The 55,798-nt window shown below is 70.8% G+C and carries 53 protein-coding genes (2 of these 53 cut by a window edge); 33 read left to right on the forward strand and 20 right to left on the reverse strand.

The window, feature by feature from the left end; translation table 11 throughout:
* Positions 1-109 carry the end of an NAD(P)/FAD-dependent oxidoreductase gene (locus tag ACQUS8_RS13600; RefSeq protein WP_435102007.1) on the forward strand. The gene continues 944 nt to the left of window position 1, outside the view, so 109 of the gene's 1,053 nt are visible here — the last part of the coding sequence; its start codon lies off the left edge, out of view; its stop codon occupies positions 107-109.
* 1 nt (position 110) lies between these two features.
* On the opposite strand, the gene ACQUS8_RS13605 is transcribed toward ACQUS8_RS13600, so the two are convergent.
* The 3 genes from ACQUS8_RS13605 to ACQUS8_RS13615 are packed head-to-tail and all read right to left on the reverse strand — an operon-like array spanning position 111 to position 2,215.
* Positions 111-1,238 (reverse strand): MBL fold metallo-hydrolase, encoded by a 1,128-nt coding sequence (locus tag ACQUS8_RS13605; protein WP_435102009.1) that lies wholly within the window; start codon positions 1,236-1,238, stop codon positions 111-113.
* A gap of 42 nt (positions 1,239-1,280) precedes the next feature.
* Positions 1,281-1,718, reverse strand: coding sequence for a DUF6691 family protein (locus ACQUS8_RS13610; protein ID WP_435102011.1), 438 nt, complete (start codon positions 1,716-1,718; stop codon positions 1,281-1,283).
* Entirely contained in the window at positions 1,718-2,215 is a 498-nt protein-coding gene (locus tag ACQUS8_RS13615) for a YeeE/YedE family protein (protein ID WP_435102013.1), read from the reverse strand. The genes ACQUS8_RS13610 and ACQUS8_RS13615 overlap by 1 nt, the downstream gene beginning before the upstream one ends.
* A 456-nt stretch (positions 2,216-2,671) precedes the next feature.
* Here ACQUS8_RS13615 and ACQUS8_RS13620 point away from each other — a divergent pair, with 456 nt between their 5' ends.
* Positions 2,672-3,412 (forward strand): DUF2270 domain-containing protein, encoded by a 741-nt coding sequence (locus tag ACQUS8_RS13620; protein WP_435102015.1) that lies wholly within the window; start codon positions 2,672-2,674, stop codon positions 3,410-3,412.
* Here ACQUS8_RS13620 and ACQUS8_RS13625 read toward each other — a convergent pair.
* Positions 3,409-3,813: a helix-turn-helix domain-containing protein gene (locus ACQUS8_RS13625; protein ID WP_435102017.1), complete on the reverse strand. Its 405-nt coding sequence runs from the start codon at positions 3,811-3,813 to the stop codon at positions 3,409-3,411. The two genes, ACQUS8_RS13620 and ACQUS8_RS13625, sit on opposite strands and share 4 nt — an antisense overlap.
* A gap of 110 nt (positions 3,814-3,923) precedes the next feature.
* On the opposite strand from ACQUS8_RS13625, the gene ACQUS8_RS13630 reads away from it, so the two are divergent.
* Together ACQUS8_RS13630 and ACQUS8_RS13635 are read left to right on the forward strand one after the other, a co-directional pair.
* Positions 3,924-4,199, forward strand: a complete 276-nt coding sequence (locus ACQUS8_RS13630; RefSeq protein WP_435102019.1) for a hypothetical protein — start codon at positions 3,924-3,926, stop codon at positions 4,197-4,199.
* A gap of 53 nt (positions 4,200-4,252) precedes the next feature.
* Positions 4,253-4,723 carry a TRAM domain-containing protein gene (locus tag ACQUS8_RS13635; RefSeq protein WP_435102021.1) on the forward strand — a complete coding sequence of 157 codons (471 nt, stop codon included), beginning with the start codon at positions 4,253-4,255 and terminating at the stop codon, positions 4,721-4,723.
* A gap of 10 nt (positions 4,724-4,733) precedes the next feature.
* On the opposite strand, the gene ACQUS8_RS13640 is transcribed toward ACQUS8_RS13635, so the two are convergent.
* The gene (locus ACQUS8_RS13640; RefSeq protein ID WP_435102023.1) at positions 4,734-5,627 is read right to left on the reverse strand and encodes a COX15/CtaA family protein; all 894 of its coding nucleotides are present in this window, start codon (positions 5,625-5,627) and stop codon (positions 4,734-4,736) included.
* Between the two features lie 100 nt (positions 5,628-5,727).
* On the opposite strand from ACQUS8_RS13640, the gene ACQUS8_RS13645 reads away from it, so the two are divergent.
* The 3 genes from ACQUS8_RS13645 (at position 5,728) to ACQUS8_RS13655 (ending at position 8,080) form a co-directional block, all read left to right on the forward strand.
* The gene (locus ACQUS8_RS13645) at positions 5,728-6,264 is read left to right on the forward strand and encodes a cupredoxin domain-containing protein (RefSeq protein ID WP_435102025.1); all 537 of its coding nucleotides are present in this window, start codon (positions 5,728-5,730) and stop codon (positions 6,262-6,264) included.
* 78 nt (positions 6,265-6,342) lie between these two features.
* Entirely contained in the window at positions 6,343-7,104 is a 762-nt protein-coding gene (locus tag ACQUS8_RS13650) for a hypothetical protein (RefSeq protein ID WP_435102027.1), read from the forward strand.
* Between the two features lie 49 nt (positions 7,105-7,153).
* Complete coding sequence (locus tag ACQUS8_RS13655; protein WP_435102029.1) at positions 7,154-8,080, forward strand: D-2-hydroxyacid dehydrogenase; 927 nt, start codon at positions 7,154-7,156, stop codon at positions 8,078-8,080.
* A 78-nt stretch (positions 8,081-8,158) separates the two neighbouring features.
* Here the strand turns inward: ACQUS8_RS13655 and ACQUS8_RS13660 are convergent, their stop codons facing one another.
* Positions 8,159-9,190, reverse strand: a complete 1,032-nt coding sequence (locus ACQUS8_RS13660) for a sodium:calcium antiporter (protein WP_435102031.1) — start codon at positions 9,188-9,190, stop codon at positions 8,159-8,161.
* A 107-nt stretch (positions 9,191-9,297) separates the two neighbouring features.
* Here ACQUS8_RS13660 and ACQUS8_RS13665 point away from each other — a divergent pair, with 107 nt between their 5' ends.
* Together ACQUS8_RS13665 and ACQUS8_RS13670 are read left to right on the forward strand one after the other, a co-directional pair.
* On the forward strand, positions 9,298-10,269 hold the full coding sequence (locus ACQUS8_RS13665) for a Gfo/Idh/MocA family protein (RefSeq protein WP_435102033.1): 972 nt from the start codon (positions 9,298-9,300) through the stop codon (positions 10,267-10,269).
* On the forward strand, positions 10,266-11,066 hold the full coding sequence (locus tag ACQUS8_RS13670) for a hydroxypyruvate isomerase family protein (protein ID WP_435102035.1): 801 nt from the start codon (positions 10,266-10,268) through the stop codon (positions 11,064-11,066). Before ACQUS8_RS13665 ends, ACQUS8_RS13670 begins: the two co-directional genes overlap by 4 nt.
* A gap of 4 nt (positions 11,067-11,070) precedes the next feature.
* Here ACQUS8_RS13670 and ACQUS8_RS13675 read toward each other — a convergent pair whose 3' ends face one another.
* The 3 genes from ACQUS8_RS13675 to ACQUS8_RS13685 all read right to left on the reverse strand — a co-directional run bounded on the left by ACQUS8_RS13675 (position 11,071) and on the right by ACQUS8_RS13685 (position 14,353).
* Positions 11,071-11,235 (reverse strand): hypothetical protein, encoded by a 165-nt coding sequence (locus ACQUS8_RS13675; protein WP_435102037.1) that lies wholly within the window; start codon positions 11,233-11,235, stop codon positions 11,071-11,073.
* The gene (locus ACQUS8_RS13680) at positions 11,235-12,977 is read right to left on the reverse strand and encodes a BCCT family transporter (RefSeq protein ID WP_435102039.1); all 1,743 of its coding nucleotides are present in this window, start codon (positions 12,975-12,977) and stop codon (positions 11,235-11,237) included. Before ACQUS8_RS13680 ends, ACQUS8_RS13675 begins: the two co-directional genes overlap by 1 nt.
* A gap of 203 nt (positions 12,978-13,180) precedes the next feature.
* Positions 13,181-14,353 (reverse strand): enolase C-terminal domain-like protein, encoded by a 1,173-nt coding sequence (locus ACQUS8_RS13685; protein ID WP_435102041.1) that lies wholly within the window; start codon positions 14,351-14,353, stop codon positions 13,181-13,183.
* Between the two features lie 108 nt (positions 14,354-14,461).
* Between ACQUS8_RS13685 and ACQUS8_RS13690 the strand changes: the two genes are divergently transcribed.
* The gene (locus tag ACQUS8_RS13690; RefSeq protein WP_435102043.1) at positions 14,462-15,652 is read left to right on the forward strand and encodes an MFS transporter; all 1,191 of its coding nucleotides are present in this window, start codon (positions 14,462-14,464) and stop codon (positions 15,650-15,652) included.
* Positions 15,653-15,668: 16 nt separating this feature from the next.
* Here the strand turns inward: ACQUS8_RS13690 and ACQUS8_RS13695 are convergent, their stop codons facing one another.
* The 3 genes from ACQUS8_RS13695 to ACQUS8_RS13705 all read right to left on the reverse strand — a co-directional run bounded on the left by ACQUS8_RS13695 (position 15,669) and on the right by ACQUS8_RS13705 (position 22,934).
* A complete protein-coding gene (locus ACQUS8_RS13695) occupies positions 15,669-20,240 on the reverse strand; it encodes a choice-of-anchor D domain-containing protein (RefSeq protein ID WP_435102045.1) in 4,572 nt (1,523 codons plus the stop codon).
* Positions 20,241-20,366: 126 nt separating this feature from the next.
* Positions 20,367-21,332, reverse strand: a complete 966-nt coding sequence (locus ACQUS8_RS13700) for an alpha/beta hydrolase (protein WP_435102047.1) — start codon at positions 21,330-21,332, stop codon at positions 20,367-20,369.
* A 51-nt stretch (positions 21,333-21,383) separates the two neighbouring features.
* The gene (locus tag ACQUS8_RS13705; RefSeq protein WP_435102049.1) at positions 21,384-22,934 is read right to left on the reverse strand and encodes a PAS domain-containing sensor histidine kinase; all 1,551 of its coding nucleotides are present in this window, start codon (positions 22,932-22,934) and stop codon (positions 21,384-21,386) included.
* 127 nt (positions 22,935-23,061) lie between these two features.
* On the opposite strand from ACQUS8_RS13705, the gene ACQUS8_RS13710 reads away from it, so the two are divergent.
* Genes ACQUS8_RS13710 through ACQUS8_RS13730 form a run of 5 tightly spaced genes read left to right on the forward strand, consistent with a single transcriptional unit; the run spans position 23,062 to position 27,888 of the window.
* Positions 23,062-24,156, forward strand: coding sequence for a Gfo/Idh/MocA family protein (locus ACQUS8_RS13710; protein ID WP_435102050.1), 1,095 nt, complete (start codon positions 23,062-23,064; stop codon positions 24,154-24,156).
* 5 nt (positions 24,157-24,161) lie between these two features.
* Positions 24,162-24,989: a DUF362 domain-containing protein gene (locus ACQUS8_RS13715; RefSeq protein ID WP_435102052.1), complete on the forward strand. Its 828-nt coding sequence runs from the start codon at positions 24,162-24,164 to the stop codon at positions 24,987-24,989.
* Positions 24,986-25,951, forward strand: a complete 966-nt coding sequence (locus ACQUS8_RS13720; protein WP_435102054.1) for an SDR family NAD(P)-dependent oxidoreductase — start codon at positions 24,986-24,988, stop codon at positions 25,949-25,951. Before ACQUS8_RS13715 ends, ACQUS8_RS13720 begins: the two co-directional genes overlap by 4 nt.
* A 49-nt stretch (positions 25,952-26,000) precedes the next feature.
* Complete coding sequence (locus tag ACQUS8_RS13725; RefSeq protein ID WP_435102056.1) at positions 26,001-27,065, forward strand: hypothetical protein; 1,065 nt, start codon at positions 26,001-26,003, stop codon at positions 27,063-27,065.
* A gap of 40 nt (positions 27,066-27,105) precedes the next feature.
* Entirely contained in the window at positions 27,106-27,888 is a 783-nt protein-coding gene (locus ACQUS8_RS13730; RefSeq protein ID WP_435102058.1) for a methionyl-tRNA formyltransferase, read from the forward strand.
* A gap of 67 nt (positions 27,889-27,955) precedes the next feature.
* Here ACQUS8_RS13730 and ACQUS8_RS13735 read toward each other — a convergent pair whose 3' ends face one another.
* The 4 genes from ACQUS8_RS13735 to ACQUS8_RS13750 are packed head-to-tail and all read right to left on the reverse strand — an operon-like array spanning position 27,956 to position 32,074.
* Positions 27,956-28,615, reverse strand: coding sequence for an HAD family hydrolase (locus ACQUS8_RS13735; protein ID WP_435102060.1), 660 nt, complete (start codon positions 28,613-28,615; stop codon positions 27,956-27,958).
* Between the two features lie 60 nt (positions 28,616-28,675).
* A complete protein-coding gene (locus ACQUS8_RS13740; RefSeq protein WP_435102062.1) occupies positions 28,676-29,665 on the reverse strand; it encodes a Gfo/Idh/MocA family protein in 990 nt (329 codons plus the stop codon).
* Positions 29,662-30,768, reverse strand: coding sequence for a DegT/DnrJ/EryC1/StrS family aminotransferase (locus tag ACQUS8_RS13745; RefSeq protein ID WP_435102064.1), 1,107 nt, complete (start codon positions 30,766-30,768; stop codon positions 29,662-29,664). The genes ACQUS8_RS13740 and ACQUS8_RS13745 overlap by 4 nt, the downstream gene beginning before the upstream one ends.
* 40 nt (positions 30,769-30,808) lie before the next feature.
* The gene (locus ACQUS8_RS13750; RefSeq protein ID WP_435102066.1) at positions 30,809-32,074 is read right to left on the reverse strand and encodes a glycosyltransferase family 4 protein; all 1,266 of its coding nucleotides are present in this window, start codon (positions 32,072-32,074) and stop codon (positions 30,809-30,811) included.
* 34 nt (positions 32,075-32,108) lie between these two features.
* Here ACQUS8_RS13750 and ACQUS8_RS13755 point away from each other — a divergent pair, with 34 nt between their 5' ends.
* The 6 genes from ACQUS8_RS13755 (at position 32,109) to ACQUS8_RS13780 (ending at position 39,098) form a co-directional block, all read left to right on the forward strand.
* Entirely contained in the window at positions 32,109-33,677 is a 1,569-nt protein-coding gene (locus tag ACQUS8_RS13755; RefSeq protein WP_435102068.1) for an oligosaccharide flippase family protein, read from the forward strand.
* A 63-nt stretch (positions 33,678-33,740) separates the two neighbouring features.
* Positions 33,741-34,070, forward strand: a complete 330-nt coding sequence (locus ACQUS8_RS13760; protein ID WP_435102070.1) for a hypothetical protein — start codon at positions 33,741-33,743, stop codon at positions 34,068-34,070.
* A 62-nt stretch (positions 34,071-34,132) separates the two neighbouring features.
* Positions 34,133-35,551, forward strand: a complete 1,419-nt coding sequence (locus ACQUS8_RS13765; protein WP_435102072.1) for a sulfatase-like hydrolase/transferase — start codon at positions 34,133-34,135, stop codon at positions 35,549-35,551.
* 55 nt (positions 35,552-35,606) lie between these two features.
* Positions 35,607-37,535, forward strand: coding sequence for a class I SAM-dependent methyltransferase (locus tag ACQUS8_RS13770; RefSeq protein WP_435102074.1), 1,929 nt, complete (start codon positions 35,607-35,609; stop codon positions 37,533-37,535).
* Positions 37,532-38,782 carry a nucleotide sugar dehydrogenase gene (locus ACQUS8_RS13775; protein WP_435102076.1) on the forward strand — a complete coding sequence of 417 codons (1,251 nt, stop codon included), beginning with the start codon at positions 37,532-37,534 and terminating at the stop codon, positions 38,780-38,782. Before ACQUS8_RS13770 ends, ACQUS8_RS13775 begins: the two co-directional genes overlap by 4 nt.
* Before the next feature lie 82 nt (positions 38,783-38,864).
* Positions 38,865-39,098: a HalOD1 output domain-containing protein gene (locus ACQUS8_RS13780; protein WP_435102078.1), complete on the forward strand. Its 234-nt coding sequence runs from the start codon at positions 38,865-38,867 to the stop codon at positions 39,096-39,098.
* On the opposite strand, the gene ACQUS8_RS13785 is transcribed toward ACQUS8_RS13780, so the two are convergent.
* Entirely contained in the window at positions 39,095-40,318 is a 1,224-nt protein-coding gene (locus ACQUS8_RS13785; protein ID WP_435102080.1) for a glycosyltransferase family 4 protein, read from the reverse strand. The genes ACQUS8_RS13780 and ACQUS8_RS13785 overlap by 4 nt on opposite strands.
* Positions 40,315-41,427, reverse strand: coding sequence for a non-hydrolyzing UDP-N-acetylglucosamine 2-epimerase (gene wecB, locus ACQUS8_RS13790; RefSeq protein ID WP_435102082.1), 1,113 nt, complete (start codon positions 41,425-41,427; stop codon positions 40,315-40,317). The genes ACQUS8_RS13785 and wecB (ACQUS8_RS13790) overlap by 4 nt, the downstream gene beginning before the upstream one ends.
* Positions 41,428-41,533: 106 nt before the next feature.
* Between wecB (ACQUS8_RS13790) and ACQUS8_RS13795 the strand changes: the two genes are divergently transcribed.
* The gene (locus ACQUS8_RS13795; protein ID WP_435102084.1) at positions 41,534-42,502 is read left to right on the forward strand and encodes a glycosyltransferase family 2 protein; all 969 of its coding nucleotides are present in this window, start codon (positions 41,534-41,536) and stop codon (positions 42,500-42,502) included.
* On the opposite strand, the gene ACQUS8_RS13800 is transcribed toward ACQUS8_RS13795, so the two are convergent.
* Together ACQUS8_RS13800 and ACQUS8_RS13805 are read right to left on the reverse strand one after the other, a co-directional pair.
* Positions 42,499-42,975 carry an ArsR/SmtB family transcription factor gene (locus ACQUS8_RS13800; protein WP_435102086.1) on the reverse strand — a complete coding sequence of 159 codons (477 nt, stop codon included), beginning with the start codon at positions 42,973-42,975 and terminating at the stop codon, positions 42,499-42,501. The two genes, ACQUS8_RS13795 and ACQUS8_RS13800, sit on opposite strands and share 4 nt — an antisense overlap.
* Positions 42,976-43,098: 123 nt before the next feature.
* On the reverse strand, positions 43,099-43,797 hold the full coding sequence (locus tag ACQUS8_RS13805) for a DUF7344 domain-containing protein (RefSeq protein ID WP_435102088.1): 699 nt from the start codon (positions 43,795-43,797) through the stop codon (positions 43,099-43,101).
* Between the two features lie 278 nt (positions 43,798-44,075).
* Here ACQUS8_RS13805 and ACQUS8_RS13810 point away from each other — a divergent pair, with 278 nt between their 5' ends.
* From ACQUS8_RS13810 to ACQUS8_RS13860, 11 genes are all read left to right on the forward strand, one after another.
* The gene (locus ACQUS8_RS13810) at positions 44,076-45,005 is read left to right on the forward strand and encodes a DUF1616 domain-containing protein (RefSeq protein WP_435102090.1); all 930 of its coding nucleotides are present in this window, start codon (positions 44,076-44,078) and stop codon (positions 45,003-45,005) included.
* 118 nt (positions 45,006-45,123) lie between these two features.
* The gene (locus ACQUS8_RS13815; RefSeq protein ID WP_435102092.1) at positions 45,124-45,708 is read left to right on the forward strand and encodes an acyltransferase; all 585 of its coding nucleotides are present in this window, start codon (positions 45,124-45,126) and stop codon (positions 45,706-45,708) included.
* Positions 45,705-46,826, forward strand: coding sequence for a DegT/DnrJ/EryC1/StrS family aminotransferase (locus tag ACQUS8_RS13820; protein WP_435102094.1), 1,122 nt, complete (start codon positions 45,705-45,707; stop codon positions 46,824-46,826). Before ACQUS8_RS13815 ends, ACQUS8_RS13820 begins: the two co-directional genes overlap by 4 nt.
* Complete coding sequence (locus ACQUS8_RS13825; RefSeq protein WP_435102097.1) at positions 46,823-47,830, forward strand: Gfo/Idh/MocA family oxidoreductase; 1,008 nt, start codon at positions 46,823-46,825, stop codon at positions 47,828-47,830. The genes ACQUS8_RS13820 and ACQUS8_RS13825 overlap by 4 nt, the downstream gene beginning before the upstream one ends.
* Positions 47,827-49,173 carry a nucleotide sugar dehydrogenase gene (locus tag ACQUS8_RS13830; protein ID WP_435102099.1) on the forward strand — a complete coding sequence of 449 codons (1,347 nt, stop codon included), beginning with the start codon at positions 47,827-47,829 and terminating at the stop codon, positions 49,171-49,173. Before ACQUS8_RS13825 ends, ACQUS8_RS13830 begins: the two co-directional genes overlap by 4 nt.
* Positions 49,173-50,201: a glycosyltransferase family 2 protein gene (locus tag ACQUS8_RS13835; protein WP_435102101.1), complete on the forward strand. Its 1,029-nt coding sequence runs from the start codon at positions 49,173-49,175 to the stop codon at positions 50,199-50,201. Before ACQUS8_RS13830 ends, ACQUS8_RS13835 begins: the two co-directional genes overlap by 1 nt.
* Positions 50,198-51,268, forward strand: coding sequence for a non-hydrolyzing UDP-N-acetylglucosamine 2-epimerase (gene wecB / locus ACQUS8_RS13840; RefSeq protein WP_435102103.1), 1,071 nt, complete (start codon positions 50,198-50,200; stop codon positions 51,266-51,268). Before ACQUS8_RS13835 ends, wecB (ACQUS8_RS13840) begins: the two co-directional genes overlap by 4 nt.
* On the forward strand, positions 51,258-52,124 hold the full coding sequence (locus ACQUS8_RS13845) for a polysaccharide deacetylase family protein (protein ID WP_435102105.1): 867 nt from the start codon (positions 51,258-51,260) through the stop codon (positions 52,122-52,124). Before wecB (ACQUS8_RS13840) ends, ACQUS8_RS13845 begins: the two co-directional genes overlap by 11 nt.
* Positions 52,125-52,353: 229 nt before the next feature.
* A complete protein-coding gene (locus ACQUS8_RS13850) occupies positions 52,354-53,364 on the forward strand; it encodes a GNAT family N-acetyltransferase (RefSeq protein WP_435102107.1) in 1,011 nt (336 codons plus the stop codon).
* A complete protein-coding gene (locus ACQUS8_RS13855; protein ID WP_435102109.1) occupies positions 53,361-54,884 on the forward strand; it encodes an alkaline phosphatase family protein in 1,524 nt (507 codons plus the stop codon). The genes ACQUS8_RS13850 and ACQUS8_RS13855 overlap by 4 nt, the downstream gene beginning before the upstream one ends.
* Positions 54,884-55,798, forward strand: partial view of an antibiotic ABC transporter permease gene (locus tag ACQUS8_RS13860; protein WP_435102111.1) — the 5' portion only. The gene runs 270 nt beyond the window's last position; 915 of the gene's 1,185 nt are visible here — the first part of the coding sequence; its start codon is at positions 54,884-54,886; its stop codon lies beyond the right edge, outside the window. The genes ACQUS8_RS13855 and ACQUS8_RS13860 overlap by 1 nt, the downstream gene beginning before the upstream one ends.

Genomic DNA, 55,798 nt, shown 5'->3' on the forward strand with positions numbered 1-55,798 from the left:
CCTCTATCCGGTCGGCGACTGGGTGGGTGGCGCGGCGCGCGTCCACGTCGCCCTCCGCTCGGGCCTGGAGGCGGGCGAGCGACTCGCGGACGCCGTCGACGGGCGCTGACTCACTCTATCGCGCAGTTGTTCGGCCCGAGTTCGAGGTCCTCGACGTCGATGCCCGGTTTCGCGCCGCGGTTGATTTCCTTGATGCGCTGGAAGTTCGCGGGCTCCTCACCAAGGCCCCCGAGAACGGCGTCGACGAACCTGCCCTCCTCGCCGGCGACGACGTGCGCGAGGAGGTCGTTCGCGTCCGACGCGCGGAGGTCGGCGAGCGTCGCGGCGACGGGACGCTCGCCGTCGAGGTCCGTCTCGCCGACGTGACCGGGGAGGACGAGCGTGTCGTCGGGGTAGTCGAGGAGGCGATCGAGGCTCTCATAGAGGCGGTGGGCGGCGGCGCGGACGGCGTCCTCATCAGCGTCTTCGAGGTCCGGGCGGCCGACGCTCTCGAGGAAGAGCGTGTCGCCGGTGCAGAGCGCCTCGTCGAGTTCGAGCGTGACGCTCCCGGCGGTGTGCCCGGGCGTGTGGCGCACGGTGACCGCGCGCTCGCCGACGTCGAGCGTCTCGCCCTCCGCGACCGGGGACACGTCGGTCTCATCGTCGCCGGTGTCCGCCGCGTGGCGGTAGTAGGGGACGTCGAGGACGTCGGCGAGGCGCTGGCCGCCCGAGACGTGGTCGGCGTGGAGATGTGTGTCGAGAACGCCGACGATTTCGAGGGCGTACTCGTCGGCGAGCCAGCGGTACTCGCCGGCGTACTGGCTCGGGTCGACGACGAGGGTCTGCTCGCCGTCGCCGACGAGGTAGGAGAGACAGCCCTTGCCGGGGCGGACGACCTGCACGACGCCCGGCGCGCCATCCACGGGGTCGTCGAGGTGGACGCGCGCCCAGCCGCGCATGCCGTTCTCGACGGATTTCGCGTCGTAGCCGCGCTCGCGGAGGAACGTGGCGGCGCGCGCGGAGGTGACGCCGGCGCCGCAGACGACCGCAATTTCGCGCTCGTCCGGGAGGTCATCGAGGTGGGTGGCGAGCGAGGAGAAGTCCCGCTCGAGGAGGTCCTCGTACACCGGAACGTTCCGGCTGCCCGGAATCCGCCATTCCTCGAAGTCCGACTCGGCACGGACGTCGAGGAGGAACGGCGCGGTACCCGCGCGGATGCGCCGCGCGAGCGCCGTCGGGTCGAGTTCGGTGTCGTCCATACCGGGGCTTCGGCGGCCGGACGGTAAGAACTAGGGCCGGGCTCAGTCGGTCCGACGCGAGCGCCAGTAGCCCTGCGCGTACGCGCCGAGGAACATCCCGGCAATCGCCCACAGAATCGGGTAGTTGCCGATTCCGACGCTGGCGTAGGCGGCGCCCGGGCAGATGCCGGAGAGCCCCCAGCCAACGCCGAATATCGCGCCGCCGACGAGGACGTTCCGGTCCATCGACTTCAGTCGGCGCGTGTACGCGGCACCAGTGATGGGCGCACGCTTACCCGAACGAGCGGCGAGGAAGAACGTGACGCCGGCGACGACGGCGGCCCCGCCCATGACGAAGAGGAGGCCGAGGTCATCGAGTTGGAGGAAGTCGAGGACGATTTCGGGTTTCGCCATCCCGCTGAGTGCGAGGCCGACGCCGAAGACGAGGCCACCGACGTAGACGACGGTGGTGAACGCCGCGCTGCGTTCGCCGTCGGACATCACGGGCTCACCCCCGCGGCCTGCACGAGTTGGGCGGTGCCGACGGCGACGACGACGAACGTCGCGACGTTCGCGAGCGACGTCTCGGAGAGCGACCCGACGCCGCAGATGCCGTGGCCGGACGTACAGCCCTTCCCGACGCGCGTGCCGACACCGACCAGAATCCCGCCGACGAGCAGCCGCCACCACTGGACGTCCGTCGTCCAAATCGTCGACTGGGTGGCGAGCGCGTAGACGGCGGCGCCGCTGACGATTCCGAGCGTGAAGACGATGCGCCAGCCGCGCGAGGCGGTGTAGCGCTGGAAGCGCGAGAGCCCCGACACGTAGGTGAGCGTGGACTCGAGGAAGGTGCTCGCGCCGGCGTGAATGCCCGTCCCGAGGTAGATGACGACGGTGCCGAGGCCGACGAGCACCCCGCCGAGGAGGTACGGGAGGACGCCGCGCGGGAAGAGGTCGCCGACGGCGAGCAAGGGGAGCGAGACGGACGCGAGACTCATACTGCGTCCACCCCCGTTCCGTCCGTCTCTGGCGTGCTCACCGCGCAGTTGTTCGGCCCGAGTTCGAGGTCGGCGGCCGCCGTGGTGCGTTCAGCGGTCATCGTACCACGACATACCGGCGGCACGCGAATAAGGATTCGTGTAGAAGTGTATCTATCGTACAAGACAGATGTCCGTGGAAAACCGCTCCCGGCCGGGACACCCGGAATCTGCGCATAGACACAGGGCAGTCGTGTCCGAGTCGAGGACGTCTCTCCCGGTGGATTTGTCGACGGCGTCACGGTCGGCGTCGGCGCCGCGGATGCCGTGAACGCGATGGGCGACGCGGACGTCGAGTTGCTCGTCTGAAGTGGGCACAACGCCTACAACCCCGCGCGGAGAATTGCGCGGTATGCCCACGGCACCGGACGAGTCGGGCGGCGCTCGCACGCACGCTGACGCGCGCCGCCGCGAGCCATGAGCGCGCCCGACGGCGACCCCGACGACCACAGTGACGAGCGCGGCGACCGAGCGGCGTCCGTCGGGGACGTCTCGCCACACGTCGGCGCCGGTCTCCTCGAGGAGGAGATGGGGCCGAGCGGCGCGATGGCGCACCTCTACCGGGGCGAAATCCACCGGATGAAGTACTGGCGCGAGCGCCTCGACAAGACCACGAACTGGGCCGTCGTCGTCATGGCCGCCATCCTCACGTGGGCGTTCTCCAGTCCCGGCCACCCCCACTACATCATCCTCATCGGCGTCGCCGCGCTCACCGTCTTCCTCGTCATCGAGGCGCGACGCTACCGAGGCTACGAGATTTGGCGGACGCGCGTCCGCATCCTCCAGGAGAACGTCTGGGCGTACGGCCTCGACCCCGACGGCGGGCTCGTCGACCCGGACTGGCGCGAGAAACTCGGCGAGGACTACCGGACGCCGACCCTCAAAATCACCGCCGAAGAAGCCATCGCACACCGCCTCCGGCGCATCTACCTCCCGTTGTTCGCCGTCCTGCTCGCCGCGTGGCTTGTGCGCATCACCGCGTTCTCCCCCGAACCGTGGGTAACGGCAGCGCGCGTCGGCGTCATCCCGGGCGTCGCCGTCGTCGCCACCGTCGCCGCCTTCCACCTCGGGGCGCTCGCCGTCGCGTGCCGGCCCCGCACGTGGCACGCGAAGGGCGAACTCCGCGCCGAAGACCTCCGGAAGAGCCGTCGCGACTAGCGCTCCGCCGTCGCGGACGTCGCGGCGCTCCCCTCGTACTTCTCCTCGAACTCCCCGATGAGCTGGCCCATCTTCGCGTACCAGTCGTTGAGCGTGCGCTGCATCTCGCGGGCGATGTCCTCAGTGTCGCGCGGCCGATAGACGTGGTAGTAGCCGCCCTGCTCGTAGTTCACCTGCTCCTTCTGGAGGAAGCCCGCCTGCAGGAGCCGCTGGACGGAGCGGTACGCCGTCGAGCGCTCGCGGTCGACTTCCGCCGCGATGTCGTCGACCGTCAACGCCTCCTCGCGGTCGTGGAGGAGTTCGAAGACCTCCTTGTCGATCTCCTTCAGTCCGTGAAAGCACTCCAACAGTCCCTCACACTCCATGTCTCGGCGGAGCATCTCGCTCATCGAGTCGGCCATCAGTTAGTCGCGACTAGGGCGGACGCACCCAAAAAGATTGTCACGAGCGCACAAGACTGTTCGCCCGCCCGGAGACAGGTATTTTCGCCCGCGTGCCCTACCCGGGACGTATGAGCGAGAGCGAGCACGACGCATTGACGCGGGCGAGCGAGGTCGTGGTGTCGTTCACGCCGGCGGACGACCGGACGGGTGCGGCGCTCGACGCGCCGTCCTATCGGCGCTACCTCACGCGTGCCCACGACGGCGCCGTCGCCGTCGGCGACGAGTGGGAGGAGTTCGTTAACTGTGGCTGCGGGACCACGCGCGACGTCACCCTCCGCGTCGAGTCGACGGACGGCGACTACGTCGACGCCGAGACGACGTTCGTCTTCGAGCCGCGAGAGTGACCGTTCGGCGTAAGACCCGCAAGTTTTAGCACTTCGGACCGTAGGAGTGGGTAATGGCTGAGATATCTGATTCGCTTCGCCTACTGTTCGAGACGTCTATCGAATCCGACGGCGACCGATACGTCGTCCCGATTCCGCGTGAACTCGTCGAGAACGGCACCCTTTCCGCGGGCGACGCCTACCGCGTCGCGCTGCTGGCGGCCGACGAAGAGTCCGACACCGAACCGACCACCGAAACGGCGACGAGTGCGCGGGCGACGAGTGCTGAATCCTCGACGTCCACGTCCAGCTCCACGGAGTCCTCCGAGCGACATACCCAGCGCCCGCCGGTCGACGAGGGCGACATCCGCACGGTGACCATCGACACGCTCGGCGACCAGGGCGACGGCATCGCGAAAGTCGAGCGCGGCTTCATCGTCATCGTCCCCGGCACCGAGCCCGGCGACCAGCTGAACGTCGAAGTGACGGACGTGAAGGAGACGGTGGCGTTCGCAGAGCCCGTCGAGAGCTCGGCCGAGCGCTAGGCGGTCCGCGTCACGCGGTCGGCGTCGCGTTCACGCGGTGGGCGGCACGCGCGGCGAGCGCGACGCAGACGAACTGCACACTGAGGAGCACGTAGGTGAACGCCTCGACGCGCGCGGTGACGACGAAGAGGCCGGCGACGAGATAACTGTTGAGGAGCGTCGCGACCGCGCCGAGCGACGCGTAGACGGCGACGTCGACGTTCCCGAGATCGCGCGCCCAGAGCGCGAGCGCGACGAAGACGGCGACGCCGAGCAGGCCGAAGAGGTGGTAGGCGGTCTGGACGGACGGCCAGAACGTGAGCAGGAAGTCGCGCGCGAAGACGGCCTGCAGAACGGGGAGCACGAGCGCGCCGTAGGCGGCGTAGCGGAGGCGAGTGGGCGTCGCACCGGCACCGTCGGCGGCGTCGAGCCAGACGTAGGATGCGACGAGCGCGACGTAGATGGCGAGCGCCGTCGTGAGGTGGACGAGTTGGGTCGGGGGTGCATAGCCGCCGGGGAAGAGACCGGCGACGGTGACGGTGAGCGCGCCGAACGCCACCTGCACGGGCAGGAGGAGTGCTGCGAGGCCGGCGCTCCGGGAGACGCGGCTCCTCTTGTGCGTCCACCAGAGCAGGACGGCGTTCCCGACGATGAGGTAGCCGACGCTCATCGCGACGAGGCGATGGAACCACTCGATGAACTGCGGGACGGAGAGGCCGACGGGCGAGAACTGGCCCGCACAGCCCGGATAGGTGTTGTTGCAGGTCGCGCCGGCGCCGGAAGCGGCGGTGAACTCCCCGAGGAGGACGAGCAGGAAGGTCGTCACGAGCGTGAGCGCGGCGAACCCGCGGGCGTGCCGGACGAAGACGCCACCGACGCGCCGCGGCAGAGAGGCGGCCGACGCGCCCGTCGTCGACGTGTCCATACGCCGGGGTAGGGGGACGCGATATAAATGCCTGCAGGTTCGACGCCGCCGAGTTCGGAGACCGCGGAGTATTTGTCGTGCGTCACCCCAAGATGGGAGTATGAACCGGCGCGCGTTCCTCGCGACCGGCGCGGCGACCCTCGGCACAGCCGTCGCCGGCTGTCTCGGACGGGGGTCGGCGGACGCCTACGACGTCGCGATGGTCTCGGACGGCTTCGTCCCCCAGTCCACCGTCGAGGTGCCCGACGACGCCCCGAGCTGGGTGCCCCGCGACGTCCCGACGCTCGAAGTGACGGTCGGCGACGAGGTCGTCTGGGAGAACACGGGCGCGCGCAACCACACGGTGACGGCGGCGACTCAGCGCCACGCCGAGGTCGAGGAGCTGCTCGGCATTTCACAGGACGGCGGCCACTCCCACGCCTCTTTCCTCCCGGAGGGCGCGTCGTTCTTCTCCTCGGGCGACTTCGAGAACGAGGTGGCGGCGACGAAGTCGTTCATCGAGGAGCTGAACGGCGGCGGCGTCATCCCGCCGGGCGAGCGCTACACGCATACGTTCGAGGTGGCGGGCTGGTACCACTACTTCTGTATCCCGCACCTCCCCGCGGGAATGATGGGGAATATTCACGTCCGGGAGTGACGGCGTCTCGACGCCGCACGCGCCCGTGCGGCCGCCATTCTTATGCGAGCACCGTCGATAGCTACGCGTAGAACGACCATGACAGACTCGAAGCCGGACCCCGACGTCCGATTCGACGACTGGCCAATCGAGAGTTCCGGGCGATACGCGGACTGGACGGTCGAACGGGCGTCACCGAGCGACGAGGACGTGACGGACGATCTCGCCAAGGCGTACGAGCAGCAACTCGGCGCGGAGGCGAAGTGGATCGGGTCCTCGGCGTCCGTCTCCCCCTATCTCTACGTGCCGAGTGAGTCCACGCTCTACGAGGCCGAACTCGACGAGGAGAACCGGCGCGTCCTCCTCCGGGAGGCCGACCGCCACGAGGTCGGCGAGGAGACGAGTCTCGGCGAGCGCATTGAGGAGATCGGTGAGGAGCACGGCTGGGAGTGGCTCTCCGAGTTCGCCCGCGACCACCTCGAATCGGAGGGACGGGAGGTGTCGACCGCCGTCGAACCCGGCGGCAGTCGCTTCCAGCAGCGCAACGTCGTGCCGGACGCCGATCACGACCTCGCGTTCTTCGGCTCCCACCGGTTCGTCGACCAGTCCGACCGCGAGCACGTCATCGAGCGGACCTTCCGGGTCGACGCGGAGACGGGCGAGGTGACGGTGACGGCAGACTACCTCCTCACCGATCCCGACGACGAGAGCGAGGCGGAGCTCGTCGCGGACCGCGAGTACGAACTCGAGGTGGACGCCGACCCGGACGACGCGGACTTCGAGCGCGCCGTCGAACGTCAGATTCGCGAGTGGCACGAGGCCCACGCCGGGTGGCCGGACGCGAGCGAATCCGACGAGTAACCCCGGAACCGTCGTCCTTTATGAGCCGCGAGGATGAAGGCGCGAGGCGATGACCGACGTTGTCGTCCTCCGACAGAAGATTCACGGACTCGACCCCGCGGACTACGCCGACGCGATTCGCGACGCGCTCCCGGACGCGGACGTCGCGCTCGCGCGGACGCCCGCGGAGGAACGCGACCTCCTGATGGAGGCGAGCGTCGCCACCGGCTTCCAGATCGACCCCGACCTCGTCGCGGAGTCGGACACGCTCGAGGCGTTCGTCTGCACGTTCGCGGGCACCGACCACCTCCCGCTGGACGCGTTGGAGGAGGCGGGCGTCACCGTCGCGAACGCCTCCGGCGTCCACGGGCCGAACATCGCCGAGCAAGTGCTTGGCTACGTGCTCGCGGACGTCCGGAACCTCCGGCAGGCGTGGGAGCAACACGAGCGTTCGGAGTGGCGCCACTTCCAGGGCGGCGAGCTCCGGGGCTCGACGGCCACCGTCGTCGGCATGGGCCCCATCGGTCAGGCGATCATCGAGCGCTTCCGTGACTTCGGCGTCGAGACCGTGGGTGTGCGCTACACGCCCGAGAAGGGCGGGAACGCCGACGAGGTCATCGGCTTCGAGGAGGGCGCGCTGCTCGATGCCTTCGGCCGGAGCGACTATCTCGTGCTCGCGTGCCCGCTCACCGACACCACCGAGGGCCTCGTCGGCGAGGAGGCCTTCCTCACGCTCCCGACGGACGCGATGCTCGTGAACGTCGCGCGCGGCCCCGTCGTCGACACGGACGCGCTCGTGTCGGCGCTTCGCGGCAACGACATCCGGAGCGCGGCGCTCGACGTCACCGACCCCGAACCGCTCCCCGCCGACCACCCGCTCTGGACGCTGGAGAACTGTCTCGTCACGCCGCACAACGCCGGCCACACCCCACAGTACTGGACGCGCTGTGCGGACATCCTCGCCGACACGGTCGAAGAAGTCGGCCTCACGTTCTAAGCGACCATTCTCCGTCTCTCGCGGGCACTCGGTTTCGGCCCGCACGGCGACCGAGCGCCGGTGCGCGCCATCGCCGGGCTACGCGCCCTTGATGACGTGGGTGACCCCCACGGTTTCGGCGACGACCCACGCGACGAACGCAACGTAGGCGACGAGGAGCGCGTAGGACTCGACGCTCGTGAGCGAGAGGTCGGTGCGCATGATGGCGAAGAGGAGGACGGTAGCGAGCGTGAGCACGCCGAACATCGGGACGGCGACGGCGAAGTCGACGGTGACGGTGCCGACGATGAGGACGCCGAGCGGGATGGCGACGAGCAGGTCGAAGGTGTTCGAGCCGAGGACGTTCCCGAGACTGGTGACGCTCTTGCCGGCGCGCGCGGAGCGCACGCTCACGAGGAGGTCGGGGAGGCTGGTCGCGGCGGCGATGATGGTGACGCCGGCGAGGAACGCGGGAATGCCGAAGGTGTGGCTGAGCGACTCGACGCCGCCGACGAGTTGCTCGACGGCGACGAGGATGAGCGCGAGGCCGGCAAGGAGGCGGAGCCACTCGCGGCCCACCGGAATCTCGACGCGCTCGGCGGCGTGGTCGCTGACGTCCTGCCACTGGATGAAGACGTAGAGCGCGTAGAGCAGGAGTGGGAGCGCGGCGAGCGGCCGGGTGAGCTGGCCGACGAGCGCGTGTGCGCCGGAGACGGGCGCGTAGATGACGCCGAGCGCGAACGTGAGGACGAGCGTCGCGACAGCGACCATGTAGAACTGCGCTTCCTTGTAGACGATAGTGCGATTCGTCTCCATCTCGCCCTCGGCGAAGATACCTGCGACGGCGGGGATGACGAGGATGTTGAAAATGGCGGAGCCGACGATTGCGCCGACGCCCATGTCGAAGGTGCCCGCGAGCGCGGTGAAGACGACGCTGGCGAGTTCCGGGAAGCTCGACCCGATGGCGACGACGATGGAGCCCTGTACGACCGCGGGGAGGCCGTAGTAGGCGGAGAGATGTTCTGCCGACTCCTCGAGCCAGCCGCTTCCGAGCCAGATGACGGCGGTGGCGACGAGGATGAGGAGGACGCTGACGACCGGGGTATCGGGGAGGAACCCACCGAGGACCATGTGGGCGTGGTTCTGGCGACACCACAATGGAACCATCGGTCCCACGGGTGTCACCGCGGGTTTCCGCCACCAGTAGCTACAACACGGCCGGTCGTGTGCGTTCGTTCATGACAGTCGACATCGCGTTCGTCGGCGCAGGCGGTATCGCGAGCAAACACCTCGAGCACCTCACGGGGAACGACCGGGCGAACGTCGCCGCCGTCTGCGACATCGACGAGGACGCCGCCGACGAGTGGGCGAGCACGCACGACGCCACCGCCTACTACGACTGGGAGGTGCTCTTCGACGAGGCGGACTTCGACGCAGTGTTCGTCTGCGTCCCGCCGTTCGCCCACGAGGGCCAGGAGTTGCGAGCCATCGAGGAGGGCGTCGACCTCTTCGTGGAGAAGCCGCTCGCGCTCGACCGAGACTACGCCCGCGAGGTCGAGCACGCCCTCGAGCGCTCGGACGTCATCACGCAGGTCGGCCACCACTTCCGCTATCTGGACTGCGTCGAGCACGCCCGCGAACTCGTCGGCGACCGGACGCTCGCGACCGTCTACGGCCAATGGGTCGGCGGCGTCCCGGGCGGCGACGGCCACTGGTGGCGGAGCCGCGAGCAGTCGGGCGGCCAGGTCGTCGAGCAGTCCACGCACGTCTTCGACCTCGTTCGGTATTTCGGCGGTGACGTCGAGCGCGTCGCCGCCGAGGGCGACCTGCGGGTGCGCGAGGACGTCCTCGACTTCCCGGACGCCGTCGCGGCGACGCTCCACCACGATGACGGCCTGCCGAGTCAGGTGACGACCAGCGCGGCCTCGCCGTCGGGCGACGTCGGCGTGACACTCGTCGGCGACGGCGTCCACCTCGACCTGCGCGTCCACGAGAACGTCTGCGAGGGTGTCGTTGACGGCGAAGACGTCCACTTCGAGGGCGAAAACGACGGCCACCACACCGAGGTCGACGAGTTCGTCGCGGCCGTCGACGAGGGCGACGCCTCACGCTGCCGGTCGCCCTACGGGGACGCCGTCCAGACGTTCGCGACGACGCTCGCCGTCTCCGAGGCCGTCGACCAGGAGGGAAAACTGGAGGTGTCGCTGTGAGCTTCGACGTCGGCGTCACGGTGCCGCTCGTCTACGACTGTGGCCTCCACGAGGGCATCGAGCGTGCGGCCGCGGCGGGCGCGGACGCCGTCGAGTTCTTCGACTGGGAGGCCGTCGACATCGAGGCCGTCCGCGAAACCGCGGACGAACACGGCGTCTCGATTAGCGGCGTCCTCGGCGCCGGCGCGGGCGCGAACATCGACAGCGCCGAGCGCCCGGCGGTCAGCTATCCCGCGGACCGCGAACAGGCGGTCGCGGACCTCGAGCGTTCCATCACCGCCGCTGCCGAGCTCGGCGCGTCGACGCTCATTACGACGGTCGGCCAGCGTATCGACACGCACTCCGCGGCCGCCCAGCAGAACGCCGTCGTCCGCGTCCTCCGGGAGGTCGCACCCACAGCGGAGGAACACGACGTGACGGTCGTCCTTGAGCCGCTGAACACGCGCGTCGACCATCCGGGGTATTTCGTCGAGACGTCAGAGCGCGGCTTCACCATCGTCGAGGCCGTCGACTCCTCGCACGTCAAACTCCTCTACGACGTCTACCACCAGCAGATAACGGAGGGGAACGTCACGCAGACGCTCACCGAACACCTCGACCTCGTCGGCCATGTTCACGTCGCGGACGTCCCGTGTCGTCACGAACCTGGAACGGGAGAACTCGACTACGCGCACGTCCTCGGCGCGCTCGACGAGGCGGGCTACGACGGCGTCGTCTCCGGGGAGTTCACACCATCGGGCGACCCGGACACGGCCGTCGAGTCGTTCGTCGCACTGGCCGACGACGCCCGCGAGTAGCCCCTCACCCCGCGACGAGATGGGTTTCGCGGAAATAGATGAGGACGCTCGCGCTGAGGAAGATGAGGCCGGCGACGCGGAGGCGCCCCACGGTCATCGCGGTGAGTGCGACGGCGAACAGCGCGACGATGCAGGCGGCGGCGAGCGTCGCGAGGGCGTTCCGGGCCATCAGTCGTCGGCGCTCTCCGGCGTTTCGCTGATGTCCGTGACGACTTCGGTGCGCGTGGTGTCGACGTCGACGTCCTCGCCGGTGAGCGCTTCGACGCGCTCGGCGAAGCGCTCGGACTGGAGAATCTCGTACTCGTTGTCGAGGCCGAGATACACCGTGTAACACATCACGACGAGGATGATGGCGAACGGGAAGCCAGTAGCGATGGCGGCGGTCTGGAGGGCGTTGAGGCCGCCGCCGTAGAGAAGGAGCGCGGCGACGGTGCCCTCGATGACGGCCCAGAAGACGCGCTGGGCTTTCGGGACGTCGTGCTTCCCGCCGGAGGTGAGGTGGTCGACGACGAGCGACCCCGAGTCGGAGGAGGTCACGAAGAACGTCACGACGAGCGTGACGGCGAGCAGACCCGAGACGGCGCCGAGCGGGAACTGGTTGAGGAGGGCGAACATCGCCACTGTCTGCCCGGCTTCCTGGTAGAGCTGGAGGGCGGCGCCGTTCCCACGGAGCGCGTTGAGCAACGCGCTCCCACCGAAGACGGAGAGCCAGATGGTCGAGAAGAGCGACGGGATGACGAGGACGCCGACAACGAACTCGCGGACGGTGCGGCCGCGTGAGATGCGCGCGATGAACATCCCGACGAACGGCGACCACGCGATCCACCACGCCCAGTAGAAGACCGTCCACGCGTGGACGGTGTCCTGGCCGGCGCCGAGGACGCCCGTGAAGAACGCGAGCGACGCGAGGTTGCCGAGGTAGGCGCCGAGGCCCTGCACCCACGCGCCGAGGACGGAGACGGTGGGACCGACGAGCAACAGGAAACCCATCAGCGCGAACATGAGGTAGACGTTCAGGTTGCTCAGGCGCTTCACGCCGCCTTCGAGGCCGGCGGCGACGGAGACGGTGGCGATGCCGGTGATGGCGGCGATGAGGAGTATCTGTGTCACCACGCCGGTCGGGATGCTCACGACGCCGAGGACGTCCCCGAGGATGTAGGAGAGGCCGGTGTTGATTTGGGCGACGCCGAGGCCGAGCGACGTCGCGAGGCCGAACAGCGTCGCGAACACCGTCACGAGGTCGATGACGTGGCCGGGCCAGCGGTAGATGCGCTCACCGAGGAGCGGCCAGAAAATCGAGCGGAACGTCAACGGGAGGCCGCGGTTGAACGAGAAGAACGCGAGGCCGAGGCCGACGAGGCCGTAGATGGCCCACGGGTGGAGCCCCCAGTGGAAGAACGTCTGTGCGAGCGCCGCCGCGCCGGCCGCACCCGTCTTCGCCTGGGCGTCGAAGAACCCGGGGACGTTCGTGAAGTAGTAGAGCGGCTCGGAGACGCTGTAGAACATCAGGCCGATACCCATGCCGGCGCTGAACAGCATCGACATCCAGGAGAAGTCGCTGAACTCCGGTTCGGCCTCAACGCCGCCGATGCGTATCTTCCCGTACTTGCTGAACGCGAAGAAGAGCAGGGCGGCGATGAAGACGTTGACGGCGAGGAGGTAGAACCAGCCGAAGTTCCCCTCGAAGAACTCGCGGACGGCCATGTAGGCGGTGCTCGCTCGACTGCCGAGGAGGAGCGTCGCGGCGACGAACGCCCCGATGAGGAGGAGGGCGACGGGGAAGACGACGGGGTGGACATCGAAGCCCCACTTCTGGATGTTCGTGTCGCCGGGTTCGCGCTCCGATTCGGGGTGGAAGAACTCGCTCTGGAGGCCCTCAATGTCCTCCGTGGTGTCGTCGCGCTCACTCATGCGTACGCGATTCGTCGTGGGTATCGTTGACGTGCAGTCATGTGGACGAGTCGTGACTGTGCGGACAGTCGACGACGGTAGTTGTAGTCCGACGCGATAACGAGTGGCCGTCACGAGATCGGCGGACAGCGCCGACCTGTCGATGTGTCAGCCTCCGAAAGGAAGTGTTGGTGTGGAGACGGGTTAGCGTTACGGCCCCGGGGTTACTCGTAGACGTGGACGGAGCCGGTGGCGTTGTTCTCGATGTAGTCCCAGTCGTAGGTGACGCCGAGGCCGGGGCCGTCCGGAATCTCGACCATCCCGTCATCGTCGATGGAGTCGAGCTGGTCGTCGTACTCCTCGTAGACCGGCGGCGTGGTGTTCGCGGCCTCCGGGTGGACGAGCGCCATCTCGTAGTAGTTCGTGTTCCGCGTCGCGGCGATGCACTGGCGCTGGGCGGGGCCGGGCGCGTGGAACTCGACGTCGATGCCGAAGCCCTCCGCGACGTTCGCGACCTTCATCGCGCCCGTGATGCCGCCGTCGTACTCGGGGTCGGCGCGCAGGAAGTCCGTGGACTCGCTCGCCGCGAAGTCGGACTTGATTTCGAGGCCGCGGATGTGCTCGGTCTGCAGGATGGGCGTGTCGAGTTTCTGGCGGAGCTTCCGGTGGGCGTGCTGGCTGATGCCGGCGTCGCGGAACGGGTCCTCGTACCAGTAGAAGTTCTGCTCGTCGAGCGCGCGCCCGAGTTTGAGCGCGTCCGCGAACGTCTCGAGTTCGCAGGCGGGGTCGTGCATCAGGTCCATCCGATCGCCGACGGCCTCACCGACGGCGTGCACGGCGTCGATTTCGCGCTGGAGGTCGCGGGCGTGGTCGCCGCCGCCCCAGCCGTGAATCTTGAAGCCCTCGTAGCCCATGTCCGCACACTCCTCGGCGAACTCGGCGAACGCCTCGGGCGAATCGAGGCCGCCGTTCTCGTCGCCGTGATAGGTCGAGGCATAGGCGGGGATTTTCGTCCGATACGTGCCCAGCAGTTCGTGAATCGGCGCGTCGTAGTACTTCCCGGCGAAGTCCCAGAGCGCGATGTCCATCGGGCCGATACCCATCCGGTCGTACTTGCGGAGCGCGCGCTTCAGCTCCGACCAGTGTTTCTCACGCTCCAAGGGGTTCTTCCCGACAAGGTAGTTCGCGACGAGGTTGTACTGGGCGGCGCCCGGGGAGTTCCCCCCGACGTACTCGCCCGTAATGCCTTCGTCCGTGTGAATCTTCACGGCGAAGAGCTTGCGCTCGGTGGTCTCGCCGGGCTCGTAGACGAGGTTGAAGCCGTGCTCGTCCGTCCCGACGTCCTCCAACTCGTAGGCGAACTCGGTGCTCTCTATCTTGGTAATCTCCGGTGCCATATCCGCCGACTCAAAGCCCGACAGTATAAGCGTTGGTCACCGAGAAGCGCGCGACGGCGTCACGACCCGAACACTCATGCATCCGTGTGTGAGACAGGGGCATAGTCGATGCAGTCGTTCGACAGCAAGTGGCGCGCGCTCGCGCTCGTCGGCGTCGCCGAGCTGTTCGCGATGACGCTCTGGTTCAGCGGGAGCGCCGTCGCCCCAGAACTCGCGGCGGCGTGGGCGCTCAGCCCCGTCGAGACGGCGTGGCTGACGAACGCCGTACAGGTCGGTTTCGTCGTCGGCGCGCTCGTCTCCGCGTCGCTCACGCTCGCGGACGTCGTCCGGCCGCGCGTGCTCTTCTCGGCCTCAGCGTTCCTCGGCGCCGCGGCGACGGCCGTCATCGCCGGGTTCGTCACGAGCGGCCTGCCCGCCATCGCGCTCCGCTTCGTCACCGGTGTCGCGCTCGCCGGCGTCTACCCGACTGGGATGAAGATGATGGCGGCGTGGTTCGACGAGGGCCGCGGGCTCGCCATCGGCGTCCTCGTCGGCGCGCTCACCGTCGGCTCCGCGTCCCCACACCTCCTCCGCGCGGTCAGCGGCCTCGGCGACCCGAACCAGGTGCTCTACGGGACGGCCGCGCTCGCCGCGCTCGGCGGCGTGCTCGTCCTCGCCTACGAGGACGGCCCACACCAGCCGTCGAGCGCGCCGTTCGACCCCGGCGCGATACGGCGCATCGTCACCGACCGCGACGTCGTGTTCGCGAACCTCGGCTACTTCGGGCACATGTGGGAGCTCTACGCCGTCTGGACGTGGATTCCGGTCTACCTCGGTGCGAGCCTCGCCGCGGGCGGGACGCCGGACGCCGCACGCGTCGCCGCCTACCTCGCCTTCGCCACCATCGCCGTCGGCGGCGTCGGCGCGTGGCTCGCCGGGTCGGCCGCCGACCGCTGGGGGCGCTCGCTCATTACGAGCGTCTCGATGGCCGTCTCCGGCGCGGCCTGTGTCCTCGCCGGCCTCGTCTACGCCGCGCCGCTCGCCGTCGTCGCCCCGTTCGTCCTCGTCTGGGGGCTCGTCATCGTCGCGGACTCCGCGCAGTTCTCCGCCGCAGTCTCCGAACTCGCCGAGGAGAGCTACGTCGGCTCCGCGCTCACGCTCCAGACGGCCGTCGGCTTCCTCCTCACCACCGTCTCCATCCAACTCCTCCCGCTCGTTCAGGACGCCGTCGGCTGGCGGTGGGCGTTCGCCCCGCTCGCCGTCGGCCCGCTCGTCGGCATCGCGGCGATGCTCCGCCTCCGCGCGCGAACGGGACTGTAGCGGGAGACGGGAGGGGTTAGCGGCGTCGGCGCCGAACGGCCGCGAGCGCCGCAAGCACGACCCCAAGAAGGGCCGCGGCCGGCCCGAAGCCCGGCGACCCCCCGCTCGTCGTCGACGGGTCGGTGTCGCCGGCGTCGCTCGCGTTCGGCGGCCTCGCTGACGACGTGTCGTTCGTCGTCGCGTTCCCGCGTACGCGGACGGTTCCGGCCGCAGTCCCCTCGACGGACAGGGCGTAGGTTCCGGACTGGAGGAAGGAGACGGTGAGTGTGACGCGCTGGGACTCGTTCGCGGCGAGCGAGACGCGGCGCTCGGCGACGACGCTTCCGTTCGCCGTGACGGTGAGCGTCCGGTTCGCCGCCGACGCCCCCCGGTTCACGACGGTGGCGCGCACGGAGAGCGGGTCGCCGGCCTGCACCGTCGTTCGGGCGACGGAGACGTTCCGAACAGCCGTCTGACGCGTCGACGCAACAGCGAACGCCGAGAAGCCGGGCGTTTCAGCCGTGTAGACACCCGCACGGAGACGCGCCGTGTCGAGCGGCCGCCACGCGCCGTCGTGGTAGTGGTAGAGCGTCACCGACCCGGGTGCCGCGCGGAGCGCGTCACCGGCGCGGACGCGAATTCGGGCGGACTCGACGGCCTCCTCGGAGAGCGAGCGCGTCGTGACCGTGAAGTAGCTCCGTGCACCCGCGAGGGCCGGCGTCGAGTCCGGCGCGCTCGCGGCCGGGTCGCCCACAGAGACGCGAACCGTGTCGTCGGCGCTCGGCGTGAGCGAGAGGACGAGCGCCCGAACCGCGACGGCGTCGGAGGCGGCCGCGTCGGCGCTGAAGTTCAGTGCGAGCGGCTGCGTGGCCGTCGCGTTGTACACCGTGGCGTTCACGCCCGCCGCGGTGTCCGTCGTCGAGACGGTCGGGTCCTCGGACGGGGACGGACTCGGCGCGACGGCACCACCGCCGAGGCCACCACCGCCGGCGCCACCGACGAACCCGCTACCGCCGCCGGTGCCGCCAGTGTCGCCCGTGCTTTCGGTCCCGTCACTCGTGGTGGTCGTGTCGGTGCGCTCGACGGTGACGGTCCGAGTTCGGGTCGCGACGCCGTCGTTCCCGGCCGCGTCGGCGGCCGTCCGGAGCGTCACAGTGTAGGTGCCGGCACTCGCGTTCGCGTGTGTCGCAGTGTAGCGTCCGTCCGCGACGGTGAAGTCGTCACGCGTGAGGGTCGCGTTCTCCGGGCCGGTGAGCGTCACGGTGAGCGTCGCGAGCGCCTCCGTGCTCGTCAGCCCGACCGTGAGGTCGCTCGCGTTCGCCCACGCGGTGACGTTCGACACCGTGGGCGCCGTCTCGTCCACGCGCTCGCCGACCAGCCGGACGTCGCGAATGGGCACGTCACGGCCGTTGGCGGCGCCGGAGAGGCGAAGCGTCCCTGTGTAGGTGCCGAGCGCGTCGGCATCGAACGTCACGTTCAGCGTGAGGCGCTCGCCCGCCGCGAGCGTGCGGTTCGGGAGCGCGGCGAGACCGAATCCCTCACCACCAGTGGCGAGTTCGTCGAGCGTCAGGTCGCGCTCGCGGTTGTTCACGAGCGTCACCGTCCGCGTCGACGTCTCGTTCGCGCCGATTCGTCCGAAGTCGAGCGACGCGGACGTGACCGTCACGTTCGGCAGCCGCCCCGAGAGGCCGACGCGCGCCGGACTCCCGGTGGCGTTGTGCGCGAGGCGGAGGGTCGCGTTCGCCGGGCCGACACGCTCAGGTGTGAACAGTACCGCAAGCGTCGCGTTCGCGCCGGGCGCGAGCACCGTTGGTGTCGAGTCGTTCGCGAGCGCGTAGGCGGGCGTCGCCGTCGCGTTCTGCCGTGCAGGGACGAGCGTCGCGTTCGAGACGTTCAGCGGCCGGTTCCCGGTGTTCGCGACCGTGACCGTCGCGCGTTCGCTCGTGTCGTGCGTCGTCGTCCCGAAGTCGTGGCTCGTCGGTCGAATCGTCGCCTCGGGGCCGACGCCCGTTCCGGTGAGCGTCGCCGTCGCGTTCGCGCCCGGCCCGTTGTACGCCACGGTGAGCGTCGCGTTCGCCGCCCCCGAGGCCGTCGGCGCGAAGCGGACGCCGATGGTGGCGTTCTCGCCCGGGCTGAGCGTGCCGTTCGGCGTCGCCGTCACCGTGTAGGCCGGCTGCGTCGCCGTGACGTTCTCGACAGAGAGCGGCGCGTTCCCGGTGTTCGTGAGCATCACGTTCCGCGTCGCGTTCTTGCCGACGGCGACGTCGCCGAAGTCGAGCGACGCGGGCGTGACAGCCGCCGTCGGCGTCGTGTGGACGGTGACAACGCCCGTGCGCGGTGAGAGGCGCGCCGTTACCGCGTTCGCCTCGGAATGCACCGTCCCGTCGAGGACGCGCCAGCGCGCGCCGTCGTAGTGCCAGAGACGCAGGCGCGACTCGTTCCCGACGTCGGCCTCGGCGTAGCGGACGCCGAGACCGAGATTGCCGTCAGCGGCGTCGCTGCCGGCAGGCGCCACCCGGAGATAGGGTGCGCTCCCACCGGGGAGCGTCACGTTCGGCGCGGTGGCGTTCGCCAGCAGGAAGCCCTGTCCGGCCGCCGCGACGGTGGTGTTCGCGACAGCGAGGCCGCCCGCGTTCAGGCGTGCACCATCGCCCACGCGAACGGCGGCCGTCGTCGTCTCGAACGTGACGTTCCGGACGCGGACGACGCTCCCCGTCGCGTTCACACCGAGCGCGCCGGCGAGCGTGGCGTTCGTGACGGTGACGTTCCCCGCGCCGACAACGCGGACCGCGTCACCGCCCGTCGTGGCGACGCGGTGGCCGTTCCCCCGAAGCGCCACGTCGTCGCCCGTGACGCGCATACAGGTGCCGTTCGCCGCCGTCGCGTTACCCGTCAGGACGGTCCGCCCGCCCGCATCGACGACCGCGCAATGCTCGCGGTAGACCGTCGAGAGCGCGTCCACCGCGCCCTCGGCGTCGACGAGGCCGTAGCCGGTGCGGTTGTTCGGCGCGGCCGCGTGGAGTTGCCACGCCGACGTGAGCAGGCGTTCGCGGAGGGCAGCCGGGCCGAGGTGATCGTCGCTCGCGTCCACGAGGAGGGCGACGACGCCCGCGGCGTGCGGCGCGGCGGCGGACGTCCCCGGGAACGTGTGGGTGTCGTAGGCCGTGGTGTCCACGCGGTCGGGCGCGAGCAACTCTGGTTTCAGCACGCCGTCCACCGTCGGGCCGCGCGAGGAGAACGCCTCGAGGGCGTTCGTGGACTCGCGCACCGCGCCGACGGAGAGCGCGGCGTCGACGACGGCGGGCCGCGTGATGCTCTGCAGGCGGTCACCGTGTTCCGTGAACCGGGAGCCGTCACTGAGGAAGACGTTGAACGCGTCGCTCCCGGACGCGCCGGCATCGCGGACGAACAGGCGATACTTCGAGTAGCCGGACGCGCGCAGTGTCTCGTACGGGGGCTGTGAGCCGGTCTGGAGGCGCGTGGAGGACGCGACGGTCGTCCACGCGCTCCCGTTCCACGCCTGCAGGTAGGCGTCGTAGTCGTCGCTCGAATACGGCCAGTCGTTCCAGTTGAGCGTGACGCTGACGCGCCCGCTCGCGGACCGGATGGTCGCCGTCTCGTCCTGGCCGGTGAAGTTGAGCCATCGGTCGCCGTCGCCGTCCCGCCACGTCGTGTTCAGGTGGCCGAAGTTCCCGGCGTTCCCCGCCGAAATAACCCACTGCGTGCCGTTCCGGACGCCAGCGCGGATGCCGCGCCCGAGCGCCGTCTGCCCGTTGAACGGTCCGGACTTGATGCCGAGCGAGGCGACGGCGACGTCCGCGTCCGTCTCGCTCGCAATCCACTCGGCGGCGCGCGCGAAGTCCGTCCCGGTGTCGACGTCCACGAGCAGGACGGTGGCGTTCGGCGCCGTGTCGACGACGAGTTCAGCGACGGCCGTGCCGTGGGTCCCGGTGGCGTCGAACTCGCCCGACCCGAAGGACTTCGTCGTCGCGACCTGTCCCGCGATTTCGGGGTTGCTCGCGTTGAACCGGAGGCCGACCACCGCGACGGTGGTGTTCGTCCCGGTGATGCCGTTCCGGTGGAGCGCGCTCACGTTCATGTTGTCGAGCGCGTCGGAGACGACGCGGCCCTGCCCGCCCGCCGCGCTCGTCGCCTCGGGATAGACCGGCCGCCGGACGTACGTCACGTCGGGGCGCGCCGCGAGCCCCGCGAGCGCGCCGCGCGGCAGAGTGGCCTGCACACGGCCCGTGACCGTCGTCGACACCGCGCCGCCCGCGTTCCGCACCGCCCTCGTGACGGCCGGCGCAGCGTCCGTCCGCGTCTCCAGAACGACGGTGACGCGCTCGCTCGCCGACGTCGCCGACGCCAGCGGGGACGTGAGTCCCGGCGCGACCTGCGGCGTGCGCGTCGTCCCATTCGAGCCGTTCAGCGGCGGTGCGGCGTCCGTCTCGACGGGCGCGGCCGAGTCGGAAGACGCGTTGGTCGTCTCGCTGGTCGTCCCGTTCGCCGACGTCGTCGCGGTCTCGTTCGCCGCGACGCCGACACCGCCGACGGCGGGCGCGGCGACGAGGAGGAGGACGAGACAGACGGCGCGCCGGGTGGCGGTCATGTCGCCGCCTCGCGGGCGAGAGCCGGACTGGAGGAGGTAGCCGACTGGGGGGAGTTCGGAGTCAGCGTGGGAGGAACCATCACGCGGGACCCTTCCGCTGTCCGACACTTCAGTCTGTTCGCCGCGTCAGGGCAGGTCGGCGGCGACGAACTCGACGGCCTCCTGTGCGCGCTCGATACGCCCGATTTCGGTCGCGAAGCCGTGAATCATGTCGTCGAACTCCTCGAAGGTCGTGTCGACGCCGTCGCCGACGAGTTTCGCCGCGTACGCGCGTCCACCGTCCCGGAGCGGGTCGAAGCCGGCGGTGAGCACCGTCGCGGGCGCGACGCCCGCGAAGTCGTCGGCGTGAATCGGGTCCGCGTAGGGGTGGCGCTGGGTCGCCTCGTCGCCGTAGTAGCAGTCGCGGAACCACTCGAGGTCGTCCTGCGTGAGCACGAGTCCCCCGAACTCCTCGACGGATTCCTGACCCTCCGCGACGCCGACGCCCGGATAGAGGAGTGCCTGCCGGTCGATGTCGGGGACGACGTCCGTCTCGACGGTGACGCCCTCGCGCTCGATACCCGCCTCGCGTTCGGCGGCCATGAGCGCGACGACGGCGGCGAGCGTCCCGCCGGCGCTGTCACCCACGACCGACAACTCGCCCGTCGAGCGGAGTTTCTCGGGGTTGTCGGCTGCCCACGCAGTGGCGGCGTAGGCGTCCTCGACGGCCGCCGGGAACGGGTCCTCGGGTGCGAGCCGGTAGTCGACGGAGAGGACGACGCTGTCGCTCTCGGTCGCGAGCGCGCGACAGAGCGCGTCGTGGGTCTCGATGCTCCCGAAGACGAAGCCCCCACCGTGGAAGAAGACGACGGTCGGATAGGGGCCGTCGCCCTCCGGCCGGTAGGCGCGCACGTCGATGTCGCCGTCGGGGCCGGGCACCCGCATGTCGGTCGTCGCGGCGACGGCGGGACCGGACGTGCCGCCCATCGCCTCGGTGAGACGCTGGAGGAAGCGAACGCGGCGAACGCCCAGCTCGTGCAGCGGCCCCAGTCCGAGCGACCGCCGGCGTTCGAGGACCGCGCGGGCGTCCGGATGGATGTCGTCGATGTCCATATCGCGTGACAGTACGGCGACGGCCGGGAAAAATCGTCCCGTCGCCCGGCGTCAGTCGTCGTCCGACCGCGCGGCGTCCGCCTCGTCGAGCTCGATGACGAAGCGCGTCCCGGTGGGGTCGTTCGGTTCGATCCAGACTTCGCCGCCGTAGGCGTCTATCATCGAATCGACGAAGAACAGCCCGAAGCCCGACCCGCTGTCGCCGCCCTCGTTCGCGCTGGAGACGCCGCGGCGGAACACCTCATCGTGTTTCTCCGCGGGAATGCCAGGGCCGTCGTCGGCGATAGTGATGCGGACGCGACCCTCGGGGACGTCGGGGTCGTCGTCGGTCGCGGCGCCGACGCGCACCGTCGGCTCGCCGTCGTCGTTGTGCTCAACAGCGTTGTGCAAGAGGTTGTCCAGGACGTCCGTGAGCATCTCGTCGGCGGCGACCGCGGTTTCGGGCAGGTCGCCCTCGATTGCGACGTCGACGTCGGTGTAGGCGTCGTGGAGCGCCGCAACGCGCTCCCGGAGTATCGAGAGCGGAACCGGCTCGCGCGGCCACGAGTCGCTCGTCAGCGTGTCGAGCGTGATGCGCATCCGGTCGATCTGGTCGCTGATGTCGGTGCTGCGCGAGGCAATCGTCTCGGCGTACTCGCGGAGCGGGTCCTCGACGCGCTCGGCGATGAACTCGGCGCGCGAGCGGATGACGAGGACGCCGTTCTGGACGTCGTGGCGCAGGAGGCTGTGGAGGAACTCGAGTTGGTCGGTTCGCTCCTCGAGTTCGGTCTCGCGCGCCGTCTTCTCGCGTTCGAGCCGGTCACGGCGCTCCTCCAGCAGGTGTTCGCGTTCCTTCTGCTCGGTGATGTCCGTGAGGAGGAGGTAGGTGTGCTGGTTGTTCGTCGGGACGACGCGCACCCGGAAGTACTGGGCGTCGTCGCCGTCCTCGCCGGGCAGCATCGCCTCGACGTCGAGGCGGTCCTCGGCGCGCACGTAGTCGAGAATCGTGCGGTCGAGTGCGGCCCCGTCGACGGGCCGGAGCGCGTCGAGGAGGCGTCGCGGGCCGCCGACGTCGAGCGCCTCGAAGGAGCGGTTGGTGTCCGTCACCTTGGGGTCCTCGCCGGCGAGGCCGAACGTGACGATGGCGTCCGTCGTGTGCTCATAGAGCGCGGCGAGGTGGTCGCGCTCGGTCTCCAGCGACGCGCGCTCGCGGTGTTTCTTGACGTCGTTGACGCCGATTCCGAACCCGGCGAGCGCCGCGACGATGACGGCATTCGCGGCGATGATGTGCAACTTCAGGTGGTCCTGAATGGCGACCTGAATCCCGACGATGAGCACCATCAGGACGGTGGCGATGGCGGCGGTGAGCGCGGTCCAACCGCCGACGCGATAGACTTCGAGGCCGTCCCAGTCGCGACGGACGAATTCCGCCGTCCCAACCAGCAGAACGAGTGCGAGCGTCGCTGGGAGGGCGTTCTCGGCGAGCGTGGACGCGACCGTCGTCCGCGGCGGCGTGAATACGTCCGTCCAGATGTCGTACAGCGGGACAACGAGCGTGAGGAGGCCGATAAGCACTAACACCCCGGTCCCGGCGTACCGTCTCCACCCCACGGATTCTCTCATAGCGGAACATATCGACTTGAAGGGAGAAATATATGGGGGGCCATGCGACACCGTCACTCTCGACAGTCCGGCCCGTGTCTGGGTTTGTCGGTCCGTAACTAAGGGTCGCACAGAGGTACGACGTGGCATGCCCGAACCGACAGCGGTCGCCGTCCTCGGCGCCGGCCACATCGGCACGGTCCACGTCGAGTCCGTGCACGCGATGACCGGAGCGCACGTCCGCGCAGTGGCCGACCAGATAGCGGGGAACCGCGAGCGCGCCCGCGAATGCTGCGGCTGTGCGACCTACGCCGACTACGAGGCGCTCCTCGCCGAGGAGGCGATCGATGTCGCCGTCGTCGCACTCCCGCCGTTTTTGCACGCGGACGCCGCCATCGCCGCCGCCGACCACGACTGCCACGTCTTCGTCGAAAAACCGCTCGCTCCGACGAGCGCTGCCGGCGAGCGAATCCTCGACGCCGCCCGCGATGCGGGCGTCGCCGTCGGCGTCGACCACACGCTGCGCTACATGCCGGCGATGCGCGAGCTCAAGCGCCGCTACGACGACGGCGCGTTCGGCCACGTCCCCATCTGTCGCGCCACCCGCGTCAACGACGGCCCGTTCGGGTCGCCGCCCGACGGCAGCGAGCCGTCCGCGTGGAAACTCGACCCGGACGCGACGGGCGGCGGCGCGCTCATGGACCTCGGCGTCCACCTCTTCGACGTCCTGCGGTGGTTCTTCGGCGACGTCGAGGTGGAGCATGCGACGTTCAGCCGCCAACTCGACGTCCCCTACGAGGACACCGCCACCGTCGTCACCAGCACCGAGGCGGGGACGACGGCAACACTCGACTGCGGATTCTTCCAGCGCGAGGACCCAGAGGACGTCACGCTCGACGTCCGCCTCGACGGCGTCGCCGGGACGGGCCGGCGCGCCGACCACGCGCCCGACGACCAGATACGGCACGCCGCGCGCGAAGCCGTCGGGAACGTCGCGCGACACCTCACCGGTCGCGACCCCGAGCCGTTCACGCCCACCTACTACTACCGGGCGCACTTCGAGGCGCTCCGGTCGTTCGTCCGCGCGGTCCGGGTCGGCGAGCACCCACCCGTCAGCGGCATCGACGGTCTCCGCGCGGTCGAACTGGTGGAGGCCGCCTACGACGCGGGCGACGGCGACTGGCCGCACGCACCGGACCCGAGCACGCGGGAGCGCACACCGACGCGCCCACGGGGTGAGTGAACGTGATGACGGTCCACGCCCGGCGCGTCGCGGACGCTGACGACCCACCCGAGACAGCCATCGAGACGCTCCTCGACGCGACGGCGCCGACGCTCGGCGGGCGCGTGCTCGTCGTCCCGGACACCCACCATCCCTACCACCCGACGACGGGCGCGGTGACGAACCCCGTCGTCCTCGACGCCGTGCTGACCCACCTCGACGCCGCCGGCCACGACGTCCGCGTCGGCGTCACCGACGCCCGCGCGGCCCGGTTCGTCGGCGTCGAGCGCGTCGCCGCGCGCCACGACATGCCCGTCGTCTCGCTCGCCGATGCCCCGACGCACACGGTCACGCCGGACGGCGCCAGTGAGCGCGTCGCCGTGCCCGCACCGCTCGTCGAGGACAGCGTCGTCGCACTCCCGACGCTCCGGCGGGACGACGGCGGCGACGGGAGCGGTATCGCCGGCGTGGGCGCGCTCTGTGCGCGCGCACTCGGCCACGACTCGCGGGCGCTCGCACGGACGACGGTGTCGCCCGCGCTCGCGATACTCGACGCGACGTACACGCTCGGCGCGGACGCCCACGAGTCCGGTGTCGTCGCCGCGAGCACGGACGGGCGGGCGCTCGACGCCATCGCCGCGGACGCTCTCAACGCGACGCCACCCGACGGCGCCGCGACCCCGACGGTCGAGGGGATGGCGCCGGGCGCGCTCGACCGGGCCGTCACGGACGAGGCACCCGCGTCGGCCGCGACGGGCGACGTGCTCGCGGCGTGCTATCGGGCGTACGCGCGTTTCGTCGGCGATGCGGTGCCGCCGCAGTTCCAGCGTGACGCGACGGAGGGCGAGCGATGACCGACGACGTCCTCGTGACGGGCGGAACGGGATTCATCGGCCGGCACCTCTGCGAGCGCCTCGCCGCGGACGGCTGTCGCGTCGGCGTCCTCAGCCGTCGCGCCGATCCCCCAGACGCGCTCGCGGGCGTCGTGGCCGACTGGCACACGGGGGACGTGCGCGACGCCGACGCCGTCGCGGAGGCCGTCGCGGCACACGAGGACGTCTATCACTTCGCCGGCGTCGGCCTCGCCGACGCCGACCCCGACACCGTGCGGTCGGTGACCGTGATGGGCACCCGGAACGCCCTCGACGCCTGTCGCGAGCACGACGCGGGGCGCGTGGTGTTCGCGAGCACGGCGGGAACGCGACGCGCACCCGGACGGACGCCCGCGACGGAGGCGGACCTCGCCCGGCCCGTCGGCGCCTACCAGGAGGCGAAACACACCGCGGAGACCCTCGTCGCCGAGTACGTCGCGGCCGGCGGGGACGCCGTGACCGTCCATCCCTCGTCGGTGGTCGGACCGGGCGACGAGCGCTTCACCGGCCGCCTGCTCGGCGCCGTCACCGGCTCACTACCGTTCTCGCTCCCGGGCGGCGTGAGCTTCGTCGGCGTCGAGGACGTCGTCGCGGGCACCGTCGCGGCGATGCGCGGCGGGCGTCGCGGCGCACACTACCTCCTCGGCGGCGAGAACCTCACCTATGAGGAGGCGCTCACTGTGCTCGCGGACGCCGCCGACGCCGACCCGCCGAGCGTCGTCCTGCCACCGCGACTCGTGCGCGCCGCCGGCCCCGTTGCGGGTGCCGTCAACGCCGCGCTCGGCACGCGCTTCTTCCCCGTAAACCGGCGGATGGCCCGCCTCGCGACCGAGACGCTGTTCTGCGACTCCACGCGGGCGCGCCGCGACCTCGGCTACGACCCCGCGCCGCTCGCCGCGCACGCCGACGCCGCCGTCGAATGGTGGCGCGAACGCAAGGCGTAGCGGGTAGGTGACGCCTTACAATAGGGTGTGCGTCCCTCGCTCAGCGCACATGCGCCTCGCGTTCTTCACCAACACTCCGGCGCACGTCCACCTCTACCGGAACGCCGTCGAGCGCCTCGACGACGCCGGCCACGACGTCCGCGTCTTCGCGCGCGACTACGGCTGTACGACCGCGCTCCTCGACTACCACGACCTCCCCTACCAGCTCTACGGCGAGGTGTCACACTCCCAGTTCTCGCTCGCGCGCGAACTCCCGAAGCACGCCCTCCGGATGTATCGCGCCGCGACGGCGTTCGACCCCGACCTCGTCTTCGGGATGGGCCTGTTCGCCACCGTCACCGGACGCCTCACGGGGACGCCGTCGGCGATCGTCGTCGACTCCGAACCCGACCCCATCGACCACGCCATCTCCGGGCGGCTCGCGCGCTCGCTCGTCTCCCCGCGCGCCTTCCGGAAGGACCTCGGCGCGAACCACTACCGGTTTCAGGGGTTCAAGGAGTGTGCCTACCTCCACCCGGAGGTCTTCGAGGCCGACCCGTCCGTCCGCGAGGACCTCGGCCTCGAATCGGACGAGCGCTTCGCCATCGTCCGCTTCAACGGCTTCGGCGCCCACCACGACGTCGGCGAGTCCGGCATTCCCGCCGAGCGCCGTCGCGACCTCCTCCGACGCCTCGGCGAGCGCGCGACCGTGCTCGTCTCGGACGAGGGCGGCGATCTTGACCTCGCCGACCTCCCCGCGCGGCGCTTCGATGTCGCGCCCGCACGCCTCCACGATGCGCTCGCGGAAGCCGACCTGCTCGTCGCGGACACCCAGACCGTCGTCACGGAGGCCGCACTCCTCGGGACGCCCGCGGTCCGTTCGAATTCCTTCGTCGGCGACGACGACATGGGGAACTTCCACGAACTCGCGGACGCCGGCCTCGTCCGCAACGTCGCCGACCCAGAGCGCGCCGTCGAGACCGCCGTGTCGCTCCTCAACGACCCCGAAACCACCGAGCGCTGGGCGGCGCGTCGCGACGACTACGTCGCGGACCTCGTGAACCTCACGGACGTCATCGTCGCGCTCGCCGAGCGCCGGGGGCACGCCGAAACCGTCGCCGGCCTTGACGCCTAGCGAGCGCATAACAACGGGCGTCTCGCTGGTTCTCGGAGGTATGATTCGCATCGCGTTCTTCGGAAGCCACGACCTCGGCGTCGCCTGCCTCGACCGACTCCGCGCCCACGAGGACGTCTCGGTCGACCTCGTCGTCACCTACGCGGCCGACGCCGACACGTGGTGGGACGCCTCCGTTCGCGAGTACGCCGAATCCCACCTCGACTGTCCCGTCCTCCCACTCGCCCGCGAGGCTGAGGTCCTCGACTACGACATCGACTACCTCCTCAGCGTCTACCACACGAACGTCCTCGGTCCCGAACTCCTCGACCATCCCGACGAGGCGGCGCTCAACCTCCATCAGGCCGAACTGCCCCGGTATCGCGGGAGCAACGTCTTCAGCCACGCCATCATGAACGCCCGCGAGGACGACTACTGGCAGTACGGGACGACCTTCCACGTGATGGCGGAGGACGTCGACGCCGGCGACGTCGTCGCGCGGAGCTTCGTGGACATCACCGAGGACGACACCTCGCGCTCGCTCTACGAGAAGACGACCGAAGCCTCCATCGAACTGTTCGAGGACGCCCTCCCACTCCTCGTCGAGCGCCGCGTCGCGGACGCGCGCACCCCGCAGACGGCCTTCGACGGTCCACGCTACTTCTACAGCAAGGACAGCCTCGACGGCACGAAGGAGATTCCGGCCGAGCGCCTCGGCGACCCCGCGCACGCCGACGCCGTCTACGACCGGATTCGCGCGCTCGACTTCCCCCCACACGAACCCGCCTACACGCGTCTCGACGGGCGGAAGGTCCATCTCACGACCGGGCGTCACGGCGACTGAGCGAACGGCGTCGCGACTGGGCGACGCGTCTCCGCGGCGGCGTGCAACGACGCACCGAGACGGCGTGTCAGGGCGTAACGATGTCGTGGAGGTCGTCGAGCGAGTCGATGTCCCAGGTCGGCCAGACGTTCAGGTCCCAGCTGTCGCGATGGGGCCGGCGGATGAACGCCGAGTCGATACCGGCGTTCTCGGCGGCCTTGATGTCCGACTCGTTGTCGCCGACGAAGAGCGCGGACTCCGCGTCGAGGTCGGCGAGCGCGCGCTCGATGTAGTGGGGGTTCGGCTTGCGGAGGTCGAGGCTCTCGATGGTCTCCTCGCGGCCGTAGGCGGTGTCGAAGAGGTCCGAGAGGTCGAAGTGCTCAACGAGGAAGTCCACCGTCTCCTGCTGGTTCGAGCTGACGATGCCGATGTCGGCCTCGAGGTCCGCGAGCGTCTCCACGTCGTCGTAGGGCGTCTTGCGGCCCGCGCGCGCCTCCTCCTGCTGGGCGCCGGAGAGCGTCCGGTCGCGCGTGCGCCAGAAGGTCTCCGGGTCGAGGTCGTAGGCGGTGCAGACGGCGTCGACCCGTTCGGGGGTCGCGCCGACGGCCATGTCCTCGACGTGGTCGGGGTCCGGGTCGGTCACGCCGAACTGCGCGAACGTCTCCGCGGCGGCGTCGTGGAGGACGTCGAATCGCGTGCGACCGACGAGGACACCGTCGTTGTCGAAGACGACGGTATCGTAAGTCATACTTTCAGTAGCGCGTCCGGAAGGATAAACGTCGCGTTGCGCTGGGGCGGGGGTCGCCCCTCAGAGGTCGATACCGGCACCGCGTTTGTCGGCGGCTTGCGCGGCGTCCAGCAGATCGACGGCGCGCGCACCCACTTCGCCGGGCGCGCTGAACGTCGCGTCGCCGCGCGCGGCATCGACGAACTCCGCGACTTCGGCCTTCAGCGGTTCGCGCTGCGGGAGTTCGTGGACCTGCTCGCCCTCGTCACGCCGGCGGACGGCGCCGTCGTCGCGGTAGAAACGCGAGTCGTAGATTTCGAGGGTGGTGTCCTGGAGGTAGTCGACGTACGCGGTGCGCTCGGAGCCGACGGCGACGAGGTGGCGTTCCTTCCCGAAGACGGGGACGTGCCAGGAGACGCTGACGTGGCCGGTGACGTCGCCGTACCCGAGGAGGAGCGTTGCCGTCTCGTCCACGTCGTCGCGGACGAAGGAGTCGAGGCGCGCGCTCACCTCGGTGGGGTCGCGGCCGAGGAGGTAGCGGTAGACGTCGACGTCGTGGACGGCGAGCGAGTGGAGCGCGCCAGCGGTCTGTCGGGGGACGCGGAAGGCGAAGCGGTTCGAGGAGAGGTAGCGCAAGTCCCCGAGGTCGCCGCGCTCGATGCGATGCTTCAGTTCGCGGAGCGCGGGGTGGAAGCGGAAGATGTGCCCGACGCCGAGCGTCCGGTCGTGGCGGTCGGCAGCATCGACGATGCGCCACGCGGTCTCGCCGTCGAGCGCGAGCGGTTTCTCCACGAGGAGGTCGAGGCCGTCCGCGAGGAGGTCGGTCGCGACGGGCTCGTGCGTCGGCGACGGCGTGGCGACGGTGGCGGCATCGACGCCCATAGCCGCGAGGTCGGCAGTGTCCGTCACGTAGTCGAGGCCGAACTGGTCGGCGATGGACGCGGCGCGGCGCTCGTCGACGTCGCAGACGACGACGCCGTCCACGGGACTGTCCGGGTCGTCGCGGAGTTCGGTGGCGACGCGGACGTGGTTCTCGCCCCAGTAGCCCGTCCCGACGACGGCGTACTTCACCGTGCCACCCCGTAGTGCTCGCGGACCGCCGCGCAGACTCGCTCGACCTCGGCGTCGCCGAGGCCGGGATGCATCGGGAGCGAGACGATGCGCTCGACGAGACGCTCCGTCGCGGGGAGGTCCGGGGTCGCGTCGAGGTGCTCGCGGACTGCCTCGTGGCGGTGTGCGGGCGTCGGGTAGTGGACGCCGGTGTCGACGCCGTGGTCGTCGAGCGCGTCGCGAAACGCCGGCCGGTCATCGACCTGCGCGACGTAGAGGTGGTAGACGTGCTCGGCGTCCGCGCGCTCCGTGGGGAGCGAGACGGCCTCGACGTCGCCGAGGCGCTCGCGGTAGTGGGCGGCGACTTCCCGGCGACGGGCGTTCCACGCGGGGAGGTGTGCGAGTTGCTCGCGGCCGACCGCGGCACCCATCTCGTCGAGGCGATAGTTCAGCCCGAGCGCGACGTGCTCGCCGGACGCGTCGCGGCCGTGGTTGCGGAGGTGGCGCGCGCACTCGGCGATATCCCCGTCGTCGGTGACAAGCATTCCACCGTCGCCGCCGACGGTCATGTTCTTCGTCGGGTAGAAGCTAAAACAGCCGACGTCGCCGAGGCTGCCGGCACGCTCACCGCGGTAGGTGGCGCCGTGGGCCTGGCAGGCGTCCTCGACGACGACGGCGTCGTGGGCGTCCGCGACGGTGTGGATGGTGTCCATCGCGGCCGGCTGGCCGTAGAGGTGGACGGGGAGAATCGCGTCCGGGTCGCAGTCGGCCGCGGCGATGGCGAGCGCGTCCGGGTCCATCGTGTACGTCTCGGGGTCGACGTCCACGAACTGCGGCTCGGCGTCGAGACTGAGGACGGGGCTGACGGTGGCGAAGAAGGTGTGACCGGGAACGAGGACGGTGTCGCCTGCGCCGACGCCCGCCGAGCGGAGCGCGAGCAGGAGCGCCGCCGTCCCGCTGCTCACCGCGACGGCGTGCTCGGTGCCACAGAACTCCGCGAACGCCGCCTCGAACGCCTCCGCACGCGGCCCTTTCACGTGCCGTCCGGAGCGCAGCGCCGCCGTCGCGGCCTCGACCATCGCGTCGTCGACGGCCGGTTGTGCGACCGGAATCTGGTCTGGCATACCCGGTGAGTCGGCGGAGACCGGCTTTGTTATCCGTCAGTTAAAGGCCCGCATAGACCGAGCGCAGGCGCTCGGCGTCCCGCGACCAGTTGTGGACGGCGTCGACGGCGTCCCGGCCGTTCGCCCCGAGGCGGGCGGCGCGTTCGGGGTCGTCGGCGAGCCGGAGCAGTGCGTCGGCGGTGTCCGCGGCGTCGCCCGCCGCGACGACTTCACCGGCGTTCGCGCCGCCGACGATACGCTGGAGCGGCGGGACGTCCGAGGCGAGGACGGGCACGCCCATCGCCATGTACTGGAAGAGCTTGTGCGGGAGCGTCGTCGCGGTGTGCGGCGTGTCGGCGTGCGGGACGAGGCAGACGTCGCTCGCGGCGGCGAATGCAGGGACGTCCTCGAAGTCCACCCAGCCCGTGACCGTCACGGCGTCCGCGATGCCGCGTCGCTCGATGCGCTCGCGGAAGCGCTCGCCGTAGCGCTCGGTACCGGGCGCGCCGACGAGGACGAGGCGGGCCTCGGGCACCTCCTCGAGCAGGGCGGGGAAGGCGTCCACGACGGCTTCGAGGCCGCGGTGGGGCGCCCACTTCCCCGTATAGGTGACGAGGAACTCCTCGCCGGGGTCGAGGCCGTTCACGACGAGCGGCTCGGGCGTCTCGCCACGAGCGACCGTCTCGCGGTAGCCGCGCGCGTCGAACGCCGAGCGGTCAACGGTGTTCCCGACGACGTGGACGCGGCCCGGCGGGGCGCGACAGTCCGCCACGTAGTGCTCGCGGCCCTCCACGGCGGGCGTCAACACCGCATCGACGCCGTGGACGGCGCGGCGCTCGATGCGCTTCCAGCGCCGAATCGGCTGGAGGGCGTACTCGCCGAGGCGCGGGAGCGACGTCAGGACGTCCCGCGTCGTGTCCATCCGGCGCCACTGGCGGACGGCCTCCGGGTAGTTCTCGTGGAGGTCCGCAACCACCGGGACGTCACGCTCGCGGCCCACCCGGACGCCCGTGTGGACCATCGGCAGGTCGTGAATGTGGAGGGCATCCGGATCCCAGTCGGTGACCGTCTCGCGGAGGGCGGCCGCCCATGTCGGGTGGACGTTCGTGAGGAGGTGGCGCAGCGTCTTCGGGTAGCGCGTCCGCGGGTCGGGGTCGTGCGGGACGCGCACGACGTCGATTCCCTCGACGGTCTCGCGACGTGGCCGGTCGGGTTCCGCCCGGCAGAGCAGGCGGACGTCGTGGCCGCCGGCGCGGAGCGCGCGCGCCTCCTTCTCCACGCGGACGTCCGAGGGGAACTCCTTCCAGAGGAGCATGCAGACACGCATCGTGGCGGTGAAGAACAGTGCGACGGGGATAGTTATGGAGTGGATAGGGCGCTCGGCGCGTTATCCCGGATATAACGAACTACACGCCGAACACATCGAGAGACGATGGACGGACTCGTCGGCGCGGACGTGGGACTGGGAAGCGCCGCGGACGGAGACGGTGGCCGCGATGGGTGACGGCGGCGACGGCGACGACGTCGGGGGTGCGAGTCTCGCGCTGTTCGCCTCGCGAATCGTCACGCAAGCCATCGGCTTCGCGGCGCTCGTCTACTACGCGCGCGAACTCGGCGCGGCGGCGCTCGGCGTCTTCTTCACCTTCGAGACGGTGGTCGCCGTCCTCGGCATCACCTCCGAGTTCGGCGTCTCCGGCGCGGTGACGAAGCGGATGAGTCAGGCGACGAGCGGCGTCGAGCGCGGGCGCTACCTCACGGGCGCGTTCGCCCTCGCGTGCGTCCCGTTCGGCGTCGTCACCGTCGGCGTCGTCGCCTTCGGCCGGCGCCTCGTGAACTACGTCGGCCTGCCCGAGGTCGTCCCGCTCCTCGTGCTCGTGCTCGCGGTCAACCTCGGCGCGCAAGTGCTCATCTCCGCGCTCCGCGGGGAGCGCCGCGTCGCCGTCACCGCGTGGGTCGGCCTCGCCGGCCAGCTCGTCCGCGTCGCTGTCAGCGTCGGCCTCCTCCTCGCGGGCTTCGGGCCCGTCGCGCTCGTCTACGGCATCGCCGCCGCGAGCATCACGCGCTCGGCGACGGCGTTCGGCCTGCTCGACACGACGCCGGCGCTCCCCTCGCTCGCCACCGTCCGCAGCCTCTTCGACTTCTCGAAGTACACCGCGGGCATGGAGGCGAGCGACCTCGCGTACAACTGGGCGGACACGCTCGTCCTCGCGGCGTTCGCGAGTAAGGCCGTCGTCGGGACGTACGAGACGGCGTGGAAGCTCAGTTTCGTCTCGCTGCTCGCCGCGAACGTCATCGGCATCGCGCTCGCGCCGAACGTGACGAACTGGCACGAGGCCGGCGAGACGGAGAAGGTCGCGGCGGCGTTCCGCCACGGCGTCACCTACTCGCTGCTGTTCGTCATCCCCGCCGTCGCGGGCGCCGCCGTCCTCGGGGACGAGGTGCTGCACGCGCTCTACGGCTTCTCCGCGGGCGCCGCCGTCCTGCTCGTCCTGCTCGTCGGACAGCTCGCGCAGGCCGTGAAGAACGTCTCGCAGAACGTCCTTTTCGGCGTGAACCGCCCGGAGGCGGTGTTCTGGACGAACGCCGTGACGGTCGGCGCGAACGTCCTCCTGAACCTCGCGCTCGTCCCGCAGTTCGGCGCCATCGGCGCGGCGGTCGCGACGCTCGCCACCGCCACCGTCGCCGCCGTCGCCCAACTCCACGCGCTCCGCTCGTCCATCCCGCTCTCCGTGGACGCGCGCGCGGTCAGCTGGCAGGTCGTCGTCGCGGGCGCCGTCGCGGGCGTCCTCCTCCTCGCGCGCCCCCACGTCGAGGCGACGACGGCGGGCGTCTTCGCGCTCGCCGGCCTCGCCATCGCCGTCTACGGTGCGGGCGTCCTCGTCCACGGCGGGATGCGGGCCCGGCTCCTCGGCGCGACGCCGTGGGGGTGAGATGGCAGCACAAGTGACAATTCATATGGACAACTATTTACTGTGCATCTGTGACGTCGTCCCGTGAAGCGTCAGACGCTCGTCGTCCTTCTCGTTCTTCTCACCGTCGCGTTCGGCGCCGGCGCCGCCACCCTCCACGTCGAGGAGACGGTGCCCGAAAACACCGGGGGCGACGCGGTCCGTCTCAGCGTCGTCCCCGTCCAGACGGCGGTGCCGGCCGACGAGACGACCGCCTTCGCCGCCCTGACGCCCGCCCAGCAACGCGTCTTCGAGTACGCGCTTCCGGGCGGCTACGTCGAGGTCACGCACGACGCCGTCGAGACGATGGGGCTCCGGGAGGGGCACGTCCGCTATCGGAACACCACCTATCGCGTCGTCGTCGCCACCGCCTGAGGACCTGTAAGGGACTCCATACTAATGGCCCGTCCGCGACCAGCATCGAGCGTTCCGCCCCCATGTCCCGCAACGTCGTCGTCTGCTGTCTCGACACCGTCCGGCAGGACTACTTCGCGCGCTTTGCGCCCCGCCTCCGCGAGCGCGCGGCCCTCAGCGTCCCCGGGTGTCGCGCCGCGAGCGGCTGGAGCGTCCCCAGTCACGCCTCCATGCTCACCGGCCGCCTCCCCCACGAACACGACGTCCACACGTACGCGCCGCGCTTCGACACGCTCGACGTCGCGGACACCGTCTTCGGTGACCTCCCCGACCACCGCGCCATCGGCGCGAGCGCGAACGTCTACGCGGGGTCGGCGTTCGGCTTCGGCGCGCTCTTCGACGACTTCGTGGACGTCTCGCGCGACCACCGCTTCGTCGACGGCCTCAACGCGAGCGCGTTCGTGGACGACCACCCCGAACCCGGCCTCGGACGCTATCGCGACCTGCTCGTCGCCGCCGCGAGCCACGAAAATCCCCTGCCGAGTCTCGCGAACGCCGTGTGTCTCGCGCTCGACCAGTCCGTCGAAACCGGCCTCCTCGCGGGCGTGCCGACGCCGTTCGACGACGGGGCCGCCACGCTCACGCGGGCGTTCGGCGACCTCGCCGACGCATCGGACGAACCGTTCGTCGGCTTCTGCAACTTCATGGAGGCCCACGAGCCCCACCGCGACACGCTCGGCTACGACGACGAGCGCTACGACGTCCCGCGCGGGTGGCGCTCGACGCTCGACCCCGGTACGGTCGCCACCGCTGACGGCGACGTCGAGGCACGCCTCGAGCGCTATCGCTCGACGTACGGCGCGGCCATCGAGTACCTCGACCGGCGGGTCGCCGCGTTCGTCGACGACGTGCGCGCACGGACGGAGCGCGAGACGACGGTCATCGTCACCGCCGACCACGGCGAGAACCTCGGGTCGGCCACCGACGGGGGCGCGCTCGGGCACGTCACGAGTCTCTCCGAGGGGATTCTGAACGTCCCGTTCCTCGTCATCAACCCGCCGACGGGCTACGCGGCCGACGCGGGACGCGGACGACTCTCGCACTGCTCGCTCCGCCGTCTCGTCCGCGGGTTCGCACGCGACGAGACACCCGAGTTCGAGAGCGACGACCGGGTCGTCGCGGAAGTCGTCGGGCCGACGCCCGGCAACGACGAGTTGATCGAGGACGCGCCCGAGCGCTGGGACCGCGGCCTGCGCGCCACCTACGACGGCGACCGGAAGGTCGTCTGGGACGACACCGGCGACGTGAGCGCCTACGACATCGACCCGGACCGGCCGTGCTGGCAGCGCCGCGTCCCCGGCGACGCCGACCGGCCGCCGGCGAGCGCGCGGCGCTTCGACGGCCCGCTCGAGGACTACCGCGAGCGAGCGATGCGCGCGGGCGGCGAGCGTGAGGTGTCGGCGGCCGTCGCCGAGCGCCTCGACGACCTCGGCTACCGCTGAGCGGCCCTTACTCGCTCCATAACTAACCCCGCGTGCGCCGACAGTTCGGGCAACTGTGCGGAACAACGTCCTCGAACGCTGGGTGCAACAGCCACCCGCCGAGCCGAACGTCCAGTATCTCCGCGACGCCGAGCGGATTCACGCGTGGGAGCAACTCGGCGAGCGCGACGCGGTGCTCGATGTCGCCTCGGAGGCGAACGTGACGAAGGGCCTTGAGGCCGACTCCGTGACGCGCCTCGACTTCTCGGCGGCGTCCATCGACCACGCCCGCGACATCCTCGGCGACACCGTCGAGCGCTACGAGTGGGTGGAGCCCGGCGAGCCCGCGCTCCCCTTCGAGGACGACGCCTTCGACGCCGTCGTCTCTATCGGGCCCTACGACTGGAAGTTCCTCGACATCGAGGCGATGACCGCCGAACTCCGGCGCGTCACGGCGAGCGACGGCAAGTTCGTCTTCTCGGTGCCGACGCCGCGATCGCCCTACTCGGTCCGGAACGGCAACGAGTTCCGCTACTTCGAGCCGTCGGAGGCGCGCGGCCTCCTCTCACCCGACTGGGCGCTCGTGGACTACGACCTCGTCTTCCAGTATCCCTTCTACACGCATTACGGGCTGAACTGCGTCCCCGACCGACTGCAGGAGCCGTTCGTCTCCGCGGCGTGGACGCTCACCGACTACCTCACCGAGTACGACCGCTGGGACGACGCCGCCTACCTCGTCCTCGGCGCGCAGCCGATGGGGTACGCCGAGTATCTCGACGACGCGCTCGACTGCCTCTTCCGGCCCGTGTCGGAGAACGGTTTCTGGAGTACGGACGAGGGGAAAATCATCCGCGCGCTCGAGTACGACGTGGAGAGTCGAGACGAACCGTCGTTCTCGTGGTCGCGCGAGCACCACAACGAGTGGCGCTACGCGCCGTTCGCGCTGATGGGCGCGATGCAGTGGCGGGCGTCCGGAGAGGCGAGCGACGCCTACGACGCGAAACTCCGCGCGGAACTCGAGCACTTCCGCGGCCTCGTCGAGGACGGCACCATCGAGCGCGAGATGCCGAGTTATGGCGTCGGCCCACTCACCGAGTCGTTCGCGCTCGCCGCCGACGTCTACGACGAGGCGTACGAGGACGTCGCGTACACGCTCTACGAGGACTCGCCGGACCCCGAGGCGTTCACGGAAGCCGAGGACGCCCTGCTCGCCTACGGCTGGGCGACACTCGCCGACGTGACGGCTGACGACGACCACTACGACGAACTCGAGGGCGCGCTCGACGACGCGCTCTGGGCGATAAACGACCGCATCTCCGCGGAAGGGCTGTTCGCCTTCGACGGCGGGACGACGCGGCGCCACCAGAACCAGATGTACGCCCTCTGGGGACTCTGTCGCGCCATCGAGGCCACCGACCGGCCGGGCTACCTCTCCAGCGCCGAGCAGGTGCTCGACTACACGGTCGAACACCGGATGCGGGAGAACGGCGCGTTCGTCTGGGAAGACGTCTCGCGCACTCGCGAACTGAAGCGCGAGGCCGCCAAGCGCGCGGGCTTCCGGCCGCCACACTGGGACTTCCTCTACGCCTGCCACCAGACGTTCTTCGTGAACGCCGTCGCCACCTACTACGCCGCGGGCGGCGAGAACGACTACGACGAGGAGGTCCGCCGGGCGATGGAGTGGATATACGGGGCCAACGAACTCGACGCAGACCTCGTGGAGTTCAGCGGCCTCGGCGTCCCGATGCGCCAGTGTACGGTCGATGGCCGCATCGACGTCGCGGATCAGACCTACAAGGGCGCCTACGAGGTCGGCTCCTACCTGATGGCGCTCACGAACCTTCTCGACGGGCCGTTCGAGCCGCTGGGCGAGCGCCGCGAGCGGGGCGCACTCGCCGGCCACCGTGGACGGACGGGCGAGCGAGCGCGCACGAGCGAGGGGAAGACGAACAGCAGTGAGACGCGACAGCCGGCGAGCGTGCGCCCGGACGGGGGGGAGCGATGACCGTCGCCGTCTACGGCCTCGGGCACATCGGCCTCCCGACGGCGCTCCTGCTCGCGCAGGACCACGACGTCGTCGGCGTCGATGTCGACCCGGAGCGCGTCGCGAACGTCCGCGCGGGCGACCTGCCCATCGACGAACCCGGCGTCGACGACCTCTACGCGGACGTGCAGGGGAGTTTCCGCGTCACCACCGAGCCCGAACCCGCGGACGCGCACGTCATCGTCACGCCGACGCCGCTGGAGGAGGCGACGGACGTCCCGGACCTGCGCGCCGTCCGGTCGGCCGCCGAGTCCGTCGCGGACGTCCTGCGCGCGGACGACCTCGTGGTGCTGGAGTCGACGGTCCCACCCGGGACGGGCGAGGGCCTCGTCATTCCCATCCTGGAGTCGAGCGGCCTCGACGCCGGCGAGTTCTCCTACGCGCACTGCCCGGAGCGTGCGATTCCGGGCCGGACGCTCGTCGAGATGGTGGAGAACCACCGTGTCGTCGGCGTGCTCGACGACAACTCGCTCGACCGGACGCTCGCGCTCTACAGTTTCGTCGAGGGCGAGGTTCACGCGACCGGCGTCGCGTCTGCGGAGTTCGTGAAGCTGATGGAGAACACGCATCGCGACGTGAACATCGCGCTCGCGAACGAGTTCGCGCGGATGGCCGAGGAGCTCGGCGTGGACGTCCACAAGGCGCGCGACCTCGCGAACGAACACCCGCGCGTCGACGTCCTCCGGCCGGGCCCGGGCGTTGGGGGCCACTGTATCACCGTCGACCCGCAGTTCCTCGCCCAGCGCGTCGGGAGCGACCGCCTCATCTCGCTCGCGCGCGACGTGAACGAGTCGATGGTCGGCCACGCCGTCCGCTCGGCGACAACCCTACTCGGGGAGCCGCCGGCGACGCTCACCGTGCTCGGCGTCGCCTACAAGGGCGGCGTCGCGGACACCCGGCGGACGCCCGCGCTCCCGCTGCTCCGGCGCGCACAGAACGCCGGCTACGACGTCCGCGTCCACGACCCGCACGTCGAGTCGTTCGCCGTCGACCCCGAGCCACTGGCCGACGCCGCCGCGGGGAGCGACTGTCTCGCGGTCGTCACCGACCACGACGCCTACGAGTCGCTCGACCCGGACGCGCTCGCCGAGCGGATGGCCACGCCCCGCCTGCTCGACACGCGCAACGTCGTGGACGCCGAGCGGTGGCGCGACGCCGGCTTCACCGTCCGCACGCTCGGCGACGGCACGAGCGACCCCAGTATGTGAGGCCGCGTTTCGAGCGGCGAGTCGGTTCGGTGCTAAATAGTGAGGTAGTACAGGAATACGCCCGGAGGGTGTATCTACTGTTGTGAACGACGACGGAGCCATCGGTCGGGCTGTCGTGCGGGCCGTCGCCGAACGTGAAGGCGTACCGGTCGAGGAACTGAGCCAGCCGCTCTACGAGGTCGTCGACCCCGAAGCGCTCGACGCGCTCTTCCGGGCGAACACCGGCCGTGCGTCCTTCGAGTACGCGGGCTACCGCGTGACCGTGACGCACGACGGGCGCGTCGACATCGACGCCCGCTCGGCGACGAGCGACTAGACCGAGTAGACATCGCGCAGGACGGCGGCGTCGCGCGCCCAGCGGTACTCCTCCTCCACGGCGGCGCGCGCGTTCGCGCCGTGGCGGGCGGCACGCTCGGGATTGTGGGCAAGCGTCGCGAGCGTGTCCGCGAGCGCCGCGTCGTCGCCCGGCGGCGTCACCGCCCCAGCATCGGCGTCCATGACGACCCGGCGCAGCGGCGCGAGGTCGGAGACGACGACCGGGACCTCCATCGCCATGTACTGGAAGAGCTTGTGCGGTATCGTCGTCTCCGTGTGCGGCGTCGCGGCGTGCGGGACGAGGCAGGCGTCGCTCGCCGCGAGATAGCCGGGGACGGCGTCCCGTTCGACCCAGCCCGTGAAGGTCACGCGCTCCGTGACGCCGCAGTCGGCGGCGAGCGCGCGCAACGCCTCGGCGAGCGGGCCGTCGCCGACGAGGAGTAACTCGACATCGTCGCTGTGCGTGAGCGCCCGTATCGCCGTCTCGAGTCCGCGGTGCGGGCCGAAGCCACCGACGTACGTCGCGGTGAACGCGTCGTCCGACGTGACCGAGTCGCGGGCGGCGGCGCGCTCGGGGTCGAAGTCGTCGCGCGCGACGGTGTTGCTCACGACGGACACGTCGGCCGCGTCGAGGCCGCAGTCCGCGACGTAGTGCTCGCGGGCCTCCTCGACGACGGTGAGGACGTGGTCGACGCCGGCGAGCGCGCGGCGTTCCCGGCGCTTCCAGCGCGAAATCGGGACGAGCGCGCGCTTCAGCGCGACGAGCGGCGCGTCCATGACCGCGGGCGCCTCGCGGCGCCACTGCCGGACGGCCTCCGGGTAGTTCTCGTGGAGGTCCGCGACGACGGGAATCTCGTGGCGGCGCGCGGCGAACGTCGCGGTGCGGACGAGCGGCAGGTCGTGGACGTGCAGCGCGTCGGCGTCGGTGCGCGAGACGACGTGCTCGACGGCGGCCAGCCAGCGCGGATGCACGCCGACGGCGACATCGATAGCGGCGCTCGCGACGTTCGCGGCGCGCTTGACGGGTGTCTCGCGACGCACGCGCTCCACATCGACGGCCACCCCGTCGATGGCGACCGTCTCGCGTGTCGGCGCGCTCCCGTCGCCCCGGCAGAGCACTGTGACGTCGTGCCCGTCGGCGGCGAGCGCTCGGACCTCCTTCTCCACGCGGACGTCCGGCGGGAAGGAGTCCGGGAGGACCATGCAGACGTGCTGGCTCATAGCGCCGACGCGACGACGGCCGCGATGCGCTCGCCGGCGTCGCCGTCACCGTAGAGGTCGCGCGCGCCGCACATCGCGTCGTGGCGCGCGTCGTCGGCGACGATGGCGTCGAGCTGTGTGGCCACCTCGTCCGGTTCGACGAGGCGGTTCACGCCCGCCTCGACCGTCTCCGGGCGCTCCGTGCTCGGGCGGACGGTGAGACAGGGCGTCGAGAGGACGGACGCCTCCTCCTGGACGCCGCCGGAGTCCGTCGCGACGGCCCGCGCGTTCGCGAGCGCGTCGAGGAAGTCGAGGTAGTCGAGCGGGTCGCAGGGGACGAGCGACCCCGAGAGTTCGACGTCGAGGGCGGCGACGGCGTTCTCGGTGCGTGGGTGGAGCGGGAACAGGACGGGGTAGTCGCGCGAGTCGAGGGCGTCGAGGAGCGTGCGGAGGCGCTCCGGGTCGTCGGTGTTCCGGGGGCGGTGGGCGGTGGCGACGGCGTACTCGCCGGCGGTCAGGTCGTAGTCGTCGAGGACGGTGGATTCGCGCGCGGCGATGGGGCGGTGGTCGCGGCAGGCGTCCACGACGGTGTTCCCGACGACGTGGACGCGCTCGTCGATGCCTTCGGCTGCGAGGTTCGCAGCGGCATCGGGAGTTGGGGCGAACGCGTAGTCGGCGACGCGGTCCGCGAGGACGCGATTGATTTCCTCCGGCATCGAGCGCTCGCCGCTGCGTAGGCCGGCCTCGACGTGCCCGAAGACGGCGTCGCACTTGCTGGTCGCGACGGCCGCCGAGAGGACGGCGTTCGTGTCGCCCTGCGCGAGGACGGCGGCGGGGTCGCGGCGTGCGATGGCGTCCTCGATGCCGACGAGGGCGTCGCCGGTCTGGACGGCGTGGCTCGCGCTCCCGACATCGAGGCGCACGTCCGGTTCCGGGAGGTCGAGCGTGCGGAAGAACTCGCCGCTCAGCTCCGCGTCGTAGTGCTGGCCGGTGTGGAGGACGGCGGGCGTCAGACCAGGTGTCGCCGCGACGGCGCGCACCACCGGCGCCGTCTTGATTATCTCGGGGCGGGTGCCGAGCACGAACAGGACTTCGGCGTCGGACACCGGCGCGTCGGCGGGAGTCGTCATCGCGCGTCGCTTCGCCCACGCGAGGGTTTAGTATGCGCCGCCTTCGGCGTGGGCGCACGGGTTAGCCCGCCGTTTACTATCGACGTCGGCGCCGTCGCCTCCAAGAATGGCGCTGGTGAGCGCACTCATTCCGACGTACAATCGCGCGTCGTTCGTCACGGGAGCCGTCGAGACGGTACTCGCGCAGACCCACGACGACGTCGAGGCCGTGGTCGTCGACGACGGGTCGACGGACGGGACGCGCGAGGCGCTCGCACCCTACGCGGACGACGAGCGCGTCACCGTCCGCTCGAACGACCGGAATCGCGGCATCGCCTACAGTTTCAACCGCGCCGCCGACCTCGCGTCCGGCGAGTTCTATTGCATCCTCGGCGACGACGACCGGTGGCACCCGGAGAAGGTCGAACGCCAACTCGCCCGAATGCGCGAGCGCCCCGACGATGTCGGCGTCGTCTACACGGGCGGCGTCATCACCGCGAACGGGCGGGTGACGCGGCGCTACACGCCCACGCAGCGCGGCGACATCTACCCGGAGATACTCGCGGCGTTCACCCTCCACCCGCACTCCGGCCACATGATTCGGCGCGAGGCGTTCGAGGCCGTGGAGGGCTTCGACACGTCGTTCCCGCGCGGCGTCGACTGGGAGATGTGCGTCCGGCTCGCCCGCGAGTACGAGTTCGACTACGTCGCCGACCCGCTCGTGGAGCGGACGCGCCACGGCGACAACGTCTCCGCGGAACCCGAGCAGGTGACGGTGAACCGGCTGCTGTGGGAGAAACACGGTGACGCGATGCGCGACCACCCCGAGGTTGCGCGGCGCTTCCGCGGGAACTGGGCGCGCAACCGGACGTACAGCGCGCTCTCGGCGGGCGAGTGGGGGACAGCGCTGCGCGCGGGCGGCGAGGCGCTCCGCCACGACCCGCGGGTGGCGAACGCGGCGGCGTTCGCGCTCGGCCTCGGCGGGCCGCCGGTGTTCGCGGCGGCGGTGCGGGCGCGCCGTGGGGTCGCAGCGCTCCGGAGCACGCTCGACGGGACGGCCGACGCGGACATCGAGGGCGGCGAACTAGAAACCTAGAAACCGTCGCTGGCGGTGAGGAACTCGAAGAACTCCTCATCGACGGTGAGCTCGAGCTCGACGCGCTGGGTTTCGCGTTCGAACGTCGCGTACTCGACGTCGACGCGGGATTCGATCGACTGGAGGGTCGAGCCGACGCCGTCGGCGTCGTTCAGCGAGAGGGCGAACTCGCCGTCCTCGAGGGCGACGGAGACGGTGTCGAAGGTCGTGCGATATTCGGTGCCGTCGGTGGCGACCGGCCAGTTCGCGGGCTCGATGAGTCCGAGGTCGCGGAGTTCGGAGAGGCGCCGGTAGACGGTGGACTCGGAGACGTCGCAGGTCGCCGCGAGTTCCCCGACAGTCGGCGTCTCACCGTCGGCCGAGCGGAGGATTTCGCGACACGTCTCGTCGCCGAGCGCGTCCAGTACCGCGACCGTGTTGGCGTCCTCCGCGGCCGAGTCGCCACCCCCTTGTTGGCTAGGTTCGGAAGACATACAGCTCGATATCGAGCGTCTGGATTAAAAATATATCTGCCAGATGGTGAATACATGGCCGTTCGGGCGGCGAAATCCGAACCGGTGCTGCGGAAACGCATCGAGGAGGGCGTGCCGAACCGACTAGCGGGGCGTATCACCGGCGACGGCGGCGACGGCGGTGGCGACGAGCGCCAACACGGGTGTCGGCACTCGGCGGAGCCCGGGCGCGTCCGAGAGGCTCACGAGGCCGACGGCGAGCACGGCACCCGCGAGTCGGCGGGCGTCGAGGCCGTCGTCGTGCCGCGGCTCGAACGATCCCGGGAGTGACGCCGGCGACACCGCGTCGTCGCTGGCGCTCTCGCTCCCGCGGTCGGCGTGAACGGCCGTACGGCCGTCCAGGACTGCCTCGTCGTCCTGGTCCGTGGCCGCCGACTCCGCGTCGCCGGCCGGCGGGTCGAGGTAGGAGTCGAGTTGCGCGGCGGCGTCGAGGCGTTCGACGTCGCCGCGGTGTTTCTCGAAGTCAACGACGCCGGCGTCGTCGAGCTTCGGCAGGTGACACTGGTAGAGGCCGATGTAGACGCGCTTTCGCTGCGCGGAGGAGAGTTCGACGACCTCGATGTCGTTCTCCTTCGCGGCGATGCGCTCGGCGAGGTCGCTCAGCGTGGACTCGCCGTCCTCGCGCAGGTAGCGCAGCGCGTCGCGGCGGCGCTGGTTCTTCAGCAGCTCGAACATCTCGTCCTTCGAAAGCGTGGACGGCGCCTCGTCGGACGGCGGTGCGTGCGCATCGAGCACGGACGCCCTCGATGGTTCGTCGTGGGTCGGGTGGTCTTCGCTCATCATTGCAGTGGAGTGTTGACGTGAGCAGGCGGGCCCCCCTCGCTCACGCGACGACGGTGCCGGCAACGGCAGTTCCCCCCGGCCATATCAGTCCCCGAGCCGACGCCGATAGAAGCTTTCTCTCACTCGCATTGAATGAAATATGCTCGCACACACTGCGAACGTTCGACACGGTGAGTGGCCGGCGCCGCCGCTCGCATGGCCGTTATCGCGTCCATAACGAAATCCGCGACCCGCCGAATGAGGGACATGTGCGACGCACCGACCCAGGGGAGCGCGCCGTGAGTCGCGCTCGCGCTCCGACAGTCGCCGCCGTCTCGCTCACACTCGCATCCGCCGGCGTCCTCGCGCCGGACGGGGCGCTCAGGCTCGCGCTCGCTCTCCCACTCCTCTGTGTCCTCCCCGGGTACGCGCTCACGACGCTCCTCTACCCGGCGTCGAGACGGGACGCCGACGCCGCCGCGCTCACGCCGGCACGCCGGGTGGCGCTGTCGCTCGCGTTCAGCCTCGTCCTCGTGCCGCTCTGCGTGCTCGGCGTTTCCACGCTCGGGCTCGCGCTCGACCGGGTGCCGATACTCGCCGCCGTCGTCTCGCTCACGCTCGGCCTCCTCGCCGCCGGCGCGTCTCGCCGTCCCGACCCGTCCGCGGACACAGGCCGTCTCGCGAACGCTCGTGACCGTCTCGGCGCCGGCTCGCGCGCCGATACGGCGTTCCGAGTGGCCGTCGTCGCCGCCGCCGGACTCGCCGTGTCGGCGCTCCTCGTCGGTGTCGTCGCCCCACACGACGGGACCCAGTTCACGGAAGCGGCGCTCCTCACCGCGGACGCGTCGGGCGACCTCTCGGCGGGCGATTACCCAATCGAGGGGGACGCCGGGGGGACCGACCCGCTCGTCCTCCGCCTCCAGAACCACGAAGGGGAGACGCTCGACTACGGCGTCGTCGAGCGCTGCCAGCGCGTCGGCGCGAACGGCACCGTCCACGCGTCGCGTGTCCTCGCACGCCACGACGCGCACCTCCGGGCGGGCGGGACGGCGACCATCGAGAACCTCTCGACGTGCGCGCTCGCCGGCGAGCGCGTCCGCCACGTCGTCTCCGTCTACCGGGACCGGGCGAGCGGGGACGCCGCGCTCGCCGACGACTACCGGACGCTGACGCTCTGGGTGCGAACGCCGAACGCGACGGCGAATACGAGCGCGACGGCGCCACGGTAGCGCGGAAAGGCACTCTATAACAAAACCCGTTCCACCACTCACCCCGGGTGATGGCGCCGTTTCCACAGCACGACGAACGGGTGGGCCCGCGTGGGCGGCCGGGGCCCGGGGGGAGTCGATGAACGAACGCGACCACGGGGCACAGGTCGGGCCGGACGCCGCAATCGCGCCGGACGCCCGCCTCGACTGCGGCGAGGGGACGCCGACGGACCTCGGGCCGCGTGCCGTCGTGCGCTCCGGGTCGGTCCTCTACGCGGACGTCACCGGAGGGGCCGACTTCACGACCGGCCACAACGCGCTCGTTCGCGAGGACACCACGTTCGGCGACGACGTGCTCGTCGGGACGAACGCCGTCATCGACGGCGCGTCCACGCTCGGCTCGCGCGTCAGCCTCCAGACGAACGCCTACGTCCCCCGCGAGACCACCGTCGGCGACGACGTCTTCGTCGGGCCGAACGCCGTCCTCACGAACGACCCGTATCCCGTCCGGGAGAACGTCGACCTCGCGGGCCCGACACTCGAAGACGGCGCGTCCGTCGGCGCGAACGCGACCGTGCTCCCGGACGTGACGGTCGGTGCGGACGCCTTCGTCGCCGCGGGCGCCGTCGTCACCGGGGACGTCCCCGCGCGGACGCTCGCCGTCGGCGCACCGGCGACGCATCGCCCGCTCCCGGACGAACTCCGGGGGAGGAACGAGCTATGATTCCGCTCGCGGAGCCACAGCTCGGCGCGGCGGAGCGCGAGCGCGTCGCCGCCGTCATCGAGGACGGCCACCTCGCGGACGGCCCCGAAGTCCGCGCGTTCGAGGAGTCGTTCGCCGACGTCTGTGGTGCCGACCACGCTGTCGCCACCTCGAACGGGACGACGGCGCTCCACGCGGCGCTCCGCGCGCTCGGTATCGGCGAGGGGGACCGCGTGCTCACGACGCCGTTCTCGTTCGTCGCGACGGCGAACGCCGCGCGCCACTGCGGTGCGGACGTCGGCTTCGTCGATATCGACCCCGAGACGTACGCGCTCGACCCGGAGCGACTCGCCACACGCCTCGACGCCGGCGAGTCGGTCGACGCCGTCATCGCCGTCCACCTCTACGGCCTTCCCGCGGACCTCGACGCGCTCACGGCGCTCGCGGACGACCACGACTTCGCGCTCGTCGAGGACGCCTGTCAGGCCCACGGCGCCACCTACCGCGGCGAGCACGTCGGGACGGTCGGCGACGTCGGCTGTTTCAGCTTCTACCCGACGAAGAACGTCACCGCCGGCGAGGGCGGACTGGTCGTCAGCGACGACGCGGCCGTCGCCGAGCGCGCGGCCGCGTTCGTTGACCACGGCGAACGCGAGGACGGCGCGCACGCGACGCTCGGGCACAACTTCCGCATGACGAGTATCGCAGCGGCCATCGGGCGCGAGCAGGTGTCGCGCCTGCCCGCGTTCACGGACGCACGCCGGCGCCACGCCGACCACCTGACCGACACGCTCGACGACCTCGCGCTCACGACGCCGAACGCCCCCGACGGCCGACGACACGTCTACCACCAGTACACCGTTCGGCACCCGGACCGGGACGGCCTGCGCGCACACCTCGCGGACGCCGGCGTCGAGACCGGTGTCTACTACGGGACGCCGATACACGAGGAACCCGCGTACGCGGACGTCGACGCGGACTGCCCGGTTGCGGAACGCCTCGCCGACGAGGTGCTCTCGCTCCCCGTTCATCCCGGCCTGACGCGCGAGGACCTCGACCACATCGTGAGCACCGTCCGCGACTACGTCGGCCCGGCGGACGGTCGGCGGGTCGCCGACCCGAGGGGTGGTCGTTCGTGAGCGACGACAGCCTCGACGTCGGCGTCGTCGGCGTCGGGTCGATGGGGCGCAACCATGCCCGCGTCTACGACGCCATCGACGGCACGACGCTCGTCGGCGTCACGGACGCGGACGACGGGCGCGCACGCGACGTCGCGCGCGAACACGGGACGGTGACGCGCTCGCTCGACGGCCTCCTCGACGCCTCGGATGCCGTCTCCGTCGCGGCGCCGACGCACGCCCATGCCGAGCTCGCGCGGACCTGTATCGAGGCGGGCGTGGACGTCCTCGTCGAGAAGCCGTTCGTCGCCGACCCCGCCGTCGGCGCGGACCTCGTCGCCGCCGCGGACGCCCGCGACGTCACCCTCCAGGTCGGGCACGTCGAGCGCTTCAACCCCGCCGTCGGCGCGCTCTTCGACCTCGTGGGCGAGGCGGAGCCCGTCGCGGTGGACGCCAACCGCCTCGGCCCCCCGCTCGACCGGGAGGTCGGCGACGATGTCGTCCTCGATTTGATGATTCACGACATCGACGTGGTGCTCGCACTCGCGGAGGAGCCGCTCGCCGCCGCCGCCGCGTCCGGGACGGCGGACGGCGACTACGCCACCGCCCAACTCGCCTTCGAGGACGGGCTCGTCGCGACGCTCACGGCGAGTCGCGTCACCCAACGGAAGGTCCGCTCGCTCGACGTGACGACCGACGACCACCTCTACGAGGTGGACTACCTCGACCAGTCGCTCTGCGCGCACAGCCACTCGCTGCCCGCGTACGACGCGAGCGACGGTGACGTCCGATATCGCCACGAGAGCGTCACCGAGCGCCCGCTCATCGCGACGGAGGAACCGCTGAAGCGCGAACTGGCGTCGTTCGTGGAGACCGTGCAGAACGGGACGCGGCCACGAGTGAACGGCCGGGACGCCCTGCGCGCGGTGCGTCTCGCGACCCGCATCTCGGAGTGCGCGCGCTCAGCGGCCGGCGACAGTGCGCCGATTCGCGTCGACGACGTCCGCATGGAGGTGGGCGAATGACGACGCTCTACGGGACCGACACCGCCCCCGACGCCCAGCGCGACGCGCTGCTCGACGGCGACGTACCGGTCACTGTCTACGGCCTCGGGAAACTCGGCCTCCCCGTCGCGGCGGTGTACGCCGAGCGCACCGGGAGTGTCGTCGGCGTCGACGTCGACCCGTCGGTGGTCGAGCGCGTGAACGCCGGCGAGTCGTCCGTCGGGCGCGAACCCGGCCTCGACGCCCTCGTCGAGAAGCAGGTCGAACGGGGCCGCCTGCGCGCGACGACGGACGCGAGCGCTGCCGCCGAGACCGCCGCCCTCCACGTAATCGTGGTGCCGACGCCCCTCGACGAGGTGAGCGACGAACCCGACCTCTCATTCCTCGACGCCGCCGTCGACGCCGTCGGCGCGGGATTGGACGCGGGCGACGCGGTGTTCGTCGAGTGCACGGTGCCGCCGGGCGTCTGCGCCGCACGCGTCCAGCCACGACTCGCGGACGCGAGCGGCCTCGGTGTCGAGGAGTTCGGCGTCGCGGCGTGCCCGGAGCGCGTGTCGAGCGGGCGCGCACTCAAGGACGTCCGTGGCGCCCACCCGCGCGTTGTCGGCGGTGTCGATATGGAGGCGGGGCGCGTCGCCGAACTCGTCTACGACACTCTGAGCGAGAACGACGTTCAGACGGTTCGCGATGCGGCGACGGCGGCCGCCTCGAAGGTCTTCGAGGGCGTCTACCGAGACGTGAACATCGCGGTGGCGAACGAACTCGCCCGCGCGAGCGCCGACCTCGGCGTGGCCGCACGCGACGCCATCGCCGCCGCGAACACCCAGCCCTACTGCGAGATACACGACCCCGGCCCGGGCGTCGGCGGCCACTGCATCCCGTGGTATCCCTACTTCCTGATGAGTCGCACCGAGCGCGCGACGCCGCTGCTCGCGACGGCGCGCGACGTGAACGACGGGATGCCGGCCTACACGGTCGAACGCCTCCGTGACGCCCTCGCCGCCGAGGGAGTGTCACTCGACGGCGCGCGCGTCGCCGTCCTCGGATTGACCTACCGCGCGGACGTCGCGGAGACCCGCGCGACGCCGGCGCGCCCGCTCATCGCAGCGCTCACCGAGGCAGGTGCGGACCCGGTCGGCGTCGACCCGCTCGTCGACGACGCGGCGGCCGAGTCGTTCGCCGCGCCCGTCGTCTCGCTCGCCGAGGCGGCGCGCCGCGACCCGGACGCCGCCGTGCTCGTCACGCCCCACCGCGAGTTCCACGACGCCGACTGGTCACGCTTCGACGACGTCGTGATTCTCGACGGCCGGGACGCACTCGACGGGGCACCACACCCGACATACACGCTCGGAGGTGCCGTCTGATGTACCGCGACCACACCGTCGGCGTCGTCGTCCCCGCGTACAACGAGGAGGGGTTCGTCGGCGACGTCATCGCCACGATGCCGGCGTTCGTCGACCGCATCTATCCCGTCGACGACGGGTCCAGCGACGGTACGTGGGCGGAGATACGGGAGTACGTCACTGCGCCGGGCGCCGCCCGCCCGGACGGCGACACGGGTGCGCAGGCGAGCACGGACGCCGACCACGTCCCCGTCACGGACGGCGGCGGCAGCTGCGTCGTCCCGCTGCGCCACGAGACGAACCACGGCGTCGGCGCCGCCATCAAGACCGGCTATCGGCGAGCGCTCGCGGACGACGTCGACGTCGTCGCGGTGATGAACGGCGACGGCCAGATGGACCCGGACGTCCTCTCGCGCCTCCTCGACCCCATCGTCGAGGGCCGCGCGGATTACGCGAAGGGCGACCGCCTCCACTCGCAGGCCGCCGTCGAGGGGATGTCGCGCTTTCGGCTGTTCGGGAACGCCCTCCTCACCGCGACGACGCGCGGCGCGACCGGCTACTGGCACCTCACGGACTCGCAAAACGGCTATACCGCCATCGCGGGCGACACACTCGACGCCGTGGCGTTCGACGACTGCTACGAGGACTACGGCTTCCTCAACGACTTCCTCGCCGCGCTGAACGACTGCGACGCCCGCGTCGTCGACGTCCCACACGCCGCCGTCTACGGCGACGAACAGAGCAGCATCGACTCCGTGCGCTTCGTCCCGTCGGTGTTCGCGCTCCTCGGACGGACCTTCTGTCGGCGCATCACGTCCCAGTACGTCGTCCACGACTTCCACCCGCTCGTCCTCTGCTACCTCCTCGGCGGCGTCGGCCTCACGTCCAGCGTCGGCGCCGTCGGCGCCGCCCTCGGCCCGCTCGACGGCGAGCGTGCACTCATCGGCGGGTTGCTCGCGCTCCTGCTCTTCCTCGTCGGCGCCGTCGCGCTGACGCTCGGGATGGCGTTCGACGTCCGCGAGAACGCCCATCTGGGGGTGGAGCCATGAGTCGCGTCGTCTCCGTCGTCGGCGCGCGCCCCCAGTTCGTGAAGGCGTTCCCCGTCTCGGGCGCGCTCCGCGACGCCGGCCACGAGGAGGTGCTCGTCCACACCGGCCAGCATTACGACGCCGAACTCTCCGACGTCTTCTTCGACGAACTCGCCATCCCCGAACCTGACTACAACCTCGGCGTCGGCTCCGACGACCACGGCGCGCAGACGGCGGCGGTGATGCGCCGCCTCGACGACGTACTCGACTCCGAGGACCCGGACGCCGTGCTCGTCTACGGTGACACGAACTCGACGCTCGGCGCCGCGCTCGTCGCCGCGAAACGCGACGTCGCGCTCGCACACGTGGAGGCCGGCCTGCGCAGCGGCGACCGCTCGATGCCCGAGGAGGTGAACCGGCTGTTCACCGACCACGCCGCCGACCATAACTACGCGCCCGCCGAGCGCGCCGCCGACCGACTGCGCGCGGAGGGCGCCTACGCCGAGACCGTCGTGACGGGCGACGTGATGTACGACGCCGTCCTCGCCGTCGAGGAGCGCGATTTCGGCGGGTCGTCGGCGCTCGCCGACCACGGCGTCACCGCCGACGAGTTCGTCCTCGCGACCGTCCATCGCGCCGCGAACACCGACGACCCCGACCGGCTCGCCGGCATTCTCGACGGGCTCGCGAGTCTCCCAGGGCCGGTCGTGCTGCCGCTCCACCCGCGCACCGACGCCGCGCTGGAGGCGTACGGCCTCGCCGAGCGCGCACGCGCCGACCTCGACGTCGTGGCGCCGCTGGGCTACCTCGACTTCCTCCGCCTGCTCGACGGGGCGCGCGCCGTCGCGACGGACTCCGGCGGCGTCCAGAAGGAGGCGTTCTACCTCGACACGCCCTGCGTCACCCTCCGCGAGGAGACGGAGTGGACGGAGACCGTCGAGGCCGGGTGGAACACCCTCGTCGGCACCGACCCGGCCGCCATCCGGGCCGCGCTCACGGGCGGACACGACCGACCCGCGAAGCCCTCGCTCTACGGCGACGGCGACGCCGCCGATCACATCGCGGAGGCGCTCGAGCGTGTCGCGTAGCCCGCCGTTCGCGCTCTGTCTGACCCACGACGTGGACCGGCCCTACAAGACCTATCAGGCGCTCTCCGGCGCGCTCACCGGGAAGACCGGCTATCACTTGCGGACGCTCGTCCGCGACGAGAACCCCTACTGGCAGTTCGACCGGGTGTGCGACATCGAGGCCGACCACGGCGTGCGCTCGGCGTTCTACTTCCTCAACGAGCCGAGCATCCTCCGGGACGCGCCGCGCGCGCTCGCGTCGCCACGGCGCTGGGTCGAGCACGCGGGGCGCTACGACGTCACGGCGGGCGAGGTCGCGGACACGATACGGCGCCTCGACGCCGGCGACTGGGAGGTCGGCCTCCACGGCTCCTACGCCTCCGCCCGGAAGCCCGGGCGCCTCGCCGCCGAGAAGGAGACACTCGAAGGCATGCTCGGTCACGCCGTCACGGGCGTCCGCCAGCACCACCTTCGGCTCGCCCCGGAAACGTGGCGTCACCACGACGGCCTCGGCTTCGACTACGACGCCAGTCTCGGGCGCACCGACGACGTCGGGTTCGCCTACGGCCACCGCACGCAGGAGCCACTCCCGGGTTTCCGCGTCCTCCCGCTCACCGCGATGGACGTCGCCTTCCCCGACCCCGGCGAGTCCTGGCCGGCCGCCGTCGCCGCCGTCGAACGCCTCCTGACCGAGGCCGAACGCGAACGCGCCGTCTGTAGCGCGCTCTGGCACCCCCGGCTCTTCAGCGACGCGGAGTTCCCGGGCTATCGCCGCCTCTACCGGCACCTCGTCGAACGCGCGCTCGAAAAAGGGGCGTGGGTCGGCGCACCCCGCGACTACTTCGCCGAGGACCCGCTCGGCGAGTTCGCGGAGTAATCACGCGCGCGCCGCCGACGAGCGGCGGGCAGACATGCCACCAGGGGACGACGAGCCACAGCGAGCAGACGGTCGACGGACAGCCCGCGCGGACGGCCCCGGCGGCGACGGCTCGCGCACCGCGCTCGCCGGCGTTACGTCCACTATAACAAACCCCTCGACGGTCCCGCTACGAGGTGATGCACTCTCGCGTCCGAACGGCCCCCACGCCCCGTGCGGGTGGTGTCGGGTGAGCGTCGACGTCCGCGCGCTCGAGGAGTCGAGCGACGCCGCCGAGCGCTGGGACCGCCTCGTCGAGCGCTCGCCGCAGGTGACGGTGTTCCACCGACACGGCTTCCTGCGCGCGCTCGAACGCCACGGTGGCGGGACGCTCCACGCGCTCGTCGGCTCCAAGGGCGAGACGCCCATCGGCGTCTTCCCGGTCTTCGAGCTCCAGAAGGGCCCGGTGACGACGGCGGTGTCGCCCCCACCCGGCCTCGGCGTCCCGCACCTCGGACCAGCACTCCTCCCGGGGGGACGCAAACAACGCAAGCGCGAGCGCCTCGACGCGCGCTTCGTCGAAGCCTGCCTCGACTGGGTGGACACGACGGTCGACCCGTCGTTCGTCCACGGCGTCACGAGCGCGGACTACGGCGACGCGCGCGCGTTCCAGTGGAACGACTTCGACGTGACGCCGCGCTACACCTACGAACTCGACCTCTCCGGGGGCGTCGAGGCGGTCCGCGAACGCCTCTCGCGTGACGCGCGCACCTCCATCGAAGGCGACTATCCCGACTGCGAGGTCGAGCGCGTCGAGTCCGACGACGCCCTCGACTACGTCGTCGAGCGAGTAAACGCGCGCTACGACGCCAACGACGGCGGCCTCCACCTCTCGCCCGACTACGTCCGAGACGTCTTCGACGCCCTCGGCGAGCACGCCCGAGCGCACGTCGTTCGCGTGGACGGCGAGCGCGTCTCGGGCCGCCTCCAGTTCCGCGACGGCGACACCCTCCGCTTCTGGCAGGGGTCGCCGAAACCCGAGCGGGACGTCGAGGCGCCCGTGAACGACCTGCTGAACTGGACGGTCATCCGCGACGCCGCCGACGACGGCCTCGAAATAGCCGATTTGACCGGTGCGAATACCCGCCGCGTCGCCCGATATAAGGCGAAGTACAACCCGACGCCCGCGACGTACTGCGAACTCGAACGCGGCGGGACGGCGATGCGCGTGGCGAGCGACCTCTACCGAAAATTCCGATGACACGACTCCTCACACTCGGCTTGGACGGCGCGGCGTGGCCGACGCTCGAACGGATGATGGACGACGGCCTCCTCCCGAACCTCAATGCGATGGTCGAATCGGGCGCGCGCGGGACGCTCACCTCGGTGACGCCGCCGGTGACGTGCCCGGCGTGGCGGTGCTCGACGTCCGGGAAGAATCCCGGGAAACTCGGCGTCTACTGGTGGCTCGGCCTCGACCGCGAGCGCGGCGAAATCACGGCGCCGGACGCCCGCGACTTCGACACTGCGGACGTCTGGGACTACCTCGACGCGGCGGGCGAGCACCCGGCGGTGGTGAACGTCCCGATGTCGTACCCGCCCGCGCCGGTGGACGGCCTGCTCGTCTCCGGGTTCGGCGCGCCGTTCGAGCTCTCGATGGACGACCCGCTCACACACCCGCCGGCCGCCGAGGAGCGCCTTCGCGAGGAGTACGACTGGTCGGTCGGCGTGGACGACGTCACCGCGCCCGGCGGCGTCGACGACGCCCTCACCCTCATCGAGTCCCGCCTCGAACTCCTCCTCGACCTCGTCGAGTCCGACGACTACGACTACGTCCACCTGACGGTCTTCTACCTGAACGTCCTACAGCACTACTTCGGCGGCGGCGAGGAGACCGAACGCGCGTGGCAGATCGTCGACGACTACCTCGGACGCCTCCCCGACGGCCTCACGGTGCTCGCCTACTCCGACCACGGGCACTCGGACGTCGAGCGGACGTTCGTCGTGAACCGCTACCTGCTCGATGAGGGCTATCTCCACCTCAAGGAGCGCGCGGCGGACGACGCGACGGCGGCCGCCTACGAACTCCTGAAGCGCGGCCCCGTCTCCCCACAGCGGGTGGCGAGCGCGGCGCGCCGCGTCCTCCCGGACTCGCTCGCCGAGCGCCTCCTCACGTCGGGCTATCCGATTCCGACCGTCGAACTCGCCGAGCGCGTCGACTGGGAGCGCTCGGACGCCGTCGCGCTCAGTCAAGGGCCGCTCTACCTCAACCGCGAGCGCCTCGGCGACGACTACGAGCGGGTGCGCGCGGAGCTCCGGGCGGAACTCGACTCGCTCACCGTCAAGGGGCGCACGCCGCTTTCGTCCGTCCGATCCGCGGAGGACGTCTACGACGGCGCGCACCTCGACGCCGCGCCCGACCTCCTGCTCTCGCCGACCGACGGCTGGGAGCTCTACGGCGGCGTCACGCCCTCGCTCGTCGAGGAGCAGGTGACCGGCTGGACGTCCGGGAACGACCCGGCGGGCGTCGTCCTCTGCGACGGCCCCGACGTTGCCGCGACGGACCTCGGGGAGCGCGACCTCGTGGACGTGATGCCAACCGTCCTGCGCTACATGGACTGCCCGGTGCCGACGGACGTGGACGGCGACGCCATCGCCGCCGCGTTCGACCGCCTGCCCGAACCTGGCACGCGCGACCCGCTCCCACCGGCCGGCGAGCGGACCGCGACAGACCGCGACGGCCTCGAAGACCGCCTCGAAGACCTCGGGTATCTCGCCTGATGCTCGAGACACTCCGCGACACCCTGACGTACGCCCGCGAACGCGACTACCGCGGCTGGGACCTCTACGACGGCGAGAGCAGTCGCCTCCTGCGTGCGCTCCCCGTTGAGAGCAAGTGGCTGAACCTCGGCGTCCAGCAGGTCGTGCGGCGCTCGCCCGTCAACCTCCGGCCGCTCCTCCGCGTCGAACAGCGCCGTAACTTCATGGGCATCGCGCTGTTCACGCTCGCGAACCTGAACGCCTACGAGGCGACCGGCGAGGACCGCTACCGCGAGGAGGCGGCGTCACTCGCGGACTGGCTCGTCGAGAACCGCAGCGTCGGCTATAGCGGCTTCTGCGGCGGCCACAAACACCCTCTGCAGGGCCTCGACGGCCGCACCCACCCGAACACGCCCGGCGTCGTCGGCACCTCCTACGCCGTGAAGGCCCTGCTCGCCGCCGACGAGCACTGCGCGGGCGACTACGGCGCTCGCGCGCGCACCGCCGCCGACTTCGTCCTCGAAGACCTCGACTACCACCGCCACGAAGACGGCGCGCGCATCGACTACAAACCCACCGACAGCGGCAGGCACTACACCATCAACGCGAACGCGCTCGGCGCGCGCCTCCTTCTCGACCTCTACGCGGCGTTCGGCGACGACCGGTATCGGCGCGCCGCCGAAGGCGTCCTCGACTACGTCGCCGCCCAGCAGACGCCCCAGGGTGGGTGGTACTACCGCGACCCGCCGAGCGCCTCGCACCTCTCGATGGACAACTTCCACAACGGCTTCGTCATCGAGGCGTTCCTCCGCCATGCCGCCGTCTGCGGTCCCGCGCGCTACGCCGGCGTCGTCGAGGACGCCGTCGAGTTCTACCGCGACGCGCTGTTCACCGCGGCCGGCGCGCCGAACCAGGACGAGGCGACCGCCTATCCG

Origin of the sequence: Halarchaeum sp. P4, from assembly GCF_051195175.1 — an archaeon.
Lineage (GTDB): Archaea > Halobacteriota > Halobacteria > Halobacteriales > Halobacteriaceae > Halarchaeum.

Excerpts from the sequence above, each read along its gene's own strand:
- ACQUS8_RS13605 (WP_435102009.1), bottom strand. The coding sequence starts at position 1,238 with ATGGACGACACCGAACTCGACCCGACGGCGCTCGCGCGGCGCATCCGC.
- ACQUS8_RS13610 (WP_435102011.1), bottom strand. The coding sequence starts at position 1,718 with ATGTCCGACGGCGAACGCAGCGCGGCGTTCACCACCGTCGTCTACGTC.
- ACQUS8_RS13615 (WP_435102013.1), bottom strand. The coding sequence starts at position 2,215 with ATGAGTCTCGCGTCCGTCTCGCTCCCCTTGCTCGCCGTCGGCGACCTC.
- ACQUS8_RS13620 (WP_435102015.1), top strand. The coding sequence starts at position 2,672 with ATGAGCGCGCCCGACGGCGACCCCGACGACCACAGTGACGAGCGCGGC.
- ACQUS8_RS13625 (WP_435102017.1), bottom strand. The coding sequence starts at position 3,813 with ATGGCCGACTCGATGAGCGAGATGCTCCGCCGAGACATGGAGTGTGAG.
- ACQUS8_RS13630 (WP_435102019.1), top strand. The coding sequence starts at position 3,924 with ATGAGCGAGAGCGAGCACGACGCATTGACGCGGGCGAGCGAGGTCGTG.
- ACQUS8_RS13635 (WP_435102021.1), top strand. The coding sequence starts at position 4,253 with ATGGCTGAGATATCTGATTCGCTTCGCCTACTGTTCGAGACGTCTATC.
- ACQUS8_RS13640 (WP_435102023.1), bottom strand. The coding sequence starts at position 5,627 with ATGGACACGTCGACGACGGGCGCGTCGGCCGCCTCTCTGCCGCGGCGC.
- ACQUS8_RS13645 (WP_435102025.1), top strand. The coding sequence starts at position 5,728 with ATGAACCGGCGCGCGTTCCTCGCGACCGGCGCGGCGACCCTCGGCACA.
- ACQUS8_RS13650 (WP_435102027.1), top strand. The coding sequence starts at position 6,343 with ATGACAGACTCGAAGCCGGACCCCGACGTCCGATTCGACGACTGGCCA.
- ACQUS8_RS13655 (WP_435102029.1), top strand. The coding sequence starts at position 7,154 with ATGACCGACGTTGTCGTCCTCCGACAGAAGATTCACGGACTCGACCCC.
- ACQUS8_RS13660 (WP_435102031.1), bottom strand. The coding sequence starts at position 9,190 with ATGGTCCTCGGTGGGTTCCTCCCCGATACCCCGGTCGTCAGCGTCCTC.
- ACQUS8_RS13665 (WP_435102033.1), top strand. The coding sequence starts at position 9,298 with ATGACAGTCGACATCGCGTTCGTCGGCGCAGGCGGTATCGCGAGCAAA.
- ACQUS8_RS13675 (WP_435102037.1), bottom strand. The coding sequence starts at position 11,235 with ATGGCCCGGAACGCCCTCGCGACGCTCGCCGCCGCCTGCATCGTCGCG.
- ACQUS8_RS13680 (WP_435102039.1), bottom strand. The coding sequence starts at position 12,977 with ATGAGTGAGCGCGACGACACCACGGAGGACATTGAGGGCCTCCAGAGC.
- ACQUS8_RS13685 (WP_435102041.1), bottom strand. The coding sequence starts at position 14,353 with ATGGCACCGGAGATTACCAAGATAGAGAGCACCGAGTTCGCCTACGAG.
- ACQUS8_RS13690 (WP_435102043.1), top strand. The coding sequence starts at position 14,462 with ATGCAGTCGTTCGACAGCAAGTGGCGCGCGCTCGCGCTCGTCGGCGTC.
- ACQUS8_RS13695 (WP_435102045.1), bottom strand. The coding sequence starts at position 20,240 with ATGACCGCCACCCGGCGCGCCGTCTGTCTCGTCCTCCTCCTCGTCGCC.
- ACQUS8_RS13700 (WP_435102047.1), bottom strand. The coding sequence starts at position 21,332 with ATGGACATCGACGACATCCATCCGGACGCCCGCGCGGTCCTCGAACGC.
- ACQUS8_RS13705 (WP_435102049.1), bottom strand. The coding sequence starts at position 22,934 with ATGAGAGAATCCGTGGGGTGGAGACGGTACGCCGGGACCGGGGTGTTA.
- ACQUS8_RS13710 (WP_435102050.1), top strand. The coding sequence starts at position 23,062 with ATGCCCGAACCGACAGCGGTCGCCGTCCTCGGCGCCGGCCACATCGGC.
- ACQUS8_RS13715 (WP_435102052.1), top strand. The coding sequence starts at position 24,162 with ATGACGGTCCACGCCCGGCGCGTCGCGGACGCTGACGACCCACCCGAG.
- ACQUS8_RS13720 (WP_435102054.1), top strand. The coding sequence starts at position 24,986 with ATGACCGACGACGTCCTCGTGACGGGCGGAACGGGATTCATCGGCCGG.
- ACQUS8_RS13725 (WP_435102056.1), top strand. The coding sequence starts at position 26,001 with ATGCGCCTCGCGTTCTTCACCAACACTCCGGCGCACGTCCACCTCTAC.
- ACQUS8_RS13730 (WP_435102058.1), top strand. The coding sequence starts at position 27,106 with ATGATTCGCATCGCGTTCTTCGGAAGCCACGACCTCGGCGTCGCCTGC.
- ACQUS8_RS13735 (WP_435102060.1), bottom strand. The coding sequence starts at position 28,615 with ATGACTTACGATACCGTCGTCTTCGACAACGACGGTGTCCTCGTCGGT.
- ACQUS8_RS13745 (WP_435102064.1), bottom strand. The coding sequence starts at position 30,768 with ATGCCAGACCAGATTCCGGTCGCACAACCGGCCGTCGACGACGCGATG.
- ACQUS8_RS13750 (WP_435102066.1), bottom strand. The coding sequence starts at position 32,074 with ATGCGTGTCTGCATGCTCCTCTGGAAGGAGTTCCCCTCGGACGTCCGC.
- ACQUS8_RS13755 (WP_435102068.1), top strand. The coding sequence starts at position 32,109 with ATGGAGTGGATAGGGCGCTCGGCGCGTTATCCCGGATATAACGAACTA.
- ACQUS8_RS13765 (WP_435102072.1), top strand. The coding sequence starts at position 34,133 with ATGTCCCGCAACGTCGTCGTCTGCTGTCTCGACACCGTCCGGCAGGAC.
- ACQUS8_RS13775 (WP_435102076.1), top strand. The coding sequence starts at position 37,532 with ATGACCGTCGCCGTCTACGGCCTCGGGCACATCGGCCTCCCGACGGCG.
- ACQUS8_RS13785 (WP_435102080.1), bottom strand. The coding sequence starts at position 40,318 with ATGAGCCAGCACGTCTGCATGGTCCTCCCGGACTCCTTCCCGCCGGAC.
- wecB (WP_435102082.1), bottom strand. The coding sequence starts at position 41,427 with ATGACGACTCCCGCCGACGCGCCGGTGTCCGACGCCGAAGTCCTGTTC.
- ACQUS8_RS13795 (WP_435102084.1), top strand. The coding sequence starts at position 41,534 with ATGGCGCTGGTGAGCGCACTCATTCCGACGTACAATCGCGCGTCGTTC.
- ACQUS8_RS13800 (WP_435102086.1), bottom strand. The coding sequence starts at position 42,975 with ATGTCTTCCGAACCTAGCCAACAAGGGGGTGGCGACTCGGCCGCGGAG.
- ACQUS8_RS13805 (WP_435102088.1), bottom strand. The coding sequence starts at position 43,797 with ATGATGAGCGAAGACCACCCGACCCACGACGAACCATCGAGGGCGTCC.
- ACQUS8_RS13815 (WP_435102092.1), top strand. The coding sequence starts at position 45,124 with ATGAACGAACGCGACCACGGGGCACAGGTCGGGCCGGACGCCGCAATC.
- ACQUS8_RS13820 (WP_435102094.1), top strand. The coding sequence starts at position 45,705 with ATGATTCCGCTCGCGGAGCCACAGCTCGGCGCGGCGGAGCGCGAGCGC.
- ACQUS8_RS13830 (WP_435102099.1), top strand. The coding sequence starts at position 47,827 with ATGACGACGCTCTACGGGACCGACACCGCCCCCGACGCCCAGCGCGAC.
- ACQUS8_RS13835 (WP_435102101.1), top strand. The coding sequence starts at position 49,173 with ATGTACCGCGACCACACCGTCGGCGTCGTCGTCCCCGCGTACAACGAG.
- wecB (WP_435102103.1), top strand. The coding sequence starts at position 50,198 with ATGAGTCGCGTCGTCTCCGTCGTCGGCGCGCGCCCCCAGTTCGTGAAG.
- ACQUS8_RS13855 (WP_435102109.1), top strand. The coding sequence starts at position 53,361 with ATGACACGACTCCTCACACTCGGCTTGGACGGCGCGGCGTGGCCGACG.